This is a genomic window from Marinobacter oulmenensis, from assembly GCF_014201735.1.
Taxonomy (GTDB): Bacteria; Pseudomonadota; Gammaproteobacteria; order Pseudomonadales; family Oleiphilaceae; genus Marinobacter; species Marinobacter oulmenensis.
Genome location: NZ_JACHFE010000001.1, coordinates 514,072 through 570,264, shown reverse-complemented (window position 1 = coordinate 570,264; position 56,193 = coordinate 514,072). Strand labels below are relative to the sequence as shown.

At 60.4% G+C, this 56,193-nt stretch carries 58 protein-coding genes and 1 pseudogene (2 of these 59 cut by a window edge); 37 read left to right on the top strand and 22 right to left on the bottom strand.

The features are described from left to right. The 8 genes and pseudogenes from HNR38_RS02660 to HNR38_RS17315 form a co-directional block, all read left to right on the top strand. Nucleotides 1-581 carry the final stretch of a TonB-dependent receptor domain-containing protein gene (locus HNR38_RS02660; RefSeq protein WP_221275621.1) on the top strand. 2,467 nt of this gene lie to the left of the window's left edge, so the window shows 581 of its 3,048 coding nt (coding positions 2,468-3,048); its start codon lies beyond the left edge, outside the window; the stop codon is at nt 579-581. A 102-nt stretch (nt 582-683) separates the two neighbouring features. After that, nucleotides 684-1,517 carry a Slam-dependent surface lipoprotein gene (locus HNR38_RS02655; RefSeq protein ID WP_183699480.1) on the top strand — a complete coding sequence of 278 codons (834 nt, stop codon included), beginning with the start codon at nt 684-686 and terminating at the stop codon, nt 1,515-1,517. A 90-nt stretch (nt 1,518-1,607) separates the two neighbouring features. Continuing rightward, a complete protein-coding gene (locus tag HNR38_RS02650) occupies nt 1,608-3,113 on the top strand; it encodes a surface lipoprotein assembly modifier (RefSeq protein ID WP_183699478.1) in 1,506 nt (501 codons plus the stop codon). Nucleotides 3,114-3,122: 9 nt separating this feature from the next. After that, nucleotides 3,123-4,463: a tetratricopeptide repeat protein gene (locus HNR38_RS02645; RefSeq protein WP_183699476.1), complete on the top strand. Its 1,341-nt coding sequence runs from the start codon at nt 3,123-3,125 to the stop codon at nt 4,461-4,463. A 115-nt stretch (nt 4,464-4,578) separates the two neighbouring features. Next, on the top strand, nt 4,579-5,073 hold the full coding sequence (locus HNR38_RS02640; protein ID WP_183699474.1) for a sigma-70 family RNA polymerase sigma factor: 495 nt from the start codon (nt 4,579-4,581) through the stop codon (nt 5,071-5,073). Between the two features lie 56 nt (nt 5,074-5,129). Next, on the top strand, nt 5,130-6,137 hold the full coding sequence (locus tag HNR38_RS02635) for a FecR family protein (protein ID WP_183699472.1): 1,008 nt from the start codon (nt 5,130-5,132) through the stop codon (nt 6,135-6,137). A 125-nt stretch (nt 6,138-6,262) separates the two neighbouring features. Beyond that, the gene (locus tag HNR38_RS02630) at nt 6,263-6,856 is read left to right on the top strand and encodes a biliverdin-producing heme oxygenase (RefSeq protein ID WP_183699470.1); all 594 of its coding nucleotides are present in this window, start codon (nt 6,263-6,265) and stop codon (nt 6,854-6,856) included. Continuing rightward, nucleotides 6,831-7,181: pseudogene (locus HNR38_RS17315) on the top strand (YbaN family protein); the annotation flags it as partial. The gene HNR38_RS02630 and the pseudogene HNR38_RS17315, both read left to right, overlap by 26 nt. Nucleotides 7,182-7,244: 63 nt before the next feature. Here HNR38_RS17315 and HNR38_RS17310 read toward each other — a convergent pair. After that, nucleotides 7,245-7,682 carry a CopD family copper resistance protein gene (locus tag HNR38_RS17310; protein ID WP_183699468.1) on the bottom strand — a complete coding sequence of 146 codons (438 nt, stop codon included), beginning with the start codon at nt 7,680-7,682 and terminating at the stop codon, nt 7,245-7,247. Between the two features lie 112 nt (nt 7,683-7,794). Here HNR38_RS17310 and HNR38_RS02615 point away from each other — a divergent pair, with 112 nt between their 5' ends. After that, nucleotides 7,795-8,529 (top strand): Crp/Fnr family transcriptional regulator, encoded by a 735-nt coding sequence (locus tag HNR38_RS02615; RefSeq protein WP_183699466.1) that lies wholly within the window; start codon nt 7,795-7,797, stop codon nt 8,527-8,529. A 133-nt stretch (nt 8,530-8,662) separates the two neighbouring features. Continuing rightward, the gene (locus HNR38_RS02610; RefSeq protein ID WP_183699464.1) at nt 8,663-9,844 is read left to right on the top strand and encodes a trans-sulfuration enzyme family protein; all 1,182 of its coding nucleotides are present in this window, start codon (nt 8,663-8,665) and stop codon (nt 9,842-9,844) included. Between the two features lie 43 nt (nt 9,845-9,887). On the opposite strand, the gene HNR38_RS02605 is transcribed toward HNR38_RS02610, so the two are convergent. The 3 genes from HNR38_RS02605 to HNR38_RS02595 form a co-directional block, all read right to left on the bottom strand. Continuing rightward, on the bottom strand, nt 9,888-10,250 hold the full coding sequence (locus HNR38_RS02605) for a DUF488 family protein, N3 subclade (RefSeq protein WP_183699463.1): 363 nt from the start codon (nt 10,248-10,250) through the stop codon (nt 9,888-9,890). Nucleotides 10,251-10,370: 120 nt separating this feature from the next. Further along, a complete protein-coding gene (locus HNR38_RS02600) occupies nt 10,371-11,177 on the bottom strand; it encodes an SAM-dependent methyltransferase (protein ID WP_183699461.1) in 807 nt (268 codons plus the stop codon). Further along, nucleotides 11,170-12,603, bottom strand: a complete 1,434-nt coding sequence (locus HNR38_RS02595) for an MFS transporter (RefSeq protein ID WP_183699459.1) — start codon at nt 12,601-12,603, stop codon at nt 11,170-11,172. The genes HNR38_RS02600 and HNR38_RS02595 overlap by 8 nt, the downstream gene beginning before the upstream one ends. Before the next feature lie 68 nt (nt 12,604-12,671). Here HNR38_RS02595 and HNR38_RS02590 point away from each other — a divergent pair, with 68 nt between their 5' ends. Continuing rightward, on the top strand, nt 12,672-13,112 hold the full coding sequence (locus HNR38_RS02590; RefSeq protein WP_183699457.1) for a helix-turn-helix domain-containing protein: 441 nt from the start codon (nt 12,672-12,674) through the stop codon (nt 13,110-13,112). Between the two features lie 48 nt (nt 13,113-13,160). Here the strand turns inward: HNR38_RS02590 and HNR38_RS02585 are convergent, their stop codons facing one another. The 7 genes from HNR38_RS02585 to ubiU form a co-directional block, all read right to left on the bottom strand. Continuing rightward, nucleotides 13,161-14,147, bottom strand: a complete 987-nt coding sequence (locus tag HNR38_RS02585; RefSeq protein WP_183699455.1) for a YeiH family protein — start codon at nt 14,145-14,147, stop codon at nt 13,161-13,163. A gap of 139 nt (nt 14,148-14,286) precedes the next feature. Continuing rightward, the gene (locus tag HNR38_RS02580; protein WP_379919086.1) at nt 14,287-14,787 is read right to left on the bottom strand and encodes an iron transporter; all 501 of its coding nucleotides are present in this window, start codon (nt 14,785-14,787) and stop codon (nt 14,287-14,289) included. A gap of 82 nt (nt 14,788-14,869) precedes the next feature. After that, on the bottom strand, nt 14,870-16,054 hold the full coding sequence (locus HNR38_RS02575) for an FTR1 family iron permease (protein WP_183699451.1): 1,185 nt from the start codon (nt 16,052-16,054) through the stop codon (nt 14,870-14,872). Beyond that, nucleotides 16,051-16,464 carry a hypothetical protein gene (locus HNR38_RS02570; RefSeq protein WP_183699449.1) on the bottom strand — a complete coding sequence of 138 codons (414 nt, stop codon included), beginning with the start codon at nt 16,462-16,464 and terminating at the stop codon, nt 16,051-16,053. Before HNR38_RS02570 ends, HNR38_RS02575 begins: the two co-directional genes overlap by 4 nt. 38 nt (nt 16,465-16,502) lie before the next feature. Then, entirely contained in the window at nt 16,503-17,936 is a 1,434-nt protein-coding gene (locus tag HNR38_RS02565; protein ID WP_183699447.1) for a 4Fe-4S binding protein, read from the bottom strand. A 105-nt stretch (nt 17,937-18,041) separates the two neighbouring features. Beyond that, the gene (locus HNR38_RS02560) at nt 18,042-18,932 is read right to left on the bottom strand and encodes a U32 family peptidase (RefSeq protein WP_183699445.1); all 891 of its coding nucleotides are present in this window, start codon (nt 18,930-18,932) and stop codon (nt 18,042-18,044) included. A 13-nt stretch (nt 18,933-18,945) separates the two neighbouring features. After that, nucleotides 18,946-19,941 carry a ubiquinone anaerobic biosynthesis protein UbiU gene (ubiU, locus tag HNR38_RS02555; RefSeq protein WP_183699443.1) on the bottom strand — a complete coding sequence of 332 codons (996 nt, stop codon included), beginning with the start codon at nt 19,939-19,941 and terminating at the stop codon, nt 18,946-18,948. 283 nt (nt 19,942-20,224) lie between these two features. Between ubiU and HNR38_RS02550 the strand changes: the two genes are divergently transcribed. Both HNR38_RS02550 and HNR38_RS02545 read left to right on the top strand, forming a co-directional pair. Beyond that, nucleotides 20,225-22,255, top strand: a complete 2,031-nt coding sequence (locus HNR38_RS02550) for a methyl-accepting chemotaxis protein (RefSeq protein ID WP_183699441.1) — start codon at nt 20,225-20,227, stop codon at nt 22,253-22,255. Nucleotides 22,256-22,271: 16 nt separating this feature from the next. Next, nucleotides 22,272-25,010 (top strand): EAL domain-containing protein, encoded by a 2,739-nt coding sequence (locus HNR38_RS02545; RefSeq protein WP_183699439.1) that lies wholly within the window; start codon nt 22,272-22,274, stop codon nt 25,008-25,010. Nucleotides 25,011-25,036: 26 nt separating this feature from the next. Here the strand turns inward: HNR38_RS02545 and hemN are convergent, their stop codons facing one another. Beyond that, on the bottom strand, nt 25,037-26,455 hold the full coding sequence (gene hemN / locus HNR38_RS02540; protein ID WP_183699437.1) for an oxygen-independent coproporphyrinogen III oxidase: 1,419 nt from the start codon (nt 26,453-26,455) through the stop codon (nt 25,037-25,039). 118 nt (nt 26,456-26,573) lie between these two features. Here hemN and HNR38_RS02535 point away from each other — a divergent pair, with 118 nt between their 5' ends. The 3 genes from HNR38_RS02535 to HNR38_RS02525 all read left to right on the top strand — a co-directional run bounded on the left by HNR38_RS02535 (nt 26,574) and on the right by HNR38_RS02525 (nt 29,641). Continuing rightward, on the top strand, nt 26,574-28,106 hold the full coding sequence (locus tag HNR38_RS02535; protein ID WP_183699436.1) for a cryptochrome/photolyase family protein: 1,533 nt from the start codon (nt 26,574-26,576) through the stop codon (nt 28,104-28,106). A gap of 102 nt (nt 28,107-28,208) precedes the next feature. After that, complete coding sequence (locus tag HNR38_RS02530) at nt 28,209-29,054, top strand: cytochrome c oxidase assembly protein (protein ID WP_183699434.1); 846 nt, start codon at nt 28,209-28,211, stop codon at nt 29,052-29,054. Continuing rightward, entirely contained in the window at nt 29,051-29,641 is a 591-nt protein-coding gene (locus HNR38_RS02525) for an SCO family protein (RefSeq protein WP_183699431.1), read from the top strand. Before HNR38_RS02530 ends, HNR38_RS02525 begins: the two co-directional genes overlap by 4 nt. On the opposite strand, the gene HNR38_RS02520 is transcribed toward HNR38_RS02525, so the two are convergent. Both HNR38_RS02520 and HNR38_RS02515 read right to left on the bottom strand, forming a co-directional pair. After that, nucleotides 29,638-30,096, bottom strand: coding sequence for a universal stress protein (locus HNR38_RS02520; protein WP_183699429.1), 459 nt, complete (start codon nt 30,094-30,096; stop codon nt 29,638-29,640). The two genes, HNR38_RS02525 and HNR38_RS02520, sit on opposite strands and share 4 nt — an antisense overlap. Continuing rightward, nucleotides 30,086-31,690 carry a BCCT family transporter gene (locus tag HNR38_RS02515; protein WP_183699422.1) on the bottom strand — a complete coding sequence of 535 codons (1,605 nt, stop codon included), beginning with the start codon at nt 31,688-31,690 and terminating at the stop codon, nt 30,086-30,088. The genes HNR38_RS02520 and HNR38_RS02515 overlap by 11 nt, the downstream gene beginning before the upstream one ends. 110 nt (nt 31,691-31,800) lie before the next feature. Here HNR38_RS02515 and cadR point away from each other — a divergent pair, with 110 nt between their 5' ends. Continuing rightward, nucleotides 31,801-32,253: a Cd(II)/Pb(II)-responsive transcriptional regulator gene (gene cadR, locus HNR38_RS02510; protein ID WP_183699420.1), complete on the top strand. Its 453-nt coding sequence runs from the start codon at nt 31,801-31,803 to the stop codon at nt 32,251-32,253. A gap of 74 nt (nt 32,254-32,327) precedes the next feature. Further along, entirely contained in the window at nt 32,328-32,987 is a 660-nt protein-coding gene (locus HNR38_RS02505; protein WP_183699418.1) for a cation transporter, read from the top strand. Between the two features lie 14 nt (nt 32,988-33,001). On the opposite strand, the gene HNR38_RS02500 is transcribed toward HNR38_RS02505, so the two are convergent. Beyond that, nucleotides 33,002-33,919, bottom strand: a complete 918-nt coding sequence (locus tag HNR38_RS02500) for an AEC family transporter (RefSeq protein ID WP_183699417.1) — start codon at nt 33,917-33,919, stop codon at nt 33,002-33,004. Nucleotides 33,920-34,105: 186 nt separating this feature from the next. Between HNR38_RS02500 and HNR38_RS02495 the strand changes: the two genes are divergently transcribed. The 6 genes from HNR38_RS02495 to HNR38_RS02470 are packed head-to-tail and all read left to right on the top strand — an operon-like array spanning nt 34,106 to nt 39,652. Beyond that, a complete protein-coding gene (locus HNR38_RS02495; RefSeq protein WP_183699415.1) occupies nt 34,106-34,555 on the top strand; it encodes a c-type cytochrome in 450 nt (149 codons plus the stop codon). A gap of 10 nt (nt 34,556-34,565) precedes the next feature. Continuing rightward, entirely contained in the window at nt 34,566-35,981 is a 1,416-nt protein-coding gene (locus HNR38_RS02490; RefSeq protein ID WP_183699413.1) for a cbb3-type cytochrome c oxidase subunit I, read from the top strand. A 52-nt stretch (nt 35,982-36,033) separates the two neighbouring features. Beyond that, nucleotides 36,034-36,978: a 4Fe-4S binding protein gene (locus tag HNR38_RS02485; protein WP_183699411.1), complete on the top strand. Its 945-nt coding sequence runs from the start codon at nt 36,034-36,036 to the stop codon at nt 36,976-36,978. 12 nt (nt 36,979-36,990) lie between these two features. Further along, the gene (locus HNR38_RS02480; RefSeq protein WP_183699409.1) at nt 36,991-38,814 is read left to right on the top strand and encodes a nitric oxide reductase activation protein NorD; all 1,824 of its coding nucleotides are present in this window, start codon (nt 36,991-36,993) and stop codon (nt 38,812-38,814) included. Between the two features lie 10 nt (nt 38,815-38,824). Then, entirely contained in the window at nt 38,825-39,400 is a 576-nt protein-coding gene (locus HNR38_RS02475) for a cytochrome c oxidase subunit 3 (protein WP_183699407.1), read from the top strand. A gap of 12 nt (nt 39,401-39,412) precedes the next feature. Next, the gene (locus tag HNR38_RS02470) at nt 39,413-39,652 is read left to right on the top strand and encodes a cytochrome C oxidase subunit IV family protein (protein WP_183699405.1); all 240 of its coding nucleotides are present in this window, start codon (nt 39,413-39,415) and stop codon (nt 39,650-39,652) included. A gap of 191 nt (nt 39,653-39,843) precedes the next feature. On the opposite strand, the gene HNR38_RS02465 is transcribed toward HNR38_RS02470, so the two are convergent. The 4 genes from HNR38_RS02465 to HNR38_RS02450 are packed head-to-tail and all read right to left on the bottom strand — an operon-like array spanning nt 39,844 to nt 42,522. Then, complete coding sequence (locus HNR38_RS02465; protein ID WP_183699403.1) at nt 39,844-40,218, bottom strand: hypothetical protein; 375 nt, start codon at nt 40,216-40,218, stop codon at nt 39,844-39,846. Then, complete coding sequence (locus HNR38_RS02460) at nt 40,190-40,972, bottom strand: CbbQ/NirQ/NorQ/GpvN family protein (RefSeq protein ID WP_183699401.1); 783 nt, start codon at nt 40,970-40,972, stop codon at nt 40,190-40,192. The genes HNR38_RS02465 and HNR38_RS02460 overlap by 29 nt, the downstream gene beginning before the upstream one ends. 45 nt (nt 40,973-41,017) lie before the next feature. Beyond that, nucleotides 41,018-42,217 carry a cytochrome D1 domain-containing protein gene (locus tag HNR38_RS02455; RefSeq protein WP_183699399.1) on the bottom strand — a complete coding sequence of 400 codons (1,200 nt, stop codon included), beginning with the start codon at nt 42,215-42,217 and terminating at the stop codon, nt 41,018-41,020. Further along, entirely contained in the window at nt 42,214-42,522 is a 309-nt protein-coding gene (locus HNR38_RS02450; RefSeq protein ID WP_246362285.1) for a c-type cytochrome, read from the bottom strand. Before HNR38_RS02450 ends, HNR38_RS02455 begins: the two co-directional genes overlap by 4 nt. A gap of 278 nt (nt 42,523-42,800) precedes the next feature. On the opposite strand from HNR38_RS02450, the gene HNR38_RS02445 reads away from it, so the two are divergent. The 9 genes from HNR38_RS02445 (at nt 42,801) to HNR38_RS02405 (ending at nt 51,081) form a co-directional block, all read left to right on the top strand. Then, a complete protein-coding gene (locus HNR38_RS02445) occupies nt 42,801-44,525 on the top strand; it encodes a nitrite reductase (protein ID WP_183699395.1) in 1,725 nt (574 codons plus the stop codon). Nucleotides 44,526-44,552: 27 nt separating this feature from the next. Then, nucleotides 44,553-45,017, top strand: a complete 465-nt coding sequence (locus tag HNR38_RS02440; RefSeq protein WP_183699393.1) for an AsnC family transcriptional regulator — start codon at nt 44,553-44,555, stop codon at nt 45,015-45,017. Then, nucleotides 45,014-45,559, top strand: a complete 546-nt coding sequence (gene ahbB / locus HNR38_RS02435; RefSeq protein WP_183699391.1) for a siroheme decarboxylase subunit beta — start codon at nt 45,014-45,016, stop codon at nt 45,557-45,559. The genes HNR38_RS02440 and ahbB (HNR38_RS02435) overlap by 4 nt, the downstream gene beginning before the upstream one ends. Next, nucleotides 45,543-46,022: an Lrp/AsnC family transcriptional regulator gene (locus HNR38_RS02430; RefSeq protein WP_221275617.1), complete on the top strand. Its 480-nt coding sequence runs from the start codon at nt 45,543-45,545 to the stop codon at nt 46,020-46,022. The genes ahbB (HNR38_RS02435) and HNR38_RS02430 overlap by 17 nt, the downstream gene beginning before the upstream one ends. Then, nucleotides 45,997-46,518, top strand: a complete 522-nt coding sequence (gene ahbB, locus HNR38_RS02425) for a siroheme decarboxylase subunit beta (RefSeq protein ID WP_183699389.1) — start codon at nt 45,997-45,999, stop codon at nt 46,516-46,518. Before HNR38_RS02430 ends, ahbB (HNR38_RS02425) begins: the two co-directional genes overlap by 26 nt. Nucleotides 46,519-46,635: 117 nt before the next feature. Continuing rightward, a complete protein-coding gene (gene nirJ, locus HNR38_RS02420) occupies nt 46,636-47,835 on the top strand; it encodes a heme d1 biosynthesis radical SAM protein NirJ (RefSeq protein WP_183699387.1) in 1,200 nt (399 codons plus the stop codon). Nucleotides 47,836-47,846: 11 nt separating this feature from the next. Beyond that, entirely contained in the window at nt 47,847-48,710 is an 864-nt protein-coding gene (cobA, locus tag HNR38_RS02415; protein ID WP_183699385.1) for a uroporphyrinogen-III C-methyltransferase, read from the top strand. Continuing rightward, nucleotides 48,710-50,263: a cytochrome D1 domain-containing protein gene (locus HNR38_RS02410; protein ID WP_183699383.1), complete on the top strand. Its 1,554-nt coding sequence runs from the start codon at nt 48,710-48,712 to the stop codon at nt 50,261-50,263. The genes cobA and HNR38_RS02410 overlap by 1 nt, the downstream gene beginning before the upstream one ends. Before the next feature lie 107 nt (nt 50,264-50,370). After that, a complete protein-coding gene (locus HNR38_RS02405) occupies nt 50,371-51,081 on the top strand; it encodes a Crp/Fnr family transcriptional regulator (protein WP_183699381.1) in 711 nt (236 codons plus the stop codon). A 64-nt stretch (nt 51,082-51,145) separates the two neighbouring features. Here HNR38_RS02405 and wrbA read toward each other — a convergent pair whose 3' ends face one another. Next, a complete protein-coding gene (wrbA, locus tag HNR38_RS02400; RefSeq protein ID WP_183699379.1) occupies nt 51,146-51,745 on the bottom strand; it encodes an NAD(P)H:quinone oxidoreductase in 600 nt (199 codons plus the stop codon). Between the two features lie 190 nt (nt 51,746-51,935). On the opposite strand from wrbA, the gene trhA reads away from it, so the two are divergent. Together trhA and HNR38_RS02390 are read left to right on the top strand one after the other, a co-directional pair. Beyond that, nucleotides 51,936-52,613 carry a PAQR family membrane homeostasis protein TrhA gene (gene trhA, locus HNR38_RS02395; RefSeq protein ID WP_246362282.1) on the top strand — a complete coding sequence of 226 codons (678 nt, stop codon included), beginning with the start codon at nt 51,936-51,938 and terminating at the stop codon, nt 52,611-52,613. Between the two features lie 3 nt (nt 52,614-52,616). Next, the gene (locus HNR38_RS02390; protein WP_343068209.1) at nt 52,617-53,762 is read left to right on the top strand and encodes an NnrS family protein; all 1,146 of its coding nucleotides are present in this window, start codon (nt 52,617-52,619) and stop codon (nt 53,760-53,762) included. On the opposite strand, the gene HNR38_RS02385 is transcribed toward HNR38_RS02390, so the two are convergent. Continuing rightward, nucleotides 53,713-54,333, bottom strand: a complete 621-nt coding sequence (locus HNR38_RS02385; RefSeq protein ID WP_183699375.1) for an ankyrin repeat domain-containing protein — start codon at nt 54,331-54,333, stop codon at nt 53,713-53,715. The genes HNR38_RS02390 and HNR38_RS02385 overlap by 50 nt on opposite strands. A 67-nt stretch (nt 54,334-54,400) precedes the next feature. Between HNR38_RS02385 and HNR38_RS02380 the strand changes: the two genes are divergently transcribed. Then, nucleotides 54,401-55,225: an ion transporter gene (locus HNR38_RS02380; protein ID WP_183699373.1), complete on the top strand. Its 825-nt coding sequence runs from the start codon at nt 54,401-54,403 to the stop codon at nt 55,223-55,225. Between the two features lies 1 nt (nt 55,226). Here the strand turns inward: HNR38_RS02380 and HNR38_RS02375 are convergent, their stop codons facing one another. Beyond that, nucleotides 55,227-55,604, bottom strand: a complete 378-nt coding sequence (locus HNR38_RS02375) for a SirB2 family protein (RefSeq protein ID WP_076724624.1) — start codon at nt 55,602-55,604, stop codon at nt 55,227-55,229. A 125-nt stretch (nt 55,605-55,729) separates the two neighbouring features. Between HNR38_RS02375 and HNR38_RS02370 the strand changes: the two genes are divergently transcribed. Then, a protein-coding gene (locus HNR38_RS02370) for an NnrS family protein (protein ID WP_183699371.1) crosses the window boundary here: on the top strand, nt 55,730-56,193 show its start. It continues 721 nt past the right edge of the window; 464 of the gene's 1,185 nt are visible here — the first part of the coding sequence; its start codon is at nt 55,730-55,732; the stop codon falls past the right edge of the window.

Here is a 56,193-nt window from a genome sequence, read left to right as displayed (position 1 = left end):
GGGATGCGCACTGGCAGTTCGACAACATTGAACAGCAGACCATCCGCGGCGCGGAGCTGCAGGCGCGCATAGACACCGGTGGTTTCTTCGCCAGTACCGGGGTTTCCTACACCTTTGAAAACGAGGTCTGCGATGAAAGCAGTGCCGAGTTCTTCAGCCGCCCGCGGATAAGCGGCTCTCAAAAGTCACCTTACAGCGATCGATGCGTACAGGACGGCTTTATGGGCGGCTACCTGATCACCCAGGCCATTCCGGAGCTCTCCGCCAACCTGTCGCTGGGCGGACGCTTCCTGAACCGGGACCTGGAACTGGGCACCCGGCTTGTCTACTACAAGGAACACAGCAACAAAGACCTGGAGGAATACGCCCGCAACTACGGCAATTTCGGCGTCAACACCCCTTTCACCTGGGGTGACCTGCTCACGGTGGACGCCTACGCCAGCTATCGGTTCAACGAGCACATCGCCATGGAACTGACCGGCACCAACCTCACCGATCAGTACTACGTGGACCCGGCCACCCGCTCGATGATGGCGGCGCCGGGTCGGGTCTTCAAACTCAGCACCACGATCAATTTCTAGGTGGCCCCGGAGCTACCTGGAGTAACGAATTGGAGCACCGCTCCAATACCCGGTGTGCGGCCCATCGCACACCACCCAAACCATGCAGAAAGGAGTCTTGTTATGAAAACCAGAACACTGTTCAAGCACGCCAAGCTCGCCCGCAACATTGCCCTGTGCACCAGCGCCCTCGCCATGGCCGCCCAGGTTCAGGCGGCACCCTGGGCTGGAAGCCAGAGTGATGCGGTTTCCGGCTATGAGCATATCGAAGTGGGCGAATCTGTTGTGCCTTTCGGCCCGCACACCGCGGGCAACGCCGGTATCGGCGTCTCCAGCTTCCCGGTGTTCGAAACAGCAGGGAAGGTGGACTTCGAAGGCCTCACAGACGGCCTTACCGGCCCCATCTTCCAACTGGAGGCCCCGATTACCGAGGCCCCGGAAACCCACGATGAGCTCGGTGTGTTCAGCTTTGCCCGTGCCGGTTCCGGCGATGTCTGGTTTGGCGAGTGGTCGGAAAACGGCGACACCCCGGCCAAAGGTGGCACCTACAACGGCCGCCAGGTTTATTACTACGGGGACGATGCGGATGAGTCCATCCCAGGATCGGCTACCGCACCAGTGCAAGTCACCTATAACGTAACCGGCATCAACAATGCCTACAGCAGCACAGGCGTGCTTTCCGGGCAGTTTGACGCCAGCTTCTACGGCAGCGCTGGCACGCTGACCGGTGACATCACGGATGCCAACGGTTTCACAATCGACATTGGCACCGCGACCATCTCCGATTCGGCCGCCATATCCGGCTCTGGTGCAACAGCGTCTGATTCCGGCGGCACATTGGCCACCAGCGGCGCCGTTGATGGTCATTTCTTCAATGACCAGGATGCCCTCGCCGGTATCGTCGACTTCGGCGCAGGCTCCGATTACAACACGGCCTTCGGAGGACAGGCCCAGTAATCGCCGTTGCCATTAACGACGAGAATAGCCAGGTGCCGTAAGGCATCTGGCTATTTATTGCCTTTACACCCGGCCAGCCAACGTCACTCTATGTATCCACAATTCCCGTTACCGCTTGTGTGTTTCAGTCGCCGGGCCCTGCTGGCCCTCTGCCTGACTCTGCTGATCGCCCCCTATTGCCAGGCCGACGATCAGGACACGTCCCTGCGCCTCAATCAGAGTATCGACCTGAATGCCTCCCAACAGGAAAGGCAGATCCTGCAGGAGGAGGACTACCTCCAGGGTGAACGCCCGGAGCTGACTGTTAACGGCAAAACCTACACCATCCGCCACCATGTCAGTGATGTCGGGCGCGCCCTGTACGTCTCCATCCAGCAGAAGCAATGGCCCGCCGTCGTGCATTTCCTGGAAGAGTACCTGACATTCGACGACGCGGATCCGATGCTGGTCGCCTATGCCCGGGGTACGCTGGCCCGGCAGCGGGGCAACATGGAAGAGGCGGAGGCCCAATTCCGCAAACTGCTGGAGATCCGGCCGGATTTCGTCCTGGGCCAACTGGAACTGGCACGGGTCCTGTTTGAAAGTCGCCAGGATGCGGAGTCAGCTACCGCGTTCCAGCAGATTGCCCGAACCCTGGACCCGGCCGATGCCCGCCAGCAGGGTGTCCTTACCACCGTCGACAGTTTTCTGCAGGCCGTGGACAGGCGCCAGTCCTGGCAGGGTTCCCTGAGCCTCGGCCCGATCTGGTCTGACAACCTGAACAACACCTCTGAAAGCTATACCTGCATTGCCTATTTCCAGTCCATCTGCTGGTTTAAACGGGAAACGCCCCAGGCCATCAGCGGCCGGGGTCTGGACTATGAATTCACCCTGAACAGGCGCTTTGCCGTATCCGGCCACCATGGCCTGTTTACCCGCTCCCTGATCTATGGCCAGAGCTACAAAGACCACGCAACCTACAACGAAAGTGAGCTCAGCACCCGGTTTGGCTACAGCTACCATGACAGGCGCAACCAGTTGTCCCTGGCCCCCTCGTTCCAGCTCTCCCGATACGGCAACGACTCGGTCTACGACGCATGGGGGCTGCACGGCGAGTGGCAGCGCTACCTGAGCGCCCGGGTCATGGTCAAGCTGCAGGCCGACTACCAGGATCAGAACTACCGTCAGGACCGACTGGCGGACCAGTACGACGGCGAGGTCTGGTCGGCTTACGCAACGGCCTGGTATGCCTTCCCCGGGGACTGGACCCTGTTTGGCGGGCTGGACTGGAGCGAGAAGGCCGCCGAAGTGGACCAGAACGCCTACCACCAGGCCGGAGCGCGCCTGGGCCTGGCCAAGACGTTCAACCGCTACCTGAATGCCGTCCTGTTCTCTTCCGTGCGCAAGCGCGAGCACGATGCCTACAGCCCGCTACTGGAAGAGACCCGCCAGGACACCATCCAGAACTACAGCCTGATTCTGCGCTCGCCGGCACTGGCCCTGTATGGATTGGAACCCAGCCTGACGCTCAAACACCGGCGCGTGAACAGCAACGTGGACTGGCTGTACTCCTATGAGCGCAACAGTGTCAGCCTGAAATTCGAGAAACGTTTCTAGGATTAGACCATGCCCCACAACCGGCTTTTTCCCAACGGCTATCTCACCCTGTTAATCACCCTGCTGTTTGTGGCATCTGCTGTAAGCGCGGCCACGGACGAATGGCAAACACTGCAGTCACAGGCCACGGCGGCTTACCAGGCCGCTGAATACGAACAGGCCCGAAAGGCCGTGAACAAAGCCATTGCCCGGGCCCAGAAAGCGGACAACGGCGCCGCCTACCAGGCCAGCAGCCTGAACCTGCTGGCGTTTATCGAATCCGCCCAGGGTGACAGCCAGGCAGCGATTGAAGCCATGGACCAGGCCCTGGCGCTGGCCGGTCAAACCTATCCCGATCCCCATGGCACTCTGGCCTCCCTGCGCCTTAACCGGGGACTATTGCTGCACCGGGCAGGCCAGGCCAAAGAGGCGGACGCCGCCCTGGGACAGGTGATCGATGACTACCTGCAGCTCAATGACACCGGCAACGGCAATCTCTGGAAAGCAGTTCTCACCCGGGCGCAGATACTGGCCGATCAGTCACCGGGTGAAGCGGTAGCGTTGCTCAGCCAGGCAACCAGAGGCTTAACCAGCGCATCGGGCAAGACGCTCCAGCCCGATGCGAACAACGCCGTAGCCCTTACCCTGCTATTGGGACGTGTCCAATACCAGCAGGGACAGTACCAAAAAGCGCTGGACAGCCTGAACGCGGCCAGATCCAGCAACACCAGCACCGGGGACAGCCAGCAGCAGATCGAGATACTGGAGCTGATGGCCCGTTGCCATGACGCTCTGGGGCAAAGCGACGTATCCATCCAGGCCCACAAACAACTACTGGAACTGCGGGCCGGGGAGCCCGCCAGCATGGCCAGGGTCATGCATCTGAACGAACTGGCCATGACACACCAGGGACAGAAGCAATACGGCCAGGCTGCCCAACTCTACCAGGAGGCCCTGGAGATGCTCGAACAGATGGGGAAAACCGGCTCGGCGGAGCAGGCCCTGGTACTGGGTAACTTCGGCAGCCTGAGGCTGACCCAGAAACGAACCGACGCGGCCCTTCCGTTGCTGAAGCAGGCCTACGCCCTGCACCAACGGCCCGGCCAGTATCCGCAGGAAGCGTCGGCAAGCGCCGGTTACCTGGGCGCGCTCTACTACAACCTGGGGCGCCTTGAGAGCGCCGAACAACCCTTCCTGGATGCACTGCGATGGCTGGAGCAGGCACCCGGGACTAACCCACAGGCTCGCCTGGTGGCCCTGGAAAACCTCAGAGCGCTGTACACCCGTTGGGGCAAGCCCGGCAAGGCACGGCCCTATGAGCGCAAGGCACAGGCGCTCAGGGCCGAGATCCGTGAACAGCGAGAACGGTGATTCCCCATGACCCTCCCCAGGCGACAGTTGCGGCAAACAATTCCCGGCGCTAAAATGCAATTGATTATCATTTTTACGTCCTGCCATAACACCTTATCCGAACCAGGATGTGTCCGTGCTGGAAAAGCTGTTCCATATCTATTCAACGCCACTGTACAACCATCTGCTTGGCAAGACCGGCGATCCGGAGCTCTCGGAGGACCTGGTCCAGGAAACCTATCTGCGCGCCGCAGACAAGCCGGACCTGGACTCGGTCAGGAATCTGCCCTCCTACCTTTTCCGGATCGCCAACAACCTTCTGATCGACCACCACCGCCGCCAGACGGTCCGAAAAACCGACGCCGATACCGACCGCCTGGACACCTGTCATGACGAGTCCGGAGGCCCTGAAATGCAGGCGGGGACTGTTATCACCCTGGAACGCATCAAGGCGAGTTTGGCAACCATGCCCAAGCTGACGCAGGATGTCTTCATTCTCTGCCGGGTGACCGGTAAAACCCACAAGGAGACCGCCCGTTACCTGAGAATTTCCACAAGTTCGGTGCAGAAGCACCTGGCCTCGGCACTCAACCGAATCAGCCAACATAACGAGACAGGCAACAACCGCTAAACCGATATATGCTTAACAAAGCACCTGATGACGACCACTGTTTTGGCAGACACCCGATGTTGAATAACCCGGAACCCAGCAGGATTGATCAGCGCGCCGCGCTCTGGGTCATGAAGCAGCAACAGGGGCGGCTATCGTCGCGCCAGCAACGGGCTTTTACCCGCTGGCGGGAACGCGACCCCCGACACGAACAAGCAGCCCAAAAGGCATTACAGGCCTGGCAGGCCAGTGCCAGCCTCTGCAATGACCCGGATCTGGCCATGCCGGAGCGCCCGGCAACCCGGCGCTTTCGCCCGACGCTGGCCTGGCTCCGGCCTAACCCCATGCACTGGCAATGGCCCCAGGCGACAGCCCTTGTTCTGGTGCTCGGGGTATTCTCCCTGTGGTTGAGCCAGACGCACTGGCTGATGCAAATCCAGGCGGACCATTATGCCCGGACTGGTGAAACCCTCGACTTTACCCTTGAAGATGGCAGCCGGGTGCAACTGGCCAGCGAGAGCGCCATCAACGTCAATTACTCCGCGGATGGACGGCGGGTGGAACTGCTACAGGGCGAAGGCATTTTCAGCCCCAGCCCGGTGACCAGCCAGGACCCCAGACCGTTCATTGTGGAGACCTCAGGCGCTGACATCCGCGCTCTGGGAACCCGCTACCTGGTGCGCCAGGAGGACAAGGGCGCAGGCCTGGTCGCCGTTCTGGAACACAGCGTATCGGTCAAGCTCGACAGGACACCCGATAGCGGCATGGGTTACCGGGAGGTAAAACAGGCGCAGACCGTCCACTTCAACCCTGAAACCGGCGTCACGCCGGTTGACCTCAATATCGACAACATTACAGCCTGGAGCCGGGGCATGCTGGTCTTCCGGCGGGCGCCGCTGGCCGAGGTCACCCGACAGTTAGGCCGTTATGGTGCTGGCCGGATAGTTATCGCCAGCGAACAGCTTGCACAGCGCCCCGTCAGCGCCGTATTTGCCCTGGAGAACATGGACAGTGCCACGGAAAACCTCGGTCGCGCCCTGGATGCGGAACTGGTCAGCCTGCCGGGGATGACGGTTATTTACTGAGAAAGACTAATAAAGACAATCCTAATAACAAAAAGGTATACCTGAATCGGGTGGGTACTGCGTCCTAGTTAAATGCGAATGCACAGCATTCAAATCATGACCCAGTCTCAATTCAAGGATATTCCATGACAGCGACCATGACGGCGGAACGGGGGCACTGCGCCCGTTTCCGCGCCCTGACCCACGATACCCACGACAAGCTCGACAACCGCATCATGGCGTTTGACCCCTTCGCCAGCCGGGAGCACTATACCGCCTTCCTGCGCGTTCAGTACGCCTTTCACCGCGACGTCGCGGCGCTTTTCCATAACGAACAGTTGAATCAGTTGCTTCCCGGCCTGTCGCAGAGACGGCGCCTTGAGCGGGTGGCCAGGGACCTGTCCGACCTGGGCTCCGGCCTGCCAACATTCAGCACAGCCCCGGTTTTCTCTGACGCTTTTGATTTCCCCACGGCCCTGGGCTGGCTCTATGTGGAGGAAGGCTCCAACCTGGGTGGCGCGATACTGTTCAAGAAAGCGGCCAAGCTGGGGCTCGACGACACCTTCGGCGCCCGACATCTTGCCGCACACGCCGATGGCCGGGCGCCCAGCTGGCGGGAGTTCATGGCTCAGGTGGATGCCATTGAGCTGTCCGACGAGGAACAGAAGCGGGCCGATGCAGGGGCTCAGGCGGCGTTCTCCACGGTGATGGGTTATGTCGAACGATTCTGCCAGCTTTAACATCGAGGTACCCACGGCCTTGTCCATGAGATCACGGGTGGCCCGTTTTTTTCTGCTGATCCTGGCCCTGATCAGCCTGGCGGTTGCCGGCATCGGTGTTGTCGTGCCGGGGCTGCCGACCACCGAGTTCGTGCTCCTGTCAGCCTGGGCGGCTTCAAAAAGCTCCCCCAGGCTGCATAACTGGCTGCAAAGGAATCGGGTATTTGGCCCGCTACTGGAACATTGGCGCCAGGGCCGGCTGCCAAGGCGCGCCAAATGGGCGGCCACCGGCACCATGTCGCTGGCTGCCGCGGTTCTGATACTGTCCGTGGAGCACCTCCCCAGCGTGGTGTTTTCTGTAACCTCCATGGCCTGCGTGTTGATCTGGCTATGGCGGCGGCCGGAGCCCTCAGAGGGTCGTCATAGCCTTGGCAAGGATGACAATCAGGATCATGTGTGCAAACACGCTGTAATGGGTCAACCGAAACCGGCGGGATGTCATGGTGTTGCATACGGCGGCACGGATCGCCGTAATGAAGTGCACCAGAACACTGATGGCGAGAAGGATTTTGACGGTCAGCAGCGTTGAAAACGTGCTAGAAAACGGTGGGTACCAGCCACCCCAGTAGATACGCCATAGCAAGCCGATACCCGAAGCGAACAACAACCCAACAACAAAAGGCATGAACCGCCGTGCCCGGGTGTGAATACCAGCCTCCACCAGTTCCATCATGTTATCCGGCAGATGAGTGCGAATAGGCTCCAGGAACAGCACTTCGAACGCCACCACGCCAATGAACAGGATGGCACAGCCCAGATGAACAAGTAACAGCACAGTGTATTCCATGGATAACCCTTGATTCCTGATCCGGTAAATGATGTAGTTTGATAACCAGTATTATCCGCACTTCAATTCTATTCGATAATGACTATTGTCAACACAATGCCGAGGTTCAGCCATGAAGGAACTGGCCGAAATAGAACTGTTCCGGAATCTGTCAGTGGCCCAGCGCGAATCGCTCTGCCGTGACGCCGTTAAAGTTTCGGTCACCAAGGGCGAACACCTGTTCCTTCAGGGCGACAGGCTGTCGTGCTATTTCCTGGTGTTATCCGGCTGTGTGCGCCTGTACCGGCTGGGCTACGAGGGGCATGAGAAGGTCTATCAGGAGTTGCACGGCGGAATGGTCTTCGCGGAAACGGTGGCCTTTCAGGAAGAACGGAGGGCCCCGCTGTCAGCGGTCACCATGCAGGACAGTGAGCTGATGCAACTGGATAGCCAGCACCTGCGGACACTCTTTGAAACCAGTCCAGCATTTGCCATGGCCATTGCCCACAACATGGCCGGAAACCTCTATTCCGCGGTCAGCCGCATAGACCAGCTCACCGTCAACAAATCCGGCCAGCGCCTGGTGATGTTCCTGGCCGAACTGTATCAGGATCAGCATACACGCTGGTTAAAGCTGCCCTTTACCCAGGGAATTCTTGCCCGGCAACTCAACATCGAGCCGGAAACCCTGTCCCGCACGCTGTCGAAGTTCAAGGAAGCCGGCTGCCTGAGCGTCAAGGCCAGGGAATGTGTCATTCTGGACCCGGAGCGGCTCTGTGCCATGGTCAACCTCCCGACCAACACCTTTTCCAACCAGCATTCAGGGCTGACATCGCCCGATCTGCTGCGGTGCTGTGGTATCGGCTAAAGAGTCATCAATGACCGAATTGCGGTCATACAAACGAAAACCATGTTCATGGTCAACGACTTGGGCATTGGTGTATCGTTTGATGGTCGGCCAACTGCACAGGCCTTTCAAGTTTATCTGACGGACCCCATTTATGACTCAAACCGGAAACCGGGATAACACTGCCACCGGCATTATCCATAATCGCCGTCACAGGGATGCGTTTGGCAGCCCGTACTCACCAGTGTACAACACCACAACCTATCGATTCCGTGACACCCGCGCATTGCTGGATGTCATCGAAGGCCGTGAAGAAGGCTACCTGTACACACGCTGGGGAACCAACCCGACCATTCGGGAACTGGAGCAGGGGCTGGCGGCGCTGGAAAACGCGGAGGATGCCCTGGCCTTTGCCTCTGGCATGGCCGCCATTTCCGCAACCCTGTTGGCACATGGCCGCAAGGGCATTGTCTGCGTCGGTGATGTGTATGGTGGCACGCAGGAGCTGCTGATCAATCACTGCCGGCTCCTGGGTATCCCGGTCAGCTTCCTGCTTCAGCAGGAACTGGGTCAACTCGAAGAGGCCCTGACTCAACCTGGCATGCTGGTCTTTTGTGAAACGCCGGCCAACCCCACTTTGGCCATCCTGGATATTCCGGATCTCGCCCGGCGGGCTCATGGCAAAGCTGCGTTACTGGCGGTGGATAACACCTTTGCCTCCCCGATCAACCAGAGGCCGCTGGCGCTGGGCGCAGATCTGGTCGTTCACAGCGCCACAAAATACCTGGGAGGTCACAGTGACCTGACCGCCGGCGCTCTGATGGCCTCACATGCCCTGGTGGCAACTGTCAACGCGTGGCGCAAGAACCTCGGTCAGCTACTCTCGCCGGAAACCGCGGCTCTGCTCTCACGTAGCCTGCGCACACTGCCGGTTCGTATTCGTCAACATAACGACAACGCTCTGGCCGTGGCCCGGGCCATGGAACACCACCCCAGAGTCAAACGGGTGCTCTATCCCGGCCTGGAGGCATTCCCGGGGCATCATCTGGCCAGCCAACAAATGACGGGATTCGGCGGCATGCTGACCCTTGAACTGGACGCTGACCGTGAGCAGACCGCAGCAGTGGCTGACCGCCTTCAGGTGTTCCTGCTGGCCACCAGCCTGGGTGGTGTGGAGAGCCTGGTCAGTCAGCCCTGTGCCACCAGTCACTACGCATTGAGCCGGGACGACCGGGAGCGACGGGGGATCAGTGACGGTATGTTGAGACTGTCGGTGGGGCTGGAGAATCCGGACGATTTGATACACGACCTGACACAAGCCATGGATTCCATGTAAACCTGCCATAGCAGCCACGGGCCCGTCGTGGCCCGTATCACGACTAGAGTTGATCATTCAACAAGTAGCCTCGCAAAGCGACGGCGTTGTTGTGTTCGGTATCCCTGGCGGCAAAGACCAGCGTAATACGGTTGTGCTCCTCAAGTAGGGCTTTCAGGGCATGCACCTCATCGGCGGCAGCCTGCTGCTGGAGTTCCTTAAGGTAGCGTGCCTGAAATTCCGGCCATTTGTCGGGGTCATGCCCAAACCATTTGCGCAGTTCGGTGGACGGTGCCAAGCCTTTGAACCAATGGGCAATATCAGCATCGGCCTTAGACACGCCCCGGGGCCAGATGCGATCAACCAATACGCGTGGCCCATCGGACCGGGCAGCGGATTCATAGGCTCGTTTAATGCGAATATCCACGTCGTTTTCCCCGAATGGTGATTAGGGCTTTCACTCTACTCACGGATCTCAGACGTTTCAAAGCATGGAATTCAATGCTTGATGGATCCGCGCAAAAGCGCTTCTATTGTGCGAAAGTACTCAATCAGAGAGGAAATCCCCCACATAAACAAGGTGTTCAAATGGCAGCTCCCGCCCTTGTAGCGCAGCAACCGCGGTGTCAAGGGTTGCTCGCACGACAGACTGCTGTTCACTCTGGCCGGCGTGGCAGACGACCGCGAGCGGGGTGGAGCCAGGCAGAACGCGCTTCAGGTGCTCAGTTAACTGCTCGAACCGTGACCGCATCGTAAAAAAGACCAGCGTGGAGCCGGTTTGCGCCAGGCTTTGCAGGGTGTCGGTGCCGGCATAGTCATCCCGGGCATCAAAAGCAGATGAGAGGATAACTGATCGGCTCGTGCTTCCGGTCATGAGATCGCGCGCCAAAGCCGCGTTGGCGGCATTGAAGCTCGACACCCCGGGCATGACCACCGGATTGAGGTCATTGAACTCCCGGAGAAAGCCCGCCTGCGGCCCGAAAATCATGGTGTCACCATAGTCAATAACCGCGATTCGCTTACCTTGCGCCGCTGCGCTCCGGACGATGTGCCTGACTTCAGCCTCCATCGCATCAGCTTGCTCGACTGGCGTGTCCTTGCGGATCAGATCCATAAAGAGACCATGCCCGGCATCATGGAGCTCCTTGCCCCTGAAAAGATCCGCAAAGGCCTCCAGCAAACGAGACGTTCCGAATACAACATCGGCGCGTCGCAGAACCTCCTGAGCGTTCACGGTAATGTTACCGGCATCACCGATGCCGGTGCTGACCAAATGGAATCGACCGCTGAGGTGAGCAGGCAGAGGTTCGCCGGCGGCTCGATGGACAATAGAATGTGAGCTTGTATCAGTCATGATTCACTCCTTGATAAGTTAATGAAATCGAAATGGGTGTCAGGCGCTTCTTCCCAACGAAAAAGGCCACAATGGCAAGTCCGAACGAGCCTGCGGCCAAGAGAAAGGTGAAGGAGAAGGCTTCGCCAATGGCGAAGGTAGAACTCAAGGTCACGCCCTGCTCACCCAGCAACGAGGCGAAAAGCAGCGGCATCAGTGATGCACCGGTCATGAACCCCAGGTTACGCGACAGGCCAAGCAGCCCGGAGACCATGCCCCGTTGCGCATCTGGCGCTTCGGCCATCATGGCGGTGTTGTTGGCGGCGAAGAACAGTTGAAAGCCCGGTGTTGTCAGTATCAGCGCCATTATGTAGCCGGGAGTCCCAACTCTAATAGGCAGAAACGCCAAGCCGATCAACCCGCCCGTCGCAAGCACCAGACCCGCAAGCAGGGTTCGATCGGTGCCAAACCGGTCCGTGAGTTGCCCCGCGGGGACACCGGCCAGCGCGGCAGCAGCAGGGCCGACCGCCATCACAATGCCGGTCATCAGTTCACTCAGGCCCAGGCCATATGCCAGATAGAAGGGCCCGACCACCAGCGTTGACATCATGATGGCGCTGACAATGAGGTTCATGATCAGAGAACTGGCAAGCGTTCGGCGACCGAGCAAGGCCAAGGGTACCAGCGGGTCGGCGGCTCGCCTCTCGACGCCGACAAACACAGCCAGCGCAATGGCGGCCGAAGTCAGTAGCGCCCAGATCGGGAGGGCCATGCCAACTTTGCCCCCCGTGGCAGACATCGCGAAGAACAGCAGCGCCAGGCACAACCAGAGATTGCCCGCCGAATCCATGCGAACCGTCGTGGTAGCCGCTCTTTTTTCTCTGGGAATGCCCTTCACCGCGATCAGCATCATGCCCAGTGCACACAGCAGCAACAGGGCAAAGATCGAACGCCAGCCCATCAGCTCAATCAGACCTCCACCCAGAGAAGGCCCCAGCGCAGTACCGATTGCCGACATAGTGCCCAGTAATCCCATCACCGTACCCATGCGTTCCTTGGCGACCAGGACTCTGACGAGCGACATCGGCAATGCCATCAGAACCGCCGCAGCCAAGCCCTGTGCCACCCGGCCAGCAATGAGCCAGCCCAAGCTTGGTGCCACAGCACAGGCAATTGTGGCCAAGGTAAAGAGCAACAGGCCAGAAAGCAGCACACGACGATTTCCGTACAGATCGCCCATACGCCCCGCGGAGACGATAGCCACCGTCAGTGAGACCAGATAGGCGAGCACGACCCATTGCACCTGCTGTACCGATGCCGAAAAAGCAAAAGCCAGCGTTGGAAGCGCCACGGTGGTAACACTGATGCCGAGTGAGGCCAGCAGGATGGAGCCGGCCAGGGCGGCCACAGCGAGCTTGTTACCGTGCGGGGGAACAGGTTCTTTCATGGACTTGACCCTTGATCGAAGCTTGGTTGCAAACTACTATGCAACTTCAAGTCAACTTGAAGTCAAGCATGAATCTCATCGATATCGGTATACTCTCGAAGGCCAGTGGAGTCGCTACGTCGACTCTGCGCTATTACGAGGAAATCGGCCTTATCCGGTCCGTCGCCAGAAACGGTTTGCGCCGGCAGTACCGCGAGGACACGCTCGTGCAGCTCGCCTTGATCTCATTGGGCAAGAGTGCCGGCTTCTCGCTGGAAGAGATCGGTAGCATGTTCGACAAGGATCGAAAGCCAAGCCTGCCTCGATCTACATTGAGCGAGCGCGCTGATGAGCTTGATCGCCAGGCGCGACGACTGAAGGCCTTGAGCAACATGCTTCGGCACGTTGCAGAATGCCCGGCACCGTCCCATCTGGAGTGCCCCAGGTTTCAGAAGCTGCTTCGCGCAGCCTGCCCCACAGAGGCGGCCAGGGAGGTGTTGCAGCACTCGGTCATAGGGAGTGAGGCGTAGTATCACATAGCGATTAGATAGTCTGGATATACCTGCTTTTCTGCGGACTCACCCAAACAGCATCGGAGTCACTACCGCCCCACCGAGCACCAGCGCCACGAACAGGCAAAGCGCCAGCACAAACGGTCGCACGCCAAGGCTGCGCAACGCCGACAGCCGGGTCTGGTAGCCAAGGGCCGCCATGGCCATGGTCATGGCAAACTGACCGGTTGTGACCAGACCGCTGCGAGCGAACGCTGGCAAGTCCAGCAGGCTATTGATCGCCACGACCGCCATGAACCCGAAAGCGAACCAGGGTATGGTCACCGGCTGGCGTTCTGAACTGTCCGCTGTGCGGTTGGCCCAGAGCTGCCCGATGATCAGCAGGAAAGGCACCAGCAGCATCACCCTGACCAGCTTTACAATAACGGCATTGGCCAGGGCATCCGGCCCAACGGCCCCACCGGCTGCGACGACTTGCGCCACCTCATGCACGGTAGAGCCAATGTAGACTCCGTAAAGCCCTTCGTCCCACCCCGTCAGAGGGTACAGCGCCGGGTAAACAAACATAGCCAGCGTTCCAAACAGGACTACCGTCGCCACCGCCATGGAGGTGGCCGCCGGTTTTGCCCGGATGGCACTCTCCGTCGCCAGCACGGCCGCCGCGCCACAGATGGCGCTGCCGGCGCTGGTCAGGATGGCCGTGTCACGGTCCAGCCCCAGCCAGCGGGTGCCCAGCCAATAGCCCGCCGTCACCACGCTGGTAATCACCAGCACATCCAGCACCACCACACGGGGCCCCAAAGCCACCAACTGTTGCACGGTGATGGAAAACCCAAACAGGACGATGCCGGCACGCAACAGCCACCGGGCGGAAAAGGCAAGTCCGGCCCCCGTGTCACCCAGACGCCCGGCAAAGCCGGTATTGCCCAGTAACAGCCCCAGCAGAAGCGCAAACACCAGCGGGCTGAGCCCCGTCTGCCCGATAGCGGGAACCGCTGTCAGCAGATAGCCAGCTAACGTGATAATGAGGCAAAGGCCAAGCCCTTTGATCATGAACCCCCCGAAAACCAAAAGCTATATGCTTATTCTTGCGGAGGACTTCTTATCGAGGAAATGAATTTTTTATTTATGCCTTATTTGCAATATCGATATAACAAGGCGGCCACCCCCCTCCGGGCGGCCGCCCTTTTTCTCAGTAACCGCCTTTCTTGCCGGTGCCGACGTAGGCGAACTGCCAGGACACATCAAACGGAGACCACCATTTGCCAACCCCGGTTTCCTTGTCCTTGTGACGGTAGAATCCCTGATACGGAGGCGGATCGATATGGTAGGTCACCTGGTACTTGCCGGGACCATCCAGCTTGATATTGGCACCGTAATGGGGCCCGTCAGAGGCAACCATAGGCATGAAGGCGCCGGTTGTGGACCAGTCCGAGCCTTCCTTGGTCAGGGTATAGGTAACACCCAGGTAGGGCACCCAGGCACCGGCGCCAAAGCCATTGTTGTTGCCGGGCAGGGCCACCACATCGGCTTCCAGGTGGATGTCCTTGTTACCCATACCGGGCAGTTCCGGCGTCATCATTACCGGTTGCAGGTACACCGCACCAATTTCCATACCGTGTTTTTCCACCGGCTCGCCGATCATCACCTCACCGGCCAGGGCAGAACCTGCCGCAGTCAGGCTGCCCGCCATCAGGGCGGCCGAAGCCAGTTTTCGGGTAACTGCTTTCATCGCATTGCTCCTTCTTTCGGGGGGTAAACTTGTATCACTTGTCTCAGGCCTGTGCCGTCGCCCGGCGACGCCACCACAACCAGCCGCCGGACAGGATGAGCGGCAATAGCACCACAGCCTGAGCCAGCAGAGTTTCAAGGGTGGGATAGACGCCCAGCCAGGTTATCCGGGGAACACCCGGCAATGGGGTGATGTCCACCCACCCGGCTTCCTGGAGTTCAAGAATGCCGGTGCCGGCAAAGCTGAAGGCGAGATAGAACAGCAGTGCTGCTGTCGCACTGAAGAACAGGGGTAAGGGCAGTCGCAAGGAGGCCGTGCGCATCACCAGGAAGGCAATCACCAGCGCACCGGCAGCTCCCGCAGCACCCAGCAACATGGGCAAGGCGGCATTTTCCGCCTGCCCCGCCAGCGCGTAATAGAACAGGATGGTTTCCGCCCCTTCCCGGTATACGGCCAGGAATACCGCCAGTCCCAGCGCCCAGAGCTGGCCTTTGGACAGGGCGTTATCCACCTTGCGGCGGATATAGGCCTGCCATTTGTCGGACTGCCGCTTGGCCAGCAACCAGTGGCTGACGTACAGCAATACCGCAGCGGCAAAGAGCATGGTGATGCCTTCCAGCGCCTCTCGGGCGGTTCCGGAAACATCGAACAGAATCTTCATGCCGTAAGCCGTCAGTACGCTGGCCAACAGGGCCAGACCAACCCCGGCATAGAGCGACGACATGCCACGGCCGCCGGCGGAACGACGCACGTACGCCGCCAGGACCATCACCACCAGCATGGCTTCAAAACCTTCACGCAACAGGATCAGGAAAGACTGCAGGACCAGCCCGGTGAAACTCAGGTCTTCATTGGCAAACAGATTGGCCACATCGCTGGTCAACGCACCCTTGAGTTTGGACCAGGCTGCAGCCACCTCGGCTTCCGGTGCGCCCTTGGCGGACAGGCCAATCACCTCACCGAACCGGGATTCCACCCGGGTTTTCAGGGATGGGTCCTTCATGCCGACGGCAGTTTCCAACCCCCTGCCCTCGAACACATCGAAGTACAGGGCCGAAAACCGGTCCATGGTGTCCATGCCGTTGGCGGGTTCGTAGGCCTGCAGGGCTTCATTACCGCTGGCCACCAGCTCAGCGATGACGGCATCGGCATCCACTTTCTGAGCGGCGGCATTGGCGTTGCCGGCCGTCAGCGCCATCAGCAGTAACAACAGACACCGGACAATCATTGGTTCACCTCGTACACCGAGCGTGGAACGCCCGCTTCGTTGAGCTGTTTCGCATGATCGACAAGGGCCTGCTTCAGCTCATCGACCGCAGTTGCCACCTCGTTCTCCGGCGCTCCGCTCTTGATGTCCTTGCGGATGTCACCGAACTGGCGCTCAAGCAGAAACGCCGGTTCAATACCCAGATGGCTGCGAATGGCCGCCTCCATCTTTTCCCCTTCAAACGGACCGAAATAGGCCTGGATGACCTCCCGCCGCGCTGTTTTGGCATCTCCGGCTTGGTAACTGGCCAGTGCGGCCTCCAACTGTTCGATGACCTGATCGGCCACTGGCATCCAGTCCTCGTCCGCCGCCTGGGCCACCGAGGCTGCCGACATCGCCAGTAACAGACACAACACACGGACTACCATCATCAGACTCTCCGTTCCGGTTCAGACAAAATTGAAAAGGCTCAAAGCACGGCCATCCACCAGGCCGCCGCCATGGCACTGCTGCCCATGGCCGCTGGCAGGACGGCCCAGACACGCCCCCGGTCAACGCCCAGACCAGCCAGAATCCGCCAGGCCAGCCAGAGGCTCCAGAACCAGCCCAGCAGAATCATGGCCGCCTTCACATCATTCACCACTGCCGGGGCCATCCCCAGCCGCAGGAAAGGCGTGAACAACTCGGTGGCCAGCCCGATCATCAGGGCCATCAGGGCAACGGGGGCCTGGCTATAGCCAATCTGCACGGTGGCGCGAAACAACTGGGGCGCACCCCCAAGCCATCTCGCGATCAGGGCGCTGCCCCAGGAAGCGGCGCCAAGGACCAGAGCGGACAGCACCATGACCGTCATCATGGTGCCGGTGATCATGAAGAAGTCGAGCCAGCGGAACACCTCCCGCCGTTCGGGGTGCACGCTCATCAGCCAGGCCGGACCGGGTTCGCCAATCCAGTACTGGCCCTGCTCGATGAACCAGGTACCCAGGGCCTGACGCCAGACGTTGTAGAAAGGCAATACCAGCCAAAGGAAACCACCCAGGGCAATCCCTGCGCCCAGGAAGATAAACAGGGTTTCCCAGCCGTCGGGCGCATGCTTGCGGATCGATTCCAGTTCCTGCCCGGGGCGGCGGAAAGACACCGCCAGCCCCGCCTGATGCCCGGGCAGGATGCAGCGCATGCATTCAATGCAATGCCGGGCGGCACGTTTGCGGGGCAGGTCAATATAGGTGGGGCAGATGGTCTTGTCGGTCAGCGCATCGGGGCCGTCTTTTCGCTTGCGGGGGGAGAGCTGGACCGCGCCCAGTCGGGCAAAGACACCAAGCAGCAGGCCGATGGGGCACAGGTGCCGGCACCAGACCCGCTTGTTCCGGCCCCAAAGCCAGCCCACCAGAATGGCCAGCAGGAAGGTGCCGCCGAAGATTTCCAGGGCGGCTTCCGGGTGATCACGGACGCCAGTCGTCTGCCCTAACAGGGTAATGACGATAAAACTGAGGATGGGCGTGCCCGGCCAGCGAATCCAGGCCGGGGTCCGGCGCTGCAGGCCATGCCGGTTGACGAGTTCCGAAGCGGCGCCCATCGGGCAGAGAAAGCCGCACCAACTCCGGCCGGTCACCACGACCGAGAAAAACACCAGCGGAAACCAGACGCCCCAGAGCAGGTAGTTGGCCAGCACGCGGCCGTCATCAAGGAAGGTGGCCTGTTCGGAAGACTCGGGCAGATAAACCGGCACCACCAGCACCGCCAGGAACACCACGAACATCGCCAGGTGTACCCAGGGCAGCCAGGGCCGCAGACGAGCCAGCATGTGCTCGGTGGCCGGGCTCTCCGTAACCGGTGCCGTGTCAATACTGAAGCGACGGGGACTGGCCGGCTCGGTAACGTTCGTGGCGGGAATAGGTTGCATGGCATCTCCCTGGATCAACCATGCCTAAACTACTCCAGATAAGGTCTATCAATAATGATTCTTATCAAATTACGCGGATGAAAACGGTTACCGTTCAATTTTCAATCAGCCGACCAGATCCATTCCCGGCCTGCCGTACCAGTAGCCGTTACAGGGCGGTGCCTCAACCAGCTGTAATGGATCGGTCTGTGGCACCTCGCCCCGGCGCACCTGATCAAAACGCCGGACCACTGCCTCCATGCCCTGGTGCTCGGGGCTCAGCCTGACAGTGTTGACGCCCATGCGCTCCATCTCGGGCATTTCGCGCATCAGGTCATAGCGGGCGCCGGAGAGCGTGGAAATACCGTTCAGGCGGAACAGTTCGCGGGATTCCCGTGACCTCAGCTCCAGGCCGTCCGGGTGCTGCAGGCAGCGGAACTCGCAGTTGTCCTTGGGCAGGTTGTAGTGCCGGGCGGTAAAGCACCGGGACGACCAGGCCAGGGGCAGAAAGCCCCACGCGAAGACTTCTGCGGGCAGATCCAGCCCTTCATCCCGTATTCCGTCGATCAGTTGGCCCAGGGTTTCCTTGCCCAGCTCAACAGGCAGGTTCCAGCCTTTGAGCCCCTGACGCGCCAGCACTTTCAGGGTGGCAACATTGTAAATATTCATGGATGGCCCGGTCACAAACGGAATACCGTTGCGGGCTGCAACCTGTAATGCACTCTGGTCATTGGCCTCCACCAGGAAGTCATCCTGCTCGCAGATCCGGCGCAGGCGCCGCAGGTCTGCTTCCGACTCGATCAGGGTCTGGGTCGACAGCACCACCTCCTTGCCGCAGGCCTTGAGGTCCCGCGCCAAGGCAAACCAGTCATCGGGCTTGAGCTCCCGGCGCCGGGAGCAGACAGCCTCGCCCAGGTAAATCGTATCCACCGGCCAGTCGGCCGCCTTGCCGTAGAAATCAAATACGGTCTGTTTGGACCAGAACCACAGAATCGGGCCCAGTGATAGTTTCATCATGATTGGCAGAACCTTATTTCCACTTGCGGTGATAGGCCCCGAGGGTGGTCAGGCCTCCCTCGGAGAGCCCCGACAACGTGCTGCGCCAGGCATCTTTCACGGCGTATTCCTCCGGGGCCCGGCCCAGGCTGTCCAGCGCCTGACGCCAGGTGCGAGCCACATCGGCAATATAGGCGGGGCTGCGCTGGCGGCCCTCGATCTTCACGGCACTGATGCCCAGTGACTGCAGTTCCGGCAACAGGTCCATGGTGTTCAGGCTCACCGGCTCCTCAATGGCGTGATAGACGCTGCCGCCAACCTCGAACCGGCCCTTGCACAGGGTCGGGTAGCCAGCCGGTTCACCGGGACCATAGCGGTCAATCAGCACGTCGTTCAGACGGGACTCCAGCCCCCGGGGCGTTTCCTGCCAGCGCACGGCCTTGGCCGGAGAACAGGCGCCCCGGGTGTTCGGGGATTCATCAGTCAGGTAGGAGGACAGATAGCACCGGCCCTCGGCCATGATGCACAGGCTGCCGAAGGCAAAGACCTCCAGTTCCACCGGACTTTGACGGGCCACGCCCCGAACCTGATCCAGAGACAGCACCCGGGGCAGCACCGCACGGCGAATACCGAAATTGTCCTTATAAAAGGAAAGCGCCTCGTAACTGGTCGCGGAACCCTGTACCGAGAGATGGCGGGCCATGTCCGGGTAGCGGTTGGCGGCGTAATCCAGCAGCCCCATGTCGGCCAGGATAATGGCGTCGACACCCAGAGCGGCAGCCCGGTCCACTGCCGCTTTCCACTGTTCCCAACCATCCGGCTGGGGATAGGTATTGATGGCGCAGAACACCCGGCTGCCATGGTTATGGGCATACTGGATACCCTCGGCAGCGCGCTTGTCGTTGAAGTTCAGGCCGGCAAACTGGCGCGCGTTTGTGCTGTCACGAAAGCCAAGGTAAACGGCATCAGCGCCGTTATCCACGGCGGTTTTCAGGGCTGGCAGACTGCCGGCGGGGCAGACAAGTTCCATGACGTTCTCCGGGTTACAAAAACTGCCAGCACCATAACCATACCGCCCCTACCTCTCCTTGACCTTCGTCAGCGGAAAGCGGGAAAGTCATTGCTACCCATATGGTAGTACCCTACGCATTTTCCCTTACCTGGGAATATTACCAGTCCAATCAGCATGATATGGCCTGGTAACAAAGCGTTACAGGGTATGAACTACCTCAACATTTACCCCAAACCGCCGATACACCAACGACCCTGATGTATTCATAATCCCCCGCAAAATCGGTAAAGAGGCTCAGTCGATGAATCTCCTGAACAATCTGTCGATGCGCGGCAAACTGATCACCCTGGTGCTGCCCGCCCTGCTGGTCATCCTGTTTTTTGCTGCTCAGAGCGTTACACGCAACCTCAATCAGTTGTCCGGTATGCAACAGCTCCAGGCACTGGTAAGTCTGGCCAGGCTTGGCGACCCGGTGGTGGAAGAACTGCAACGGGAGCGGGGCCGCTCAGCCATTTACGTATCCAGCCGGGAGGATACCGGCTCTGCCCAGCAGGCCAGCGATAACCTTACCCGGCAGCGGCAGAAGACCGATCAGGCCTACACGGCGTACCGCCAGGGACTGGAGAAGCTGCTTGGCGACGCCTCGTTCGACGCCACGGTTCAGGCCAGCATCGGAGAATTCCGTGATGCCATGGCAGACCTTGGCAGCCTCAGGACATCAGTCAGCGAACGCAACCTCGCCACCGCAGAATCCGCAGCCCGGTATACCGGGCTCATCATGGAAGTGATCAATCGCACCTCGCTTCTGATACGCCGGGCATCGGATCCTGAGCTCACCCGCCGGATTGCCGCCTACCAGGCCCTGGCTGAAGCCGCAGAAAGAGCTGGTCGTGAGCGGGCGATTGGCGCAGGTCTCATACGCAGTGGTGACTTCAAGCTCGGCATTCTGGACACTCTGGCCTCCCTGGACGGACAACAACAGGCCTACATGAACACGGCAACCGCGATGCTGCCATCCAACAACACGGTTCGCGGGCTTGTTGAAAGGTTTAATGATACCCCTGAGCACCAGGCCATCGCCGAACAGAGAGAGACCCTGTTCAGCAGTGTTTCCGGCATGTACGCACTGGATGCGGGCGACTGGTTCCAGGCCACCACCAACCGTATTGATGCGATGAACGTGACCCGCCAGTCTCTGCTGGACCAGATTGGCCAGTTGGCGGAAACCTCCGTTAACAGCGCCCGCCAGGAACTGGTCTTCGCCTCGTTGATTGCCACGGGCGCGATTGTGCTGGTCATCCTGCTGATGATCGTCATCATCCGCGCCATCCACCGGCAGGTGAACAGTCTTCTGGGTAACCTGCAGCAGGCCATGGATACCAAGGACCTGACCCATACCATTCCTGTTACCAGTCGCGATGAGACCGGCACCATTGCACAGGCCATCAATGACCTGTTTTCGAAATTCAGCGCAGCCCTGTTGCAGATTGACCGGTCCAGCGTCCAACTGGCCACGGCCACCGAAGAGACCAGTTCCACGGCTGGCCAGAACGCCACTCAGGTGAAACGCCAACAGGAGCAGATTGAACAGGTGGCTGCCGCTACCGAGCAAATGACAACGACCTCCGAGGAAATTTCCCAGAACACCCAGGAAGTAGCCGACGCGGCCAATCGCGCTACCGAAAAAAGCCAGAACGGGGAGAAGGTCCTGCACAGCAGTGTCTCGAAAACCCGATCCCTGGCGGATTCGGTTCAGGAGGTCAATCACGTCATCGAGCAACTGGAGGAACGCAGCACCTCCATCAGCGACGTCGTGGATGTCATCCGAAAAGTAGCCGACCAGACCAATCTGCTGGCCCTGAATGCGGCCATTGAGGCAGCGAGGGCCGGAGAACACGGCCGCGGCTTTGCAGTGGTGGCAGACGAAGTGAGAACCCTGGCACAACAGACCCACGATTCCACCACACGGATTGAAGAAATCATCAACGGTTTCAGGGAAGTGACAGAAAACGCCAGCCGCTCCATCATCGCCAGCCAAAGGCTGGCGGATGAGACCTGCGATCAGGCCCGGGACATGGAACAGGCCTTCGCCGACATCCTCAACGATGTCGGTTCCATCTCCGATATGGCCAGCCACATCGCGACCGCCTCGGAGGAACAGGTTGCAGTCACCCGGGAACTGGCTGGTAACATGGAGTCGGTCAGCGAAGTCGCCATACTGTCACTGACCAGCTCCCAGGAAATCACACAAGTGACCGAAGAGCAGGCCAGACTGGCCCGCCAGCTGCAGGATCTGGCCAATGAGTTCAAGGTCAGCCAGAAAAACCCTTGAGGCCGGATAACTGAATTTGAGCGAACGCACCCCCTGGTTGGAAAGAGCATTCAAAGAGTTTGACCGACTGCCCCTGTCGGTTCGCTTTGTGCTGGCATTCACGCCTCTGGTCATTGCCGTCGTGTGGATGTCGGTCTCCAGCGGGGTTGAACGTTATCAAACCACCCGTGACATGGCGCGAATGGAGCACTATACCGATCTCGCCATTGAATCCGGCCGTCTCGCCGGCCACCTTCAGCTGGAACGGGGCCTGAGCGTCATCTTCGCAGAACAGGCGTCCCCGGCTATCCGAACGGAACTGAACCAGGCCCGGACGGCCACCGACGAGGTGTTCAATTCCCTGCGCCAGGCACTGGACCAGTCGACTACCCGTGCGTCCGCCACGCCCTATCTGAGCGACCTCAGGGCCTTAAGCGAATCCCTGCTCCAGCTACGGGCACTGAGAAATGACATCGATCGGCAACTGGCGACAGCCGAGCACATCAGTGTGTATTTCAGCAACCTTGTGCAGGAACTGAACAACCTGACCGGACGGCTATCAGGCATGCCCAGCGACAACCAGCTTGGTCGCAAGCTGCATGCCTACTTCATCATCAAACAGCTCAAGGAGTTGTTGGGGCAGGAGCGATTGCTCATTACCCGGGCACTGCTGTCCGGAGCACTGACCGAAGAGAACCGTGCACAGCTGCAGACGCTGCTGGCAAGACAGGCAAGCGTCCAGAACCAGCTATCGCACCAACTGAGCAACACTTCCCGGTATACCGGCCTGACGGCCGCTTCCCCTGCCATCCGGTTTCGGGACAGGCTGCTTGAGATTTCAGGCCCCATCCTGGACAACACCGACGTCTCGCCCCGACAGTGGTTTACCTGGCAAACAGCCCGGATGGACCGCCTGACCCAGGTGGAATCCCTGCTCGCCGATGACATCCATACGCTCACCGATGACCTGATGTTTTCGGCCACCGAGGAACTCTGGCGCTATCTGCTGATATCACCGCTGACGCTGCTGGCCTGCATGACCTTCGCCATCCTGATCTTCCGCCAGACCCACTGGCGCCTGCTGCTGTCCCAGGCGGTGTTCGAGCATACCCATGACCGGATTACCGTGACCGACCAGCAGGCCCGGATCATTGAGATCAATGATGCCTTTGAACGCAACACCGGCTACAGCCGGGAAGAAGTGCTGGGACAGAACCCGAACATGCTCCAGTCCGGCCGCCAGGACAAGTCCTTCTACCGGGAACTCTGGCAGCAGCTAAATTCCGAAGGCACGTGGCAGGGAGAAATCTGGAACCGCCGGAAAAACGGGGAGTTTTTTGCCGAGCTGACCACCATCAGCGCTATTCGCAACCGCCAGGGCAACATCGAAAACTACGTGGCGGTCTCCTCCGACATCACTGACCGCGCACTGGAGCACCAGCGTCAGCTGGAATACCGGGCCTACCACGACCCGTTAACTGGCCTGCCCAATCAGATCCTGCTCCGGGACCGCCTGGACCATGCCCTGACGCTGGCCAGGCGCACCGGCACCCAGATTATCGTCGCAGCTCTGGACCTGGACCATTTCAGCACCATCAACGAGCAATACACCCATGCCTCCGGCGATGTTCTGATTGAACGCATCGCCAAACGCCTGCGCGGCATGATCCGGGATTCCGACACCCTGGCCCGGATTGGCGGCGACGAATTTCTGGTGGTTGTCGAGCAACTGGGCAGCCTCACCGAAGGACAGATGCTGATGGAGCGGCTGCTGGATGAGCTGTCCGCCCCCATTGAATTCAACGGTCATACCGCCGCGCTGACCACCAGCATCGGCGCCACCGGTTTCCCCGACGATAACGCCGACGCTGACACTCTGATCCGCCACGCCACCGAAGCCCTGCATCAGTCCAAGCATAATGGTCGGGCCAGGCTCAGCTGGTTCGATCCGGCCCACGGACGAAACCAGAGCGACTTTTCAGACCTGCTGCAACGGCTTGAAAGAGCCCTGGCCAACGACGAACTGCAACTGCACTACCAGCCCAAGGTGGATATGCTGACCGGTCGGCTGCTGGGCGTTGAAGCCCTGCTACGCTGGCAGGACCCGGACCACGGAATGGTATCACCGGGAGACTTCCTGCCTGCGGTGGAGCTGCACCCGATATCCATCGCCATCGGCGACCGGGTCATTGAAATGGCGATTGATCAGGTTCAACGGTGGCAGAGTGAGGGCCTGACAACCGGCGTGAGCGTCAACATCAACGCGACCCAACTGCTGGCCCCGGATTTTATTGCCAGCCTCAAACGGCACCTCCGCCACCACCCTGGCTTCGATCCGTCACGACTGGAGCTGGAAGTGCTGGAAAGCGCTGCCATCAATGACATCGACCGGGCGGCGACGGTGCTTGCCGAATGCCGCAAACTGGGGGTCAAGGTCTCGCTGGATGACTTTGGCACCGGCTATGCCGCGCTCGACTACCTGAAACGGCTGCCAGCCGACACCCTGAAAATCGACCAGAGTTTCGTCCGGGATATGGACGCCGGCCGGGGCAATCTCGCCATTGTCAAAGGCATTATCGGCCTGGCCCGTGCGTTCGGGTTCGAGGTCATTGCGGAAGGGGTCGAGACCATCGACCAGGGCTGTGAGCTGATCGAACTCGGCTGTTTCCACGGTCAGGGTTACGGCATTGCCCGCCCGATGCCCGCCGGGGAAGTGGCAGGCTGGTTACAGGGCTGGCAGACACCGCCAGCGTGGCGCCAGCGCAAGGTCGGCTGACCTGGCCGGCGCCACGAGAAAGGCAATCAGATAATGCGGGAGAAACGCTGGCTGGCGCCTTCTTTGCGGTAGAGATCGAAGATCTGGCAGATAGCCCGGATCAGCAGCCGACCGGCGGGCTGAACCTGCAGAATCCGCCCGTCATCGCCGATCAGCTCATCTTCCATCATCGGCTTCAGGCGCTTGAGCTCATCGGCGAAGTAAGCGTCGAAATCCTCGTCCCACTGATCCACAAACTGCTGGCGGTCCAGACGGAACTGGCAGATCAACTGGCCAATCACCCAACGGCGGATACGGTCATCACGAGTCAGCCCCACGCCACGGATAATGGCCAACTGGCCGGCGTCGATGGACTTTTCCCAGGCTTCCAGGTCATGGTTGTTCTGGAAGTAGGCATCGTCGGTCTGACCAATGGCCGACACGCCCAGGGACACCAGGTCACAGTCGGAATGAGTGGTGTAGCCCTGGAAATTCCGGTGTAGCCGGCCTTCGCGCTGGGCCACCGCCAGGCTGTCATCCGGCTTGGCAAAGTGATCCATACCGATGTATTCATAGCCGGCTTCCAACAGCCGGTTGATGGTATTGTGCAGGATGGTCAGTTTCTGCTGCGGTGTCGGCAGGGTGTCTGCCTGAATGCGGGTCTGCGGATAGAAACGATCCGGCAGGTGCGCATAACTGAAAATCGACAGCCGGTCCGGCGACATCTCCAGCACCGCTTCCAGGGTGTCGGCAAAACTCTCCGGGGTCTGGTGCGGCAGGCCGTAGATCAGGTCGAGACTGATGGAACGGAAGCCAAGACGGCGGGATTCGTTCAGCACCGCTTCGGTCATATCCCGGGGCTGTACCCGGTTCACCGCCTTCTGCACCACAGGATTGACGTCCTGGACGCCGAGGCTGATCCGGTTGAAGCCGATATCCCAGAGGGTAGCCAGGGTGTGGTCGTCCACCTCACGGGGGTCGATCTCGACACTGTAGTCCCGGTCATCCCCGGATTGCAGGTTGAAGTGCTCGGCATAACCCGACATCAACATGCGCATTTCCTGCTCCGGCAGGAAGGTGGGCGTGCCGCCGCCCCAATGCAACTGCTGTACCGGCCGGTCCGCGCCAAACAGTTTCGACTGCATGGCTGCTTCTTTCAGGATGCGCTCAACGTAAGGCATGGCCTTGTCGCGTTTCTTGGTGATCACCTTGTTACAGGCGCAGTAGTAACAGAGGTGGGCACAGAACGGCAGGTGGGTATACAGCGAAATCGGGCCACCGGAGGCCTTGCTGCGGGCCGCCGCTTTGACCATGTCTTCCACGGAGTAATTACGGTCAAACTCCACGGCCGTTGGGTAGGATGTATACCGTGGTCCGCTCAGGTCGTAGCGGCGTATGAGGTTGTCATCCCAGATAAAAGCGGGCAATTCAATGTTCTGTGCAGAAGCAGCGTTATCGGAGGCCATAATCAAAACTCTGAACGTAAAAGGATCGGCAGACAGTATTATGCCTGAGTGGCCGTATATTGCAGTTGACGCGTATCAGTCGAGTGTATCAGAACCCTGACATGTAACGGAGCCAACCATGGCCAATCTCATCCTCGTGCTCGGCGACCAGTTGAGCCGGTCACTTTCGGCACTGAGTGACGCCGACCCAGAGCGGGACCTCATCGTCATGGCCGAGGCCGCCGAGGAAGCCGGCTACACCAACCATCACCGCAAAAAACTGGTGCTGCTGTTCAGCGCCATGCGCCACTTTGCCAATGAACTGAAGGCCGCAGGCTATTCCGTTCATTACCAGAGCTATCACCCGGACAACTCCGCTCAAAGCCTGGAGTCGGTCGTGGCCGATCAGCTGAAACAGGGGGATTTTGACCGGGTGATCACCACCGAGTGTGGCGAGTGGCGCCTGCATGAGCAGATCGCCCAGTGGCACGAGCGTCTTGGAGTGCCCGTGGAAATCCGCCCGGACACTCGCTTTATCGCCAGCAAGACGGAGTTCGCCCAATGGGCGGAGGGCCGCAAACAGCTGCGTATGGAGTTTTTCTACCGGGAAATGCGGCGCAAGACCGGTCTGCTGATGACACCAGAAGGCCAGCCCGAAGGCGGGCAATGGAACTTCGACGCCGACAACCGGAAAAAATGGTCCGGCAAGCCACCGGCCCCTGCTCCCTTCCGGGTGGAACCGGACGCCATCACCCGAGAGGTGATCCAGTTGGTGGACACCCATTTCGCCGACCACTTCGGCACCACCGGGGATTTTCACTTTGCCGTCACGGCCGATGACGCCCAGGCGGCCCTGGCACACTTCATTGACTTCGCCCTGCCCTGCTTTGGTGACTATCAGGACGCCATTTCAGACAGCGAGGACTGGCTGTTCCACGCCGTTCTCTCGCCCTACATCAACTGCGGCCTGCTCGATCCGCTGAGCGTCTGCGAAACGGCGGTGCAAGCCTGGTATTCGGGACGCGCCCCCCTGAATGCGGTGGAAGGATTCGTACGCCAGATTCTGGGCTGGCGAGAGTTCGTGCGGGGCATCTACTGGCTGCACATGCCCGGTTATGCCCGGGAAAACCGGCTGGGCAACAGCCGCGCCCTGCCCTGGTTCTACTGGACCGGCGAGACCAGGATGCGCTGCATGCATAAAGCCATCGACGCCACCCGCCGAAACGCCTACGCCCACCACATCCAGCGCCTGATGGTCACCGGCAATTTTGCCCTGCTGGCCGGGGTGAAACCGGAGGAAATCTGCGACTGGTATCTGGCGGTCTACGCCGATGCTTATGACTGGGTGGAACTGCCCAATGTGCTGGGCATGGTCATGCATGCCGATGGCGGTTACCTGGGGTCCAAGCCCTACGCCGCCAGCGGCAAGTACATCCAGCGCATGTCCGATCACTGCAAACACTGCCATTACCGGGTGCAGGATGCGACCGGGGAGCGGGCCTGCCCCTTCAACGCCCTGTACTGGCACTTCATCGACCGACACCGATCCGATTTCGCCGCCAATCCACGCATGGGCATGATGTACCGGAACTGGGACCGGCAGAAGCCGGAGAAGCGCCAGGCGCTGCTGGAGCGGGCCGAGTACCTGCTGGCCAATCTGGAACAGCTTTGACCCGCCGGGCGGACGCCCGGGTTTGCATTCAACGGCCAGCCGGTCAACACTCAGGGGAGAATAACAAAGCCACCCGATCACCTGTTCTGGAACCCGGTGTCCATGCCCGAGCTTGGCGTTCTACTGCCCTATGACTATTCGCCACTGACCATCCTGGCCTTTGTCCTGGTGCTGGCAGCTTATGGCTATGCGCTGCTGCGCATGCCGGAGCATCACAGGCCAGGCGCCGTCCGCATCGTGGCATTCGTGGTCGGTGTCCTGTTGTGTTACGGGGTCATGCAGACGCGGTTCGACTACTACTCCCAGTACATGTTTTTTGTCCACCGGGGCCAGCACCTGATCCTGCATCATATTGGGCCCTTCCTGATTGCCCTGTCCAATCCTCTGCCGGTATTCCGGTTCTGGCAGCAGCGGCTGTCTCCGGTTTTGGTCAGCGCGTTGAAACCACTCGGTCTGATCTACCGGTTGCTGCAGCATCCGCTGATCGCACCGATCCTGTTCGTGGGCCTGATCTACTTCTGGCTGTGGCCGGCGGTGCATTTTGACGCCATGCTGTCCCGGGACCTGTACTGGCTGATGAACTGGAGCATGCTGCTGGACGGCCTGCTGTTCTGGTGGCTGATGTTTGACCCGCGCTCACCGGCCTCCGGCACCGCCCTGGGCTATGGCAAGCGGATGCTGATCCTGGCGCTGGTGGCACTGCCCCAGATGATTCTCGGCGCCTGGATCGTGTTCTCCCGGGGCATGGTCTATGACGTCTACGAAGTCTGTGGCCGCGCCTGGCCCATGGCGCCGGAGACCGACCAGTTGCTGGGTGGCCTGCTGACCTGGATTCCGCCGGCGATGATGAGCGTACTGGCCATCCTGATCCTCCTACGCCGGGCCATGCACGAGGACGAGCGGGCCGCAGGCCGGCCCCCAAACCTGAAGGGAGAAACCGTCTCATGATTCGATGGCTTGCGGTGGCGCTCGCCACCCTGACCCTGACAGGCTGCCAGGCCGAACCCGAAAACTGGCACGGCAAGGATATACAGGGCCTGATGCCGGATCTCGCCTTCGAGCTCAAGGGCACCAACGGCGACACCGTCACCCCGGCAGACTCCCGCGGCCAGGTTCGCCTGCTCTACTTTGGCTTCACGTCCTGCCCGGATGTCTGCCCGGCCACCCTTGCCAAGCTGCGCCGGGCGGTCAACGACATGCCGGACCCATTGGCCGGGGACGTCACCATCCTGTTCGTCAGTGTCGACCCACAGCGGGATACCCCGGAGCGGCTGGCAAGTTACGCGGCTTTCTTCGGCGACCGGGTAGTGGGGCTCACCGCACCGGAACCCCGGCTGCGGGACCTGACCAAACGGTATCGCACCACCTTCGGCTACGACGAACCCGATGCCGAGGGCAATTACAATGTCTCCCACAGCAGCGCTGTCTATGCCTTCGACCGCTCCGGTGAAGCGCGCCTGCTGCTACGCCCCGACCTGACCGCGGAACAGGTGACCGAAGATCTGATCCAACTGGCAAGCGCCGCGCCTGATTAAGCTTTTGCCGGCTCGTCGGCATCCACCAGTTTCTGGGACGGCAACACCATCACCGTGCAGGGCGCATTCACCGCCACGTTCTCCACGGTCGCCTTGCGCAGGGACCAGCGGCTGTTACTGCCCCGGGACACCAGCAGCACCAGGTCCACCTCCAACTGGCCAGCCAGTGCGACCAGTTTGTCACCGATGCTGCCGGCCACCACATGAATGGTCGCTTCCCGGTTCAGCGGCAGGTATTTGCGGACCAGCAGATCCAGGCTTTCCCGAACCGCTTTCTCGCGGTCCTCGGGGGCTTCTTCCGTAACGTGCGGGAAAAAGCCTCCGCCGCCCGGGTTGTAGACACTGGCGAGGTGCAGCTCGCCGTCCTCGTCCAGGAGTTCCAGCGCGGCCTCCAGGGTTCTCCGGCCCTCGTGATCGTCTTCCGGATCGATGGCGATCAACAGCTTACGATACATAGTCGCTCTCCTGTTTCACTTGAGTCGGGGTGGCTTCCACCTCCGGGAACACCCGCCCCTGAACCAGTTCGGTCACATCATAGCCACGATAGTCGGCCCGCAGCGCCCGGAACAGCGACACCGCCATGAACAACAGCAGCAGGCAGAATGGCAGCCCCAGTGAGGTAATCACATTCTGCAGGGCATCGAGCCCGCCGGCGAGCAGCAGTGACGCGGCCACAACGCCCTGGGCGGCGGCCCAGAAAATCCGCTGACGGACCAGCGAGGGCTGATCCTCACGGCGGGTCAGCATGTCGATGACCAGCGAGGCGGAATCCGAGGAGGTGGTGAAGAAAATGACGATGATGACAACACTCAGCGCCGAGGCCACTTCGGCCAGCGGGAAGGCCTCCAGAAAGGCGAAGATGGCAACCGAGGGATCGTTTTCCACCTGGGTCGCCAGGTCCACCAGGCCGCCGGACTCCACATCGATGGCCGACAGCCCGAACACCCCGAACCAGACCAGGGTAAAAGCGGTGGGCGCAAACAGCACACCGGCGACAAACTCACGAATGGTGCGGCCCCGGGAAATCCGGGCAATGAAGATACCCACATAAGGCGCCCAGGAAATGGTCCAGGCCCAGTAGAACAGGGTCCATTGGCGTTGCCAGTCGGTCTCCTTGAAGGTTTCAGTCCAGAACGCCAGCCAGGGCAAGGCGTCCAGGTAATCACCAATACTCTGCACCATGCCTTCGGCGATAAACACGGTGGGCCCGACGGCCGCCACAAACAGGATCAGCAGCAGCGCCAGCACAATGTTCAACTGGGACAGCCGACGCACGCCCTTGTCCAGCCCGAGGGCCACGGACGTGGCGGCAATACTGGCGATCACCGCGATCAGCAGCACCTGCACCAGTCCGGAGGTCGGTACTCCAAACAGGTAATTCAGGCCACTGTTCAACTGCAGCGTGCCCAGTCCCAGGGAGGTGGCAACCCCGAAAAGCGTACCGAGCACAGCGATGACGTCCACGGTCCAGCCCAGCGGGCCGTAGATACGTTCCCCGAGAATGGGATAGAACAGACTGCTGATGCGCATGGGCAGGTCGTGACGGTAGGCGAAGTAGCCAATCGCCAGCCCCGGCATGGCAAAGATGGTCCAGGTATGCAGGCCAAAGTGATACAGGCTGATGGTCATGGCGTCACTCGCCGCCTGCTCCGTGCCGGCCTTGACGCCGTCAAACGGCGGGCTGGCAAAATGGGATACCGGCTCAGCCACGCCCCAGAACATCAAAATGGTGCCAATACCGGCGGCAAACAGCATGGTGAACCAGGTCAGGTTGGAATAGTCCGGCCGGCTGTCGTCGCTGCCCAGGCGGATGCTGCCATAACGGCTGACCGCCAGCCCGAACAGGAAAATCAGCAGGGAGGAAACCGACAGGATGTAGAACCAGCCCAGGTTGCGGGCCACCCAGCCAGTCAGTACACCAAAGGCACCGGCCACCTGCTCGTCAAAGGGAATTGCCAGGGCCACAAACAGGATGGCGATGCCGGCAGAGGTAAAAAAGATACCGGGAATCGTCTGCAGACCCAGTCGGCGTTGCAGCCGCTCAAGCACAAGAGCCTCCGTTGTCCTTGCCAAAACAGGCAACGACTGTAGCATACCGGTAGCAACGCTGCAGATTTACGACAATACCGTAGGTTCGCAAAAAGACAGGGCCAGAGAGCGTGAAAATCGGTGAAATTTCAGAAAAATCCGGAATTCCTGTAGAAACCATCCGGTACTACGAGAAAATTGGCCTGTTGCCGGCACCAGAGCGCCAGGACAACGGTTACCGGGCCTATCGGCAGGCTCATCTGGACCGTCTGCTGTTTATCAGACGCTGCCGGGGCCTGGATATGGCCCAGGATGAAATCCGCCAGTTGATCCAACTGGCTGACAACCCGGACGCAGACTGCAGTGACGTGGATGCCCTACTGACCCGCCACCTCAGCCATGTCCGGGAGCGCCTGCAGGAACTGGCCAACCTTGAAGCCACCCTGGAACGGCTGCAACAGGCCTGCTCCCATGGCCGAACCGTGGCCGAATGCGGCATCCTGGAAGGGCTGACCTCCGAACTCGGCGATCCGGGCGGCGCCGGGGCCGACAATCACATCCCGGGCACCCACGGTCCGGGCTGAACGGGAACCAGAGGCTTGACCCTGTAGCAACTTCAGGGTTTTAAATGGAAGCATCCACGGTTCAGGAGGTTTCCATGGCATGTTCCTGTGATGCACCACAACCCAAGTCACCGGCTCCCGGATTTCGCCGGGCCCTTTGGGTAGCCCTCTGGGTCAATCTGGCCATGTTCCTGATTGAAGGCATCGCCAGCCTGCAGTCCGGTTCTGTCTCGCTGCTCGCCGATGCCATCGATTTCTTCGGCGACAGCGCCAACTACCTGCTTTCTCTCAGCGTCCTGGGCATGGGGCTGCTCTGGCGTGGCCGGGCGGCCATGATCAAGGGTCTGACCATGACGGGTTTCGGCGTGATTGTCTGGGCTCGCGCCATCTGGGTGGTACGCACGGGCATTACCCCGGAGCCACTCACCATGGGGCTGGTCGGCGTACTGGCACTGGCCGCCAACGTGGGCGTGGCGGCACTGCTTTTCCGGTACCGGGATGGGGATTCCGATATGCGTTCGGTCTGGCTGTGCAGCCGTAATGATGCCATCGGTAATCTTGCGGTCATGCTCGCCGCCGTCGGCGTTTTCGGCACCGGCACCGCCTGGCCGGACCTGGTGGTCGCCGCCATCATGGGCAGCCTGGCAGTAACCGCCGGTATCAGTGTTGTCCGTCATGCCCGGGCGGATATCGCCAGCGCCAGAACCGGCACAGAAGCCGCACCGGTTCAGCCCGCCACCAACAGCCGGTCCTGAAGGGCCGGTTGTGTTCAGAACACCAGAGCAATCATTACCGGAATAAAACCAAGCGCAAACAGGGTGCTCAACAATGCCGTGCCGGCCGCCTGCCTCGGAGCCGCGTCCAGCAGGGTGGCAATCACCACCGTATTGGCAGCGATGGGGGTGATGGAGATCAGGAAAATGGCCTGGTACACCGCCCGGTCGTAGATGCCCAGCCAATGCGCATCAACCCACCAGAACAGCAGCGCCAGTGCCGGCCAGGCGACAAACTTGCCGAAGAACGCCAGGCCAGTGAACACCGGATTGCCGGCCAGCCCCCGGAAACTCACGATACCCATACCAATGATCATCATCCCGAAGATACTGTAGGCCCCACGCAGGTTATCGAACAGGGGCACGAACACATCGGGAATGGTAAAGCCGGACAGGTTAAGCATCACCGCCAGCGCGAAGGCATACACCGACGGCAGCCGGACCACCCGCTTCAGGGCATCCCGGATGCTGTAGCGGCCCCGCGCCGCCAGATAGAAGCCCACTGACGTCTCGAACAGTGTGGTGCCCAGCATGCAGACGATGTAAAGCGCCAGTCCCTCCTCCCCGAACAGCAGTAACGCCACCGGAATCCCGAAATAACCGGTATTACCGGTGCCCACCGACAGCGGAATCACCGGCGCACTGCCATCGTTCAGCAGGCGCCGGGCAAGGGCCATGTGCACCAGCGCCAGCACCGTACAGAAACTGAAAACCAGCCCGGGCAGCAGGATCACCTCCGGGCTCAGTGGCGCGGCCATCACCCCGGAAAACACCACCGACGGTGTCACGATGTACAGCATGATGCCGGCAATGTGCCGACCGCTAGCCTCCAGATACCGCCCGGCAATCCAGCCAAGGGCGACGGTGATATACAGCGGAAGCAGTTTGACAAAAAGAGCCAGCGCGGCAGCCATGGAATCTCCGGAAGCATCGGGCAATACGACAGGCGGAGCAGTCTATCACCTACCCATCCTGGGGTAACTCCCCGGCGCAATAGAGAAACACCCGGCCCTGCTTGATAATCATCAATAGCATTTTAGATGCATGTTTATATCCTAGTGGGGCAGTCAGGTATTCCCAACAACCAAGGAGAGAGACCTATGGCCGAGCGCTTTACCAAAAGCATGGCCAGGAACATATATCTGGGGGGAAGTGCATTCTTCGTCCTGCTGTTCCTGGCCCTGACTTTTGACACACAGGTCCGGGCCATGCCCGAGCGCGACAACCGCGACCAGCTGACTGAGCAGGTGGTGCGCGGCAAACATCTCTGGGAAGAGAACAACTGTGTCGGTTGTCATTCCCTGATGGGTGAAGGAGCCTACTTCGCCCCGGAACTGGCCAACGTATTCGACCGCCGTGGTGGTGGCGATTCGGAGGTCTTCAAGTCCTATCTCAAGGCCTGGATGAACGCCATGCCGACCAACGTCCCCGGTCGTCGCCAGATGCCGGACTTCGGCCTCACTGACGAAGAAATCGAAGACCTGGCCGCCTTCCTGGAGTGGACCTCCAAGATCGACGACAACAACTGGCCACCCAACATCGAAGGCTGAGGGAACCGATATGAAATATGAATCCCAAAGGGTCGCCATGCCCTACTTCATCTTCGCCCTGATTCTGTTTGCCGGACAGATCCTGTTCGGCCTGATTCTGGGGCTGCAGTACGTTGTCGGTGATTTCCTGTTCCCGGAAATCCCCTTCAACGTTGCGCGGATGGTGCATACCAATCTGCTGATTGTCTGGCTGCTGTTCGGCTTCATGGGCGCGACCTACTATCTGGTACCGGAAGAGGCCCAGACGGAACTGCACAGCCCGCTGCTGGCGAAAATCCTGTTCTGGGTATTCGCGGCCGCCGGCACCCTGACCATTCTGGGGTACCTCTTTGTGGACTACGCCACTCTGGCGGACGTCACCATGAACAAGCTGCTGCCCACCATGGGCCGGGAGTTCCTGGAACAGCCCACCATCACCAAGATCGGCATTGCCGTGGTTGTGGTCGCATTCCTCTACAACATCGGCATGACGGCGCTCAAGGGCCGCAAGACCGTGGTCAACATTGTGCTGATGACTGGCCTGGTCGGTCTGGCAGTGCTCTGGCTGTTCTCCTTCTATAACCCCGGCAATCTGACCCAGGACAAATACTTCTGGTGGTTTGTTGTTCACCTCTGGGTGGAAGGCGTCTGGGAACTGATCATGGGCGCCATTCTGGCCTACGTTCTGATCAAGCTGACCGGAGTGGACCGGGAGGTCATCGAGAAGTGGCTTTATGTCATCATAGCCATGGCCCTGATCACCGGCATTATCGGTACCGGGCACCACTTCTTCTGGATCGGGCCGCCCGACTACTGGCTGTGGCTGGGCTCCGTATTCTCGGCCCTGGAACCGCTGCCGTTCTTCATGATGGTGCTGTTCGCCTTCAACATGATCAACCGCCGACGCCGGAACCATCCCAACAAGGCCGCCATGCTCTGGGCCATGGGCACCTCGGTGATGGCCTTCCTGGGCGCGGGCGTGTGGGGTTTCCTGCATACCCTGGCACCGGTGAACTACTACACCCACGGTAGCCAGATCACTGCTGCCCACGGGCATATGGCCTTCTACGGCGCCTATGTGATGATCGTGCTGACCATTATCTCCTATGCCATGCCGATCATGCGCGGGCGCCCCTATGGCAACAGCAACACCGCGCAGATCCTAGAAATGTGGGGGTTCTGGCTGATGACCATCGCCATGGTGTTCATCACCCTGTTCCTGACCGGCGCCGGCATTCTCCAGATCTGGCTGCAGCGGATTCCGGAAAGCGGCGAAGCCCTGTCGTTCATGGCCACTCAGGACAACATCTCACTGTTCTACTGGATGCGACTGGTCGCCGGCTGCTTCTTCATGGCGGGCCTGCTGGTGTACTTCGGCAGCTTCTTTATCAAGGGCCAGGCATCTCCGGCGGAGGAAGTCCGGGGCCCGGCCATCGATAACCCGTAAAACCACCCTGCAGGGCCGGCTCCGGCCGGCCCTGACCATCCGGATATTGACCGTGCTGGCACAGACCCGACATCCCAGGGACACACTGCAGCAAAAACGGCTGGCCACCCGGTCGGCTTTTTTTGTGCTGTTCCTGCTTGCGCCCGTACTCGACCTTTTCCGGTACGACCTGACACAAACCCGATTCGTGGTGCTCGGTTTTCCCCTGTCTTTCAACCTGAACACGGTATCCCAGAGCGCTCCGGCCGAGCTGGCCGGACAGATCCTGTTCTGGTTCATTCTGCCCATTCTCATCCTGGTCCCGCTGGTGCTCTGGGTCGCCTGGAAGTGGGGGCGCATTTACTGTGGCTGGCTCTGCCCGCATTTTTCCGTTGTCGAGACTATCAACCACCTGATGACCCGGATCACCGGTCGACCAACCCTATGGGAAGCCCTGAAAAAAGGTCGGCGGGGCCGAATCCTCCACTGGATCGGACTGACACTTGTCTGCGCCGCCATTGGCTTTTCCTGGGCGCTGGCGATGCTGTCCTACCTGCTGCCACCGCTGCCTCTGTATCGCGAACTGATCACCGGAACCCTGGGGTTCCACCCGACCCTGTTCCTGGCGATCGCGAGCACAGTATTCACCCTGGACTTCCTGTTCGCACGACACCTGTTCTGCAAATACGGCTGCGCCTTTGGCGTGGTCCAGAGCATCGCGTGGATGACTAACGGTCGCGGGCGCATGGTTACCTTCGACACCCGGCGCGCCGCCGCCTGCCGCGACTGCACCAGAGCCTGCGATACCGCCTGCCCGATGCGACTGCCCACCCGCAGTCACAAGCGGGCCAAATTCACCTGCACCCAGTGCCTGCAGTGCGTCAGCGCCTGTCGCGAGGTGCAGAAAGACAACCCGGAAGGCGCATTGCTGCACTGGCAACCGGGCGAACCCGGTAAACAGACCGTGCTTATTCCCGTTCGCCAGATCGAAACCCGGGCCTCGCAGACCCGTGCCTGAGGAGGAGTTGTAATGGAAGAGTGGGTTGGCCTGAAATGGCATGATTACGTTACCCGTCACGCCATGGGCGAGTTCCCGGAGCATGCGGTTCACCTGAAAGACGAAGCCCGCACCCTTGGCGTGCTGTTCCGGGCCCTGGGCGGCGACCCGGCCCTGAGCCTGGTGACCGCTGAGCCCCGGCATTTCCAGATTCGTCGCAGGTTCCTGCAGAAGCTGGCTGGCACCCATCGCAAGTTTGAACTGGCCTGGCGCGACGAGGAAAGCCTGCGCCTGCCTGACCGCCTGGCCCTGTTTCCCTCCAGCCAGGTCAACCGGGAACTGTATCTCTGGCTGGCTGCCCTGGCCTCACTCGGTGAAATCCACCACCACAGCTGGCTGCAGGGCAACCAGGCCATGGTGCAGGAGCTGCTGGCCCGCTGGCCCGGGCTGGAGCCCGTCTACCAGCGGCTGGTGAAACACACTCTGCAATGGCGCCCGGACCCTGACAGCCTGCCCGATCACGAAGGCCGGCGCGAGCAGGCCATCCGCCAGGCCTTGATTCACCCCGGCAGCGTGATGGAGTTACCCGATGCCCTGACCGATCCGTGGCCGGTGGTGCTCTGGCTCTATCCGGTTCTCGGCCGGGGCCAGATCAAGGGCGAGGTCATTGGCGACGACAATGCCAGCTCCAAACCCGGAGGCCTGGCGAAAAAACGCAAACGCCGCCGGGCCGAGCGGGTGGATGCCTTCGACAAGGACCAGGGGCTGATGGTGTTCCGTCTGGAAAACCTGTTTTCCTGGTCCGAATTCATTCCCGTGGACCGGGCCGGCGACGACAGCGAGGAAGACGACGCCGACGCTGTGGCCGATGACATGGACATGATCTCCGTATCCCAGGACCGCAGCGAGGCCTCGTCGGCTATCAAGTTCGACCTGGACCTGCCTTCGGAGGAGAACGACGACCTGCGACTGGGCCCCGGCATTCACCTGCCGGAGTGGGACTGGCGGCGCCAGGGCTACCGGGAAAAGTTCTGCTGCTTGCAACCGATGCTCAGCAAGGACGCCATCCCCGGCCCCTTACCCGAGCACCTGCAACGCCCGGCGCGGACCCTGCAACGCCAGTTCAGCGCCCTGAAACCGTTACGGCAGTGGCAACGCCGTCAGCTGGATGGCGAAGAACTGGACCTGGACGCCTGCCTGGACCGGGTGGTGCAACAACACCAGGGCGTGGGTGAGATGGACCAGAAGCTGTTTCGCCAGTGCAAACAGAACCAGCGCGACCTGGCCTGCCTGGTGCTGGCCGATGTCTCTTTGTCCACCGACACCTTCATCAACAACAACCAGCGGGTGATCGACATCGCCCGCGACGGCCTGCAGCTGTTGAGCGAAGCCCTGACCGCCAGCCGGGACCCGTTCGCCCTGTTTGCGTTCTCCTCCAGGCGGCGGGACCACGTGCGCTTCCACCACATCAAAAGCTTTGACGAACCGTACAACGACACCAGCCGGGGCCGAATCCAGGCCCTGGAACCGGGCTATTACACCCGCATGGGCGCGGCCATCCGCCAGTCCATCAAACTGCTTCGAGCCCGCCCGGAGCACCAGAAGGTCCTGTTGCTGCTGACCGATGGCAAACCCAACGACCTGGACCTGTATGAGGGGCGCTACGGCGTGGAGGACACCCGCATGGCCGTCCAGGAAGCCCATCGGGCCGGCATCACCCCGTTCTGCGTGACCATTGACGAAGAGGCCAACGAATACCTGCCCTACGTCTTCGGCAGCACCAATTACGTGGTCATCAAGGACCCGACCCAGTTACCCAGCCAGTTGCCCAAGCTGTACATGAACCTGACCCGCTAACGGAGCACCCATGGCGCAAATCCAGGCAGCCCAGCACAAACACCTGCCCGGCGACCTCGCCGTCTGGTTCTTCATCTTCGCGGAACTGGCGGTGTTTGGCATCCTGTTCATCGGCTTCGGCGTGGCCCGGAGCCTGGACCCGACCACCTTCCACGACGGCCGCGCCGCCCTGCACCCATGGACCGGCCTGATCAACACCATCGGCCTGATCAGCGCCAGCTACCTGGTGGCCTGCGCAGTGCATCGCCTGCGGAACGAAAAAACCGGCACCACCGCCCTGCTCTGGGGCGCCGTTGCGGCGTCTTCGATTTATACCTTCGGCAAACTCTGGGAATATGGCGTGCTCTACGCCGATGGCTACAACTTGGGGACCGACACCTTCTTCATGTTCTATTTCTTTCTCACCTTCTTCCACTTCATGCACGTGGTGTTGGGCCAGATCATTCTGGTGGTACTGGCGGTGAAGGTGAAAAAAGGCGACTACCACACCGACAACATGAACGGCATGGAATCCGGCGCCTCCTACTGGCACATGGTCGATCTGGTGTGGCTGGTGCTTTTCCCCATGCTCTACGTTCTGGCCTGAGGAGGTAAGTGAATGCTTGCTGTGTACATCGCCCTGATGGTTTGCACCATGCTGCCAGTCATCATCCTGCAGGCAGGCGCGGACATGACCATCCTCGTCTGGCTGGTATTCGCCCTGATGCTGGTGAAAGCACTGCTGCTGGTGGACCATTTCATGGAAATGAAGCACGCGCCCTGGGGCTGGCGGTTTGCGGCACAAGGCTGGGCAGTAGTGGTTGTGGCCGTCCTGGCGGGCATTCATGCTGTGGGTTAAGGCGGCAATGGCATAAATACCACCTTAAGAGTCGCGGACATCGTGCTCAGAGAAAGAACGGTTGGTCGGTGGAGGCCCTGCCCAAACTGTGCGGAGCCAGGGATGGCGGAGCCCAAGCGTCACATGGACGTGCCGCAAGGAGCGTGTTTGGGCAGGGCCTTCATCGACCAACCCACCCCGGAATCACAGAGCTACATTAAGCTCCGTGGAAAATAAGGACGCCGGCCACCAATAGCCTGAGCCAGGGCAATCATCCCCCACAAGACGAACGATGTGTGCAGCACGATGGCCCAGACAATGGCGTAGGTCCAGAACATGCCGGTAAAGCCAAAGATCAACCAGCATAGGGTCACGCCGGAGCTGATCAGCACCGCCCCAGTGACCGACATAATCGCGCCCGCCCGACTGTGCGCTTTTCTCAGCGGTTGCGATTCATCAGTGGTCAGGGCAATCCACAGAACCACCACAAAACCAATAATGGGCAAGGCCAGCAGATTCAGCAGATACCAGACCGCCGGTGTAATCGCACCTTCCCGTTCAGCCCCCTGATTTCCCGAATACCGCATAAACCACCTCCATCAACGCATTCACAGTCACCGCATCATCCGACAGCGGCTCAATCAAACCGGCCCGACAGGCCTCGACCGGCGGCATCCCGGCCGCCATCAGATAGGCGGTATGGATCAGCAATCGGGTGGACGCAGCCTCTTCCAGATCATGATCCTTCAGATTCCTGAGAGAGTTGGCCAAGCCGACCAACTGGACAGCCAGTGCGTCGCTGCAGCCACTCTCCTTCCGGACAATCACCTGTTCCACATCCGGCTCCGGGTAATCAAAGCTCATGGACACAAACCGTTGACGGGTGCTGGGCTTCATGCCCTTCAGCAGACTCTGGTACCCGGGGTTATAGGACACCACCAGCATGAAGCCGGGCGCAGCTTTCAGCAGCTCTCCGGTGCGCTCGATGGGCAGTTCCCGCCGATCATCCGCCAGCGGGTGCAGGACGACCGTGGTGTCCTTGCGGGCCTCCACCACTTCATCCAGATAACAGATACCGCCTTCGCGAACCGCCCGTGTCAGGGGGCCGTCCTGCCAATAAGTGCCCTCCGGCCCGATCAGGTGGCGGCCAACCAGGTCCGAGGCGGTGAGATCATCGTGACAGGCCACGGTATACACCGGCCGGCCCAGCTTTTCCGCCATGTGGCGGACAAAGCGGGTTTTGCCGCATCCGGTCGGACCCTTGATCAGGACCGGGAGGCCATTGCCGGCGGCGGCGGTAAACAATTCCACTTCATTACCCACAGGCTGGTAAAAACTCATGAACGGCGTTCCTATTCGTGCGTGAATTCGAACATTGTCGTTGGGTCAGAGCCCCAGGGAGTGCGCCCGGTTGGTAAAGAAAATACCGGACGGACTTTTTGCCTCCAGAGTGGCCACTTTTTCCAGAGTCCGGGTGCTGTAAACGGTTACCCGATTGCTGTCCCGGGCAGAGACCCAGATCTCTTCGCCACGGGGCGTGAATTCCATGTGAAGCACCGATTTGCCCGGCTCCATGGTCCGCAGGATCTCGTGGCTTTGGGAGTCAATCACCTGGATTACGTCATTGCGTGGATGGGCAAAGCTGACCCAAATCTGGCGATTGTCCGGGCTGGCCATGACAAAAACCGGCTGCCCGTGCACCGGAATACGACCCACCAGCTCCCGGCTTTCCATATCCGCCACCAGCACCTGATGGTGACCGACCGAGGGCACAAAGGCCTTGTCGTCGGCAATGGCCCAGCCTTCCAGGTGGGGCATCTTGTAGACCGGCAAACGCTTCTCGCCCTTGCCATAACCGGGCAGGATAGTGGTCACGCCCTGCCCCGGCTGCCAGAGATCCAGCATTGAAAGCCCATCCTCACCAAACAGGCCGGCGATGTAATAACGACCGTCCGGGGTGATCAGGGCGTCATAGGGCGCCTTGCCAGCCTCAAAACGGGAAACCTCGGGCGGGTTCGTCAGCATGTCCACCGTCCAGATCTCATTGGCGTCGAACAGGCTGAACACAAAGCGGTTGCCCGGGGCATCCACCAGGCCAACCGTCTTCGACTGCGCAGGCTGGCCTTCGGCGTTGGTGTACTCCGCAGGAATCTCGGCCACGAGCTCCAGGGTGTCACTGTCAAAAACATTCACCCCGCCCGGTTCATAGTTGGACACTGCCACGTATTCGCCATCCTGGGAGATGGCACCACCAATACTGTTGCCGGACTGAATGATGCGCTTATCGATGGCCTGGGTCAGCAGATCCACTTTCGTGAGCCCGCCATCGCGCCCGAACACATAGCCGTAGCGGGCATCCCGGGAATACACCACAGAAGCGTGGGAGAGATCGCCCAACCCGGTCACACGTCCCAGGATGTCATGCTCGGAGTGGTCGATGACCAGGACCGATCCGGTCGCCCGTTCAATCACCAGGCCCAGGTCGCCGGTGCCACGCAAAGCGGCCTGTTCAGTCATGCCCATGGACTGGCAGCCGGAGACCAGCGTCGCCAATGTCAGGATCATCAGTGCAAACAACGGTTTCATCGCGCGTCCTTGGTTTCGTTGGTTAACAGGGCGCCGGATTTCAACTGCCGGCTGATCCAGAGCATTTGCTCATCGGTAAGCAAGGGTTTCCAGGGCGGCATGGCCGTGCCATCCACGCCCTCGCTGATAATGGCGGCAATGCCTTCGACAGACTGCAGCTTCAGATCATCAGGACGAAGCGGCGGCCCAAGCCCGCCTTTCAGGGTCATGCCGTGACAGGAACCGCAATCCTGAAGCACCATGTTGGCCAGCTCTGCCCGTGTTTCCGGCGCCCCGGCAAAGGCGCTCCCTGTCAGCAGCATCATGGCCGCCAAAGCTCCCAGTCTGTAACCGCAATTCTTCATTAACCCGCCTCCCGAAACGGCGTCGCCGGCAGTCGTGGAACCCCGCCTGAAACGGCCTCCACCCAGCAGCCCATTAACATTGATATTGATTGAATTATTTCGGGGCAACCACTGGCCATTCGATATACCCATGGAGGGGTACTCTCTTGAAAACCCGGATCTATATGACATTAATCAATGTCCAGAATCCCCAACAAGAGAAACCTAGGCGTGCTCTTGAACCCCAAGGAGAGAACCTGATGAGAGTTACCAAGATGATACTCAAGCCGCTGGCCATCGCCGTGGCCGTTACATCCCTGGGCGTAATGACCGCCCAGGCCGCCCCGAAGGATCCGGACAAATCCACCATGGCCTACGAGGGCACCGCCAGCGCGGTTGATCCCGCCGATGCCAAGGTGGTGCGCACGCCGGGTGCTCCCGACCTGACCGAAGCCGAATTCGAGAAGGCCAAGCAGATTTACTTCCAGCGCTGTGCCGGCTGCCATGGTGTATTGCGCAAGGGCGCCACCGGCAAACCGCTGACCACCGAAATCACCCAGGAACGCGGTATTGAATACCTGAAGTCATTCATCACTTACGGCTCCCCGGCCGGCATGCCTAACTGGGGAACCTCCGGTGAACTGACCGAGAGCGAAGTTGAGCTGATGGCCAAGTACATCATGCACGAGCCGCCGCAACCGCCGGAATTCAGCCTGGCTGATATGAAAGACACCTGGGAAATCATCATTCCGCCGGAAGACCGTCCCACCGAACAGATGAACGACCTGGACCTGAAAAACCTGTTCAGCGTGACTCTGCGGGATGCCGGCGAAATCGCCCTGATCGACGGCCACACCAAGGAAATTGTTGAGATCATCGAAACCGGCTACGCGGTCCATATCTCCCGCATGTCCGCCTCCGGGCGTTACCTGTTCGTGATCGGCCGGGATGCGCTGATCAACATGGTGGACCTGTGGATGGAACACCCGGACACCGTGGCCAAGATCAAGGTCGGCATGGAGGCCCGCTCCGTGGAGACGTCCAAGTACAAAGGCTGGGAAGACAAACTGGCCATCGCCGGTACCTACTGGCCACCGCAGTTCGTGATCATGGACGGCCAGACTCTGGAACCGAAGAAAATCGTCGGTACTCGTGGCATGACCGTGGACACCCAGGAATATCATCCTGAGCCGCGCGTCGCCGCCATCGTGGCCTCCCACGAGCATCCGGAATTCATCGTGAACGTCAAGGAAACCGGCAAGATCAAGCTGGTTAACTACGAGGATCTGGATAACCTGAGCATCACCAACATCGATGCCGCGCGTTTCCTGCATGATGGCGGCTGGGACTCCAGCATGCGGTACTTCATGACTGCTGCCAACAACTCCAACAAGATTGCCGTTGTTGACGCCAAGGACCGCAACCTGGAAGCGCTGGTTGATGTCGGCAAGATCCCCCACCCGGGTCGTGGTGCTAACTTCGTGGATCCGGAGCATGGTCCGGTCTGGGCAACTTCACACCTGGGTGACCCAACCATCCAGTTGATCGGTACCGATCCGGAAGGACACCCGGAAAAAGCCTGGAAAGTGGTCCGCACCCTGGATGGTCAGGGCGGTGGTTCCCTGTTCATCAAGACTCATCCGGAGTCCGACAACCTCTACGTGGACACCGCCCTGAACCCGGCCGAGCCGGTCAGCCAGAGCGTGGCCGTGTTTGACATCAACGACCTGGACGCCGGCTACGAAGTCCTGCCGATTGCCGAATGGGCAGACCTTGGCGATGGCCCCAAACGGGTGGTTCAGCCGGAATACAACGTCGCCGGTGACGAAGTCTGGTTCTCCGTCTGGAACGGCCAGGAGCAGACATCCGCCATTGTGGTGGTTGATGACACAACACGTGAGCTGAAAAAAGTGATCAAGGACGAACGGCTGGTGACCCCGACCGGCAAGTTCAACGTCTACAACACCCAGCACGACGTGTACTGAGCCGACAACACCCGGCGGGAGGACCCAATGCAGCTTGATGCCGCGGACAGACAACTGATCGACAGCTACCAGCGCGGGCTGCCGGTCTGCGAACGGCCCTACGCGGAAATGGCCAGTCATCTGGGCATGACCGAGGAAGAGGTGCTGAAAAGACTGTCTGCACTGCAGGCGCACAACGTCCTCAGCCGGGTGGGACCGGTGTTTGAACACAGCCGGGCAGGCGCCAGCCTGCTGGCTGCCGTGGCGGCCCCGGTCGACCAGATCGACCTGGTGGCCGCCCGTATCAACCATGCTCCCGGTGTCAATCACAACTACGCCCGGGAGCATGCCTACAACCTCTGGTTCGTCATGACGGCGCCCGACGAACGCACCCTGCACGAGCGCCTGGACGACCTGGAAAACCGACTGAGATTGCCCATGCTCAGACTGCCCATGGTCGAGGGCTACCACATTGACCTAGGTTTCAGCATTGACTGGGAGGCACTGTCATGAACCTGCCCACCGGTCACAGCACCCGCAAGCCACAGCCCTACCTGTTCGATACCGAGCGCGTCAGTGCCTGGGGCCTCCTGCGGCTACGCCAGCAGTTGGAGCACGGCCTGCCTCTGACCAGCCGCCCCTACCACACCCTGGCCGAACGCACCGGCCTGACCGAACAGCAGGTGATCGAAGCCGTCCATCAATGGCAGGACACCGGACTGATCAAACGCATGGGCCTGGTGGTCCGCCACCGCACCCTCGGTTACCGGGCAAACGCCATGGTGGTATGGGATGTCCCGGACGACCGGGTCGCTGAACTGGGAGCCCTGCTGGCCGGAGTGCCCTTTGTCACCCTCTGCTACCAGCGGCCCAGGCAACGGCCGGACTGGCCCTACAACCTGTTCTGCATGATCCACGGCATCAGCCGGGACCGGGTCATGGCCCAGTTGGAGGGAATGATCCGCGACTTCCAGCTATCAGACCTGGAACATGCCGTGCTGTTCAGTAACAAGGCCTACCTCCAGCGCGGAGCACGCTATGTCAATGACTGCTGAAACCGGCAAAGCCGTAGATTTCACCGACACCGAAAAGGCCATTATCAACCGGCTCCAGCACGGTCTGCCATTGACACGATACCCCTATCGGGATGTTGCCGAAGAACTGGGCATCACAGAGAACGCACTTCTTGATTATCTTCAGGCCCTGCTTGCCAGTGGCATCCTGACCCGTTTCGGCCCCATGTTCCATGCCGGCGAAATGGGCGGCGGCCTGACGCTGGCCGCCATGCGTATTCCGGAGCGGGAGTTTGATGCCGTCGCCCACACGGTCAACCAGTTCCCGGAGGTGGCCCACAACTACCGCCGCGAACACAACCTGAACATGTGGTTCGTACTGGCCACCGAAACTCCGGAAGGCATTGCCGACACCATCCACCGAATCGAAGCCAGTACCGGCTACCCGGTCTACAACATGCCCAAGGAGCAGGAGTTCCATGTCCACCTCCACTTCCCGGTCTGAGCTCACCCTGACCGATACAGACCGGCAACTGATTGTTGCCACCCAGTCCGGCCTGCCTCTGGTTCCCGATCCCTGGGGAGAACTTGCCCGACAGCTCGGCATAACCGCCGACGAGGTCCTTGAGCGCTTCCAGCGCATGCAGCAGGCCGGAGTCATCCGTCGGGTTGCCGCAGTGCCCGACCACTACAAACTGGGTTACCGGTTCAATGGCATGACGGTCTGGGATATCCGGGATGATGCCATCGTGGCCATGGGCGAGCGCGTCGGTGAGCTGCCTTTTGTCAGCCACTGCTATCAGCGGCCAAGGCACCTGCCCTACTGGTCCTACAACCTGTTTGCCATGGTCCATGGCACCAGCCGGGAAGAGGTCGAGGAAAAAGCCGGAAGAATACGGGAACAATTGGGCGACACCTGCCGTGGCCAGACCATTCTCTACAGCTCCGCCATTCTTAAGAAGACCGGTTTGCGGCTGGCAAAACAGAAAGATACCCCCTGATCTACTCCATCGAAGGTATGGATCAGACCCATGCCGGAGAGGATAGTGACAGGGTAGAGAGCCGAAAAGGCCCGCCCGGAGAGGCCCGAAAGCCACTCCCGATGAGAGAGAAAGACTATGTTTCGCATGACCCGCTACATCAAGACACTGATGGAGCCAACACCGGTAAGACCGGCTCACAAGCCCAGCGGCCCGGTAGTGATCTGGAACCTGATCCGCCGCTGCAATCTCACCTGCAAACACTGCTACTCCATCTCGGCCGACATCGACTTCAAGGGCGAACTGAGCACCAGTGAAGTCTTCACCGTGATGGATGACCTGAAAGCCTACGGAGTGCCGGTACTGATCCTCTCCGGCGGCGAGCCCCTGATGCGCCCGGATATCTTCGAGATTTCCCACCGTGCCAAGGCCATGGGTTTCTATGTGGGCCTGTCCACCAATGGCACCCTGATCAACGAGGACAACATCGACCGGATTGCCGGTGTCGGTTACGACTACGTGGGCATCAGCATCGACGGGCTGGAAAAGACCCACGACGAATTCCGCCAGAAGCAGGGTGCCTTCAAAGAATCCATGCACGCCGTAGCCCTGTGCAAGCAGGCCGGCATCAAGGTGGGTCTGCGTTTCACGCTCACCCAGGACAACTTCCCGGAACTGCCCGCGATGCTGGACATGCTCGACGAGCACGACATCGACAAGTTCTACCTCTCACACCTGAATTACTCCGGCCGCGGCGGCCGCAACCGCAAGCGCGATGCCTGGTATGACATGACCCGCCAGGCCATGACCCTGATGTTCAATCACTGCCACGACGAACTGAAGCGGGGCATCGAGCGCGAGTACGTTACCGGCAACAACGACGCCGATGGCCCCTTCCTTCTCGAATGGGCCAGGGCGCATTACCCGGATCAGGCGGGCGCCCTGGAACAAAGGCTGACCCACTGGGGCGGCAATGCCTCCGGGGTCAACATATCCAATATCGACAACCTGGGCGAAGTACACCCGGATACCTTCTGGTGGGACTACGACCTGGGCAATGTCCGGGAAAAGCCTTTCTCCCGGATCTGGTCAGAAGCCGCTGACCCGCTTATGCAGGGCTTTCGCCAGCACCCGCGCCCGGTCAAGGGACGTTGCAGCGAATGCCGGTACCTGGGCATCTGTAACGGCAATACCCGGGTCCGCGCCTACAACATCTCCCGGGACTTCTGGGAGGAAGACCCCGGCTGCTATCTCACCAACGAGGAAATCGGTGTCATGGACAACGTCGCCCGCCGGGTAGCGGCCCCTGTCATCGAAATTCCGGTCCACAATCTGTAAGGAACAACACCATGACGACAAGCGCACGAAAAAAATGCCTGGTGGAATTCCAACTGGCGGAACAACCCCTGCGGGCCGGAGAAGTTGCCATTGTCGGCGCAGGCCCCGGCGACCCCGGCCTGCTCACCCTGCGCGCCCTGATGCTGATCCAGCAGGCCGACGCCGTGGTGTACGACCGCCTGGTATCCCCCCAGATCATGGAGCTGGCCAGCGCCGACGCTGAACGAATTCACGTGGGCAAGGCCAGCGGCTGTCATTACGTCCCCCAGGAGGAAACCAACGAACTGCTGGTCAAGTTGGCGACCCAGCAACGCCGGGTGGTGCGACTCAAAGGCGGCGACCCGTACATCTTCGGCCGCGGAGGCGAAGAAGCGGAATTTCTGGTGGATAACGACATCGACTTCCAGGTGGTGCCGGGCATCACCTCCGCCGCAGGCTGTGCCTCCTACTGTGGCATTCCCCTGACCCACCGGGACTATTCCCAGAGCGTCACCTTTGTGACCGGGCACCGCAAGGCCGATCAGGGCCTGGAACTGAACTGGCAGACCCTGGCGGCACCGGGGCAGACGCGGGTGTTCTACATGGGCCTGCACAATGCCCCGACCATTGTCCGTGAACTGACGGCCCATGGTCTTTCGGAAAAATGCCCGGTAGCTCTGGTCGAACGGGGAACCACGCCCTTACAACACATGACCGTGACCACGCTGGACGACCTGGAGGAAACCATTGCCCGGGAAGACTTCCAGCCACCGACACTGATCATCGTCGGTGACGTGGTGCAACTGGCCAACAAGCTCGCAAGACCGGCCCAGGCAGGCTGGAACAGCGCCCTGGCCGGGCCCTCTGCCGTCCATGCCGGGCAACGCCCGGCCTGATGCCCTCACACTCAAAAAACCAGGAGCTGTTGCTGGTGACCATTCCCCATTGCTGCCAAACCCTGGCCCGGACCCTGCTGCTGGCAGGCGCCCTGATCAGCACCCCCGCCCTGGCGCAGGACAGCGCCAGCAGTGATATTGACCAGCTGTACCGCCAGCAGTGTGCCGCCTGCCATGGCCCGGACCGGCTCGGTGGCATGGGGCCGGCACTGCTACCCGAGAACCTGTCCCGACTGCGCCAGACAGAGGCTCTGGAGGTGATTCGTGAGGGCCGGCCGGCCACCCAGATGAACGGTTTCGGCAACCGCCTGACCGAGCAGCAGATTACTGATCTGACCGACTACATCTACCAACCACCCGATCACGAACTGCATTGGGGCGAAGCCGAAATCCGGGACAGCCGGATCGTGAACCACCCTCCCGGTTCGCTGCCGGATAAACCGGTTTTCCAGGTGGACGACCTGATGAACCTGTTCCTGGTGGTGGAAATCGGTGACCACCATGTCACCCTGCTGGACGGCGATAAAATGGAGCCCATCCATCGCTTTGCCAGCCGGTATGCCCTGCACGGCGGCCCCAAATACGGCCCGGAAGGACGATATGTCTACTTTGGCTCCCGGGATGGCTGGATCACCAAGTACGACATCTACAACCTGAAGGTCGCGGCCGAAGTACGCGCCGGCATCAATATGCGCAACATCGCGGTATCCGCAGACGGCCGGTATGTGATGGCGGCAAACTATCTGCCTCACACCCTGGTACTGTTTGATGCCAGCACTCTGGAGATGCTCGAACTGATCCCCGTGCGGAATGACGCCGGTGACAGCTCCCGGGTCAGCGCAGTTTATGCGGCGCCGCCACGAAACAGCTTCATTGCCGCCCTGAAGGACATTCCCGAAGCCTGGGAAATCAGGGTCCAAAACGATCAGGCCGATATCCGTCGCATCGCCACGGACACCGTGCTCGATGACTTTTTCTTCGACCCGGACTACAAGCACCTGATGGGGGCCGCCCGTGACGGCAAACAGGGCGTGGTGATTGATCTGGACAGTGGCGACACCATTGCCCAACTGCCGCTGCCCGGCATGCCCCACCTGGGCTCGGGCATTACCTGGGAGTACCAGGGGCGCCGGGTCATGGCCACACCGCATTTCCGGACCAACGCCATTTCCATCATCGACATGGAAAACTGGGAGGTCATCAAAACCCTGGAAACTGACGGACCGGGATTTTTCATGCGCAGCCACGAGAATTCCCGTTACGCCTGGGCGGATGTGTTCTTCGGCCCCGATGCCGATAAGGTTCACGTGATCGACAAGCAGACCCTGGAAATCGTCAAAACCCTGCAGCCGGAGCCGGGCAAGGTGGCCGCCCATGTGGAATTTGACCGCCACGGGGAGAAACTCCTGCTCAGTATCTGGGACCGGGACGGTGCAGTGATTGTTTATGACGCAGACACTCTGGAAGAGCTCAAGCGCCTGCCGATGGACAAACCGTCCGGTAAATACAATGTCTGGAACAAGATTCACTACGAGGAGGGCACCAGTCACTGAGACGGCTCTTATCGACTGGATGAAAATGGTTTAATAATTTAAGTCATTTGAAATGAATCTTTAATGGTAGAATAATTGATCCACGCCAATGCAGCGGGGTCCAAACCATGAACAGCGCATTCAAGCCAGAACTGTCGTCCGCACCGTGCCTTCTGGACAGCGATGACCCGGATATCCTTCAGCAACAGACGGCCTCTGCGGAGGTCGCCCTGCTGAATGGCCTGAGCCGGGCCTTTGGCATCTGCCTGAATGAAAACCGGGACGACCCGGAAGCCCGATTTCTTGCGGACCTGGCCCGCCTGTTTCACCGTCAGCGTATCGATGCGGAAACTCCCCTGGAAAAGCACGACCGGCCCTGGGCCAATGTCTATCTGGTCCAGTACGGCATCCTGCGGCTGTTCCGGGAATCGACCACCGGCAAGGTGGCGATTCACCATTTCTTCACCGAAGGCGACCTGATCTGGCCGGTGTTCGGCAGAACCCGCACTATCCGTAACACCCTGTGTCTGACCAGCGTGCTGCCCTGCACGCTTTGGGTGGCGGATTTCTCGGCTTTCCGGTCGGCGATCCAGAGTCATGGCGAAGGCCGCTGGCATCGTTTTGCCCTGGCCCTGACCGAGGAACTGGCGGAACTCACCAGCATGCGGGAATTCCGCAAACAGACCATGCCGGCGAGCCAGCGCTTCCAGTTGTTGCAGGAAGAATACCCGGAGTTGATGAAGCGGGTGCCGGACAACCAGTTGGCTGCCTGGCTGGGAGTGGTACCCGCCACCTTCTCCCGGCTGAAAACCGCCAGCCGGTCCGGTGGCAAGGCATAAAAAAGGCGACAGGATCAGACCTGCCGCCTGAGGAAAAACCTGAGTTAACCCCTGTAAGCCGGGATCAGCCGTGCAGTTTCACCGCCAGTTCCGCCACATGCTTGCCCTGGAACCGCGCAATCGAGGTTTCCTTTTCGCTCGGCTGGCGGGAACCGTCACCACCGGCGATGGTAGAAGCACCGTAAGGCGTGCCTCCGTTCACCTCGGAGATGTCAAAGAATTCAGGGATGCCGTAACCCAGCGGTACCAGGACCATGCCGTGGTGCGCCAGAGTGGTCCAGAAAGAGGTAATGGTCTGCTCCTGGCCACCGCCGGTACCGGTGGAAGTAAACACGCTGCCGACCTTGCCGAACAGTTTGCCCTGAGCCCACAGACCACCGGTCTGATCCAGGAAAGTCCGCATCTGGCCCGCCATGTTGCCGAAACGGGTGGGCGTACCGAAAATCACCGCATCGTAGTCGGCCAGTTCGCCGGGGTCGGCCACCGGGGCGCCCTGATCGGCCTTGCCTCCGGCATCCAGAAAGGCCTGATCCGGCATGGTTTCCGGGACCCGCTTGACCACCACATCGGCGCCGTCAACACTGCGGGCACCTTCAGCCACGACATTCGCCATGGTTTCGATGTGACCATACATGGAGTAATACAGAACCAGTACTTTTGCCATCGCAACGGACTCCTTCGTCTCTAATGATGATAGACATAGCCTAGCGCCCGGCGCGGCAACAGGAAAACGGAAGATTTCCGGCGGGTCGTTCAGTTTTTCTGAACGGTGTCACCGGATGTTCATGGTATTTAATTGCGTACACCTGTACGCTGAACCCGCTATAATCACAGACACCAAGACGTCTTACTGAATGACCCAGACCATGAATCAACTGAAGTCCACAGCAGATTCCATCCACTACCGTATCGAGGAGTGGATCAACAGCGCGACCCACGGCATTGGCGCCCTGCTAAGCGTGATCGGCACCATCGCACTGATAGCCGCTGCCAGCCAGTCCGGGGATGCCTGGAAGATTGTCAGCTTCAGTGTCTTTGGCGCGTCTCTGATCCTGCTATATCTGGCGTCGGCGCTCTACCACGGAGCCCGGCATCCAAAACTCAAGGCCCTGTTCAAGACGCTGGATCACTGTGCCATTTTCCTGCTGATTGCCGGCACCTACACGCCCTTCCTGCTGGTGAACATGCGCGGCACCACAGGCTGGACGCTGTTCGCCGTGATCTGGTCACTGGCCCTCACCGGGGTAGTGCTGAAGGTTATCTTCAAACATCGCTTCAAGCTGGCCAGGGTGGGCATTTACATTGCCATGGGCTGGCTGATCACCTTCGCGTCATCGGATCTGGTGGCCAACCTAAGCGAGACCGCCCTGAACCTGACCATTGCCGGCGGCATCGTCTACACAGCCGGGGTCGCCTTCTATCTCGCAGACCGTATTCCCTACATGCACGCAGTCTGGCACCTGTTTGTGATTGGCGGCAGCGCCTGTCATTTCAGTGCCATCTACTATGGCGTACTGCCCCACGCGGTCTGATACGTGCCCGCCCCCAAAAAACTGCATGCCTTCTGGCTATTCTTTCCCGCCGCCACCCTCTGGGCTGCGCTGGTGGTGCCACTGTCTCTGCTTGCTGTGCTGTCCGGTCATGGCTGGCCACCCGGGCTCATGGCCAATGGTCATGGCCATGAACTGATCTTTGGCTTTGCCCTGGCTCTCGTCGCTGGCTACACACTGGGGCCGCAGCCCCGCCGCGTTCTGTTGCCGCTGTTCAGTCTCTGGCTTGCCGCCAGGCTGTGCTGGCTGCTGGCGCCCGACTCTCTGGCCGCCACTGTGCTCAGCCCCCTTTTCGCCCTGTTGCTGGCCCGTCATGTTGTTCCCAGATTCCAGGCAGCCAAGAAATGGCGCAACCGGGTTGCCGGCCCCCTGATCCTTGCCCTCTGCCTGTTTGCCGTGGCGTTCGGCCTGAGCCGGGCGGGCATACCTTTGCCCGCGCCACGTACACTGATGTTCAGTGCCATCATCGGCCTGTTGCTGCTGATGGCCTTCATTGGCGGACGGATGATAGCACCGGCGGTTGCCGGAACCCTGGAGAAACAGGGCATTTCCCTGAAAGCCAGGGTGCAGCCACGGATTGAGGGAAGCCTGCTTGTCCTGCTGTCGATCGCGATGATCATGATGATGGCGCCGTTTCTGGCTCCCGTTGCTGGACTCACCCTGATCACAGCGGCGGTCTTGCTGGCCCTCCGGGTGATGCGCTGGAAGCTTTGGCACTGCCGGCAACGCCCGGACCTGCTGGTGCTGGCCGTCGGCTATCTCTGGCTGGCAGCTGGGGCCGCGGCAACGGGCACTCATCTGTTGGCCGGCGCCGGGGTGTTGCCGGCTTTGCACCTGATTACAGTGGGTGCTCTGGGCACACTGTCCTGCAGTGTCATTCTCAGGCAGGCCTGGCAGAGGGCAGAACGCAGGGCGCCGCCAGGCTGGCAGGTAACAGCCGTGGCACTGGCCATGCTGGTCGCGGCCACCGCACGCTATCTTGCCGGCCCGGCGCCATTTTCAAGCCCGGGGCTGCTATGGCTGGCCGCCATCGGTTGGAGCCTGTGCTACCTGGGTGTCACCTGGCAAGTAATCACCCTGTTCATTGCCGACCGTCAGCGCCGGGCTCGCACTCCAGCAACTGCCGGATAGCCACATCCCCGGCCTGGCCATTGGCCGGCGGCGCGAGCTCCTTCACGGTTTCCCCACGGTCGTTGCGTATGCCGGTATCGGCACCGGCGGCCAGTAACTGACGAACCAGCTCTGGGTCACGGTTGCGCACTGCCATCATCAGGGCGGTCTGGCCTTTCTCGGCTTCCTGAAGGTCGGTGTCCGCTCCCCGCTCCAGCAGAATGGCCACGGCCTCCGGCCGGTTGTTGATGACGGCGCCCATCAAGGCGGTGTAGCCGGTTTTTTCGGTGTGGTCAATGGCCGCCCCCTGATCCAGCAGATAGCTCAGGATATCGGTATGGCCCCGAGCGGCGGCCCGCATCATCGCGGTCCAGTTGCAGTCGTCGCCGGCATCAATCCTTGCGCCACGGCCCAGCAGATCACGTACCCGGTCCGCATTGCCTTCCTCGGCCGCCACAATCAGCGGTGTCCGGCCCCGGCTGTCCCTGGCCTCCAGGTTCTCCTCCTCACCAAGCAGTTGCCAGATCACCACCAGCAAGACAACGGCAACCAGCCCCCCAAGCAAACCCGACCATTTTTCCAGTATGCTCATCCTTCACTACCTTCAGGGGCGTCGCCCCAGTAAAATGCCTCTCCCCGTATTGATCCGGAGCCAGCCAATGTCCATGGGCATGAACCCCGCCAGCAGTCTCGAAAAGCTCAAGCGTGTTGAATCCAGCAAGCTATTCCAGGGTGCCGTCATTGCCATCATACTCCTGTCGGCCCTGACCATCGGCGCCAAGACCTACAATCTGCCGCCACTGGCCGAGCAGGTCCTAGGTGTGCTGGACACGGCCATCACCGTGTTCTTCCTGGTGGAGATTCTGTTTCGTTTCGCCGTCTGCCCCAACAAACGCCGGTTTTTCCGGGACGGCTGGAACCTGTTCGACACCATCGTGGTGATTGGCAGCCTGATCCCCCTGGACAATTCCGAAGCGGTACTGCTCGGCCGTCTGCTGCGGGTATTCCGGGTGCTGCGTCTGGTGTCCGTGGTGCCGGAGCTGCGTTTTCTGATCAACTCGCTGCTCAAGGCGATTCCCCGCATGGGTTACATCGCCCTGCTGATGTTCATTATTTTTTACATCTACGCGGCCATGGGGTCCATGTTCTTTGCGCGGGTGGACGAAAAACTGTGGGGCGATGTGGCCGTCTCCATGCTCACCCTGTTCCGGATTGCCACCTTTGAGGACTGGACGGATGTCATGTACGCCACCATGGACGTTCATCCCATGAGCTGGATCTACTACGTCACCTTCATCTTCCTGGCGGCGTTTGTGTTCCTGAACATGATGATCGGGGCGATTCTGGAGGTGATGGGCGAAGAGCAGAACGCCCGGGCCGCCCAGCAGGCCCATGACGAGCGCGATGAGATCGCCCGCCAGCTCCGGGCTGTTCAGGAACAGCTTCAGGAGCTAAGCAGGCAGGTGGGCAACCGGCGGGAGTGAATCAGCCAAAGGCAGGCTTGGCCATGGCCAGATGGAAAATGGCGCTGACACAAACCAGCGCGGCAATGGAAGCCGTCACACGTACCGGCTTGCCAAAAGCGGGCTTCATGGCGAACACGCCGGCGGCGATATAGCCGATCAACAGAACAATCTTGGCGATGACCCAGCCGGGCATATCGGAAATGTACCCGGTGACGAACAGCAGGGCGATGGCCGCCACCAGCAGGATCGTGTCATTGGCATGGGGAATCCAGCGCAGCGGCGTCTGGCGCCAGCCCGGCCGCCCCACCGCATCCAGCAGCAGGCGCAGGGCAAACAGGGTCACCGTCAGGTAGGCGGTGGTCATGTGCAGGTGTTTCAGAATCGCGTAGGCAGTCATAAAGATTCCCGATCCGGTTCGTAAAAGTGCCGACCATTGTACGCAAAATACCTCCAGACAGGTATGGCCAGGAAGCCGACCCGGATATAACATTCACAACAAATGAATGTTCACGGAGCCGAATCATGCAGGCTATCCCCACTTCCCCCGAACCACCCAGAGCAAGCGTCCGACAGTTGTTTGCCTATCCGTTCCGGATTTTCTTCCTGTCCATGGCCCTGCTCTCGGTGCTGGCCATCCCGGCCTGGGTACTGCAGGTGTCCGACGCCATTCAGTTGCCTCTGGCCATGCCCGGACTGCTCTGGCACCAGCACGAAATGCTGTTCGGGTTCCTGTCGGCCGGTATCGCCGGGTTCCTGCTGACGGCGGTCTGCGTCTGGACCCAGACCAACCGCATGCACGGCGTGCCATTGCTCCTGCTCTGGGGCGTGTGGCTGGCAGGCCGGCTGTCCCTGGCCTTCGGCGCTGGCTGGCCGGAATGGCTTGTCCAGGGACTGAATCTGGCCTTCCTGCCACTGGTGATGATGGATGCCGGATGGCGCATCTGGCGAGCCAAACAGAAACGCCAGGTGCTCATCCTGGTGGTCCT

Excerpts from the sequence above, each read along its gene's own strand:
- HNR38_RS02655 (WP_183699480.1), top strand. The coding sequence starts at position 684 with ATGAAAACCAGAACACTGTTCAAGCACGCCAAGCTCGCCCGCAACATT.
- HNR38_RS02650 (WP_183699478.1), top strand. The coding sequence starts at position 1,608 with ATGTATCCACAATTCCCGTTACCGCTTGTGTGTTTCAGTCGCCGGGCC.
- HNR38_RS02645 (WP_183699476.1), top strand. The coding sequence starts at position 3,123 with ATGCCCCACAACCGGCTTTTTCCCAACGGCTATCTCACCCTGTTAATC.
- HNR38_RS02635 (WP_183699472.1), top strand. The coding sequence starts at position 5,130 with ATGTTGAATAACCCGGAACCCAGCAGGATTGATCAGCGCGCCGCGCTC.
- HNR38_RS02630 (WP_183699470.1), top strand. The coding sequence starts at position 6,263 with ATGACAGCGACCATGACGGCGGAACGGGGGCACTGCGCCCGTTTCCGC.
- HNR38_RS17310 (WP_183699468.1), bottom strand. The coding sequence starts at position 7,682 with ATGGAATACACTGTGCTGTTACTTGTTCATCTGGGCTGTGCCATCCTG.
- HNR38_RS02615 (WP_183699466.1), top strand. The coding sequence starts at position 7,795 with ATGAAGGAACTGGCCGAAATAGAACTGTTCCGGAATCTGTCAGTGGCC.
- HNR38_RS02610 (WP_183699464.1), top strand. The coding sequence starts at position 8,663 with ATGACTCAAACCGGAAACCGGGATAACACTGCCACCGGCATTATCCAT.
- HNR38_RS02600 (WP_183699461.1), bottom strand. The coding sequence starts at position 11,177 with ATGACTGATACAAGCTCACATTCTATTGTCCATCGAGCCGCCGGCGAA.
- HNR38_RS02595 (WP_183699459.1), bottom strand. The coding sequence starts at position 12,603 with ATGAAAGAACCTGTTCCCCCGCACGGTAACAAGCTCGCTGTGGCCGCC.
- HNR38_RS02590 (WP_183699457.1), top strand. The coding sequence starts at position 12,672 with ATGAATCTCATCGATATCGGTATACTCTCGAAGGCCAGTGGAGTCGCT.
- HNR38_RS02585 (WP_183699455.1), bottom strand. The coding sequence starts at position 14,147 with ATGATCAAAGGGCTTGGCCTTTGCCTCATTATCACGTTAGCTGGCTAT.
- HNR38_RS02580 (WP_379919086.1), bottom strand. The coding sequence starts at position 14,787 with ATGGCGGGCAGCCTGACTGCGGCAGGTTCTGCCCTGGCCGGTGAGGTG.
- HNR38_RS02575 (WP_183699451.1), bottom strand. The coding sequence starts at position 16,054 with ATGATTGTCCGGTGTCTGTTGTTACTGCTGATGGCGCTGACGGCCGGC.
- HNR38_RS02570 (WP_183699449.1), bottom strand. The coding sequence starts at position 16,464 with ATGATGGTAGTCCGTGTGTTGTGTCTGTTACTGGCGATGTCGGCAGCC.
- HNR38_RS02565 (WP_183699447.1), bottom strand. The coding sequence starts at position 17,936 with ATGCAACCTATTCCCGCCACGAACGTTACCGAGCCGGCCAGTCCCCGT.
- HNR38_RS02560 (WP_183699445.1), bottom strand. The coding sequence starts at position 18,932 with ATGATGAAACTATCACTGGGCCCGATTCTGTGGTTCTGGTCCAAACAG.
- ubiU (WP_183699443.1), bottom strand. The coding sequence starts at position 19,941 with ATGGAACTTGTCTGCCCCGCCGGCAGTCTGCCAGCCCTGAAAACCGCC.
- HNR38_RS02550 (WP_183699441.1), top strand. The coding sequence starts at position 20,225 with ATGAATCTCCTGAACAATCTGTCGATGCGCGGCAAACTGATCACCCTG.
- hemN (WP_183699437.1), bottom strand. The coding sequence starts at position 26,455 with ATGGCCTCCGATAACGCTGCTTCTGCACAGAACATTGAATTGCCCGCT.
- HNR38_RS02535 (WP_183699436.1), top strand. The coding sequence starts at position 26,574 with ATGGCCAATCTCATCCTCGTGCTCGGCGACCAGTTGAGCCGGTCACTT.
- HNR38_RS02530 (WP_183699434.1), top strand. The coding sequence starts at position 28,209 with ATGCCCGAGCTTGGCGTTCTACTGCCCTATGACTATTCGCCACTGACC.
- HNR38_RS02525 (WP_183699431.1), top strand. The coding sequence starts at position 29,051 with ATGATTCGATGGCTTGCGGTGGCGCTCGCCACCCTGACCCTGACAGGC.
- HNR38_RS02520 (WP_183699429.1), bottom strand. The coding sequence starts at position 30,096 with ATGTATCGTAAGCTGTTGATCGCCATCGATCCGGAAGACGATCACGAG.
- HNR38_RS02505 (WP_183699418.1), top strand. The coding sequence starts at position 32,328 with ATGGCATGTTCCTGTGATGCACCACAACCCAAGTCACCGGCTCCCGGA.
- HNR38_RS02500 (WP_183699417.1), bottom strand. The coding sequence starts at position 33,919 with ATGGCTGCCGCGCTGGCTCTTTTTGTCAAACTGCTTCCGCTGTATATC.
- HNR38_RS02495 (WP_183699415.1), top strand. The coding sequence starts at position 34,106 with ATGGCCGAGCGCTTTACCAAAAGCATGGCCAGGAACATATATCTGGGG.
- HNR38_RS02490 (WP_183699413.1), top strand. The coding sequence starts at position 34,566 with ATGAAATATGAATCCCAAAGGGTCGCCATGCCCTACTTCATCTTCGCC.
- HNR38_RS02480 (WP_183699409.1), top strand. The coding sequence starts at position 36,991 with ATGGAAGAGTGGGTTGGCCTGAAATGGCATGATTACGTTACCCGTCAC.
- HNR38_RS02475 (WP_183699407.1), top strand. The coding sequence starts at position 38,825 with ATGGCGCAAATCCAGGCAGCCCAGCACAAACACCTGCCCGGCGACCTC.
- HNR38_RS02470 (WP_183699405.1), top strand. The coding sequence starts at position 39,413 with ATGCTTGCTGTGTACATCGCCCTGATGGTTTGCACCATGCTGCCAGTC.
- HNR38_RS02465 (WP_183699403.1), bottom strand. The coding sequence starts at position 40,218 with ATGCGGTATTCGGGAAATCAGGGGGCTGAACGGGAAGGTGCGATTACA.
- HNR38_RS02460 (WP_183699401.1), bottom strand. The coding sequence starts at position 40,972 with ATGAGTTTTTACCAGCCTGTGGGTAATGAAGTGGAATTGTTTACCGCC.
- HNR38_RS02455 (WP_183699399.1), bottom strand. The coding sequence starts at position 42,217 with ATGAAACCGTTGTTTGCACTGATGATCCTGACATTGGCGACGCTGGTC.
- HNR38_RS02450 (WP_246362285.1), bottom strand. The coding sequence starts at position 42,522 with ATGATGCTGCTGACAGGGAGCGCCTTTGCCGGGGCGCCGGAAACACGG.
- HNR38_RS02445 (WP_183699395.1), top strand. The coding sequence starts at position 42,801 with ATGAGAGTTACCAAGATGATACTCAAGCCGCTGGCCATCGCCGTGGCC.
- HNR38_RS02440 (WP_183699393.1), top strand. The coding sequence starts at position 44,553 with ATGCAGCTTGATGCCGCGGACAGACAACTGATCGACAGCTACCAGCGC.
- ahbB (WP_183699391.1), top strand. The coding sequence starts at position 45,014 with ATGAACCTGCCCACCGGTCACAGCACCCGCAAGCCACAGCCCTACCTG.
- HNR38_RS02430 (WP_221275617.1), top strand. The coding sequence starts at position 45,543 with ATGTCAATGACTGCTGAAACCGGCAAAGCCGTAGATTTCACCGACACC.
- ahbB (WP_183699389.1), top strand. The coding sequence starts at position 45,997 with ATGTCCACCTCCACTTCCCGGTCTGAGCTCACCCTGACCGATACAGAC.
- nirJ (WP_183699387.1), top strand. The coding sequence starts at position 46,636 with ATGTTTCGCATGACCCGCTACATCAAGACACTGATGGAGCCAACACCG.
- cobA (WP_183699385.1), top strand. The coding sequence starts at position 47,847 with ATGACGACAAGCGCACGAAAAAAATGCCTGGTGGAATTCCAACTGGCG.
- HNR38_RS02410 (WP_183699383.1), top strand. The coding sequence starts at position 48,710 with ATGCCCTCACACTCAAAAAACCAGGAGCTGTTGCTGGTGACCATTCCC.
- HNR38_RS02405 (WP_183699381.1), top strand. The coding sequence starts at position 50,371 with ATGAACAGCGCATTCAAGCCAGAACTGTCGTCCGCACCGTGCCTTCTG.
- wrbA (WP_183699379.1), bottom strand. The coding sequence starts at position 51,745 with ATGGCAAAAGTACTGGTTCTGTATTACTCCATGTATGGTCACATCGAA.
- trhA (WP_246362282.1), top strand. The coding sequence starts at position 51,936 with ATGACCCAGACCATGAATCAACTGAAGTCCACAGCAGATTCCATCCAC.
- HNR38_RS02385 (WP_183699375.1), bottom strand. The coding sequence starts at position 54,333 with ATGAGCATACTGGAAAAATGGTCGGGTTTGCTTGGGGGGCTGGTTGCC.
- HNR38_RS02380 (WP_183699373.1), top strand. The coding sequence starts at position 54,401 with ATGTCCATGGGCATGAACCCCGCCAGCAGTCTCGAAAAGCTCAAGCGT.
- HNR38_RS02375 (WP_076724624.1), bottom strand. The coding sequence starts at position 55,604 with ATGACTGCCTACGCGATTCTGAAACACCTGCACATGACCACCGCCTAC.